The sequence below is a fragment of the Blautia sp. 1001283B150304_161114_C9 genome (assembly GCF_015668165.1).
Taxonomy (GTDB): domain Bacteria; phylum Bacillota; class Clostridia; order Lachnospirales; family Lachnospiraceae; genus Blautia_A; species Blautia_A wexlerae.
Map to the genome: position 1 here is coordinate 1 of NZ_JADPGO010000034.1, position 44,162 is coordinate 44,162.

Consider the following 44,162-nt stretch of genomic DNA (forward strand, 5'->3'; position numbering starts at 1 on the left):
TTTCTCCCCTACCCAGTTACATATATCAGTTCATTATAAAAAGCTTAGATTTTTGTCTTGACAACTGAACCACTATAGAGGGAACGATTTTTCAAAATAGAATTCAATGATTCTAAACTGCAATAGTGATATACGATCATATTTTTTTCTTCTCCTGTAAATAATTGTTCTTTTGTAACCATTCAACATTCTGCCATCCCCAAAAAAATTCTATAGCAAAGTTCATCAGCAAAAGAACTTACGGAAAGTTTATATCAGTAAGTAACAGAATTATTATATCAGATACATCTTATGAATCTGTAAACTTATAGCAACCCTCGTAAATAATGCATATTGATTAAGAGGCTTGCTATAGAAAAACATTGCTTATACTTATAATATAATAACTGTTTTTTATAAAGAAATCCCCATCCACTGTTTATTATTTTGCAGCAGATAGGGATATGTTGAGGTTAATAGTTATATGCCCCCTCGTAAGCATTGCACCTGTCTAATTTCCGTGACTGATTCTGACAGGAACTGCATCTGTCGCAGAACTCCTGCTCATAACAGGTGGAACAGGCGCATGTCCTGCAGGCTTTGCGGTCATAGCCTGAGGTATTGCCGTGAGGAAGTGTGCTTTCTGTTGCATTACCCATATATATCACCCTCCTTTTGTGCCGGTTACTGTTCATCCAATTTTAAGCACAAACTCCATGAACGAACAGATTCCTTATATCCTGTATTATACGCTCACAGAAAGGGAATACAAGTAATTAATAATCTGTTTTCTGGTAAAATCTTCCGTTTATGTAATCGGTTTTGATAATATTTACAAAAGCCTTCGGATCGATCTCATGTACCTTCTTTACCAGATATTTCGCTTCTTCTGTAGAGACTACAGAATAGATCATACTGGTCTTCTCGTCTGTGTAACATCCAGTACCTTCAAAACGTGTCGCCGTATGATTGGTAAGTTTGAAAATCTCCTCATAAATCTGATACGGCTCCTTCGTGATAATAAACAGCGTATGCTTCTTATATCTCTGATGCAGCATCTGAATCACCTGAGTAGAGGTAAACTGAAAGATAATAGAGTAAAGTGCCCTGTCCCATCCAAAAAGTAAACCTGCCACAGTCAGGATCACTGCATTTCCACACAGGATATAATTCCAGATATCCCTGCCATTTTTCTCGGAAAAATAAATCGCAATAAAGTCCGTTCCACCTGTACTGGTATTACCGATCAGACATAGACTGATGCAGAAGCCATTGATCAGACCACCAAAGATACTGATCAACAACGTGTCATAAGTAATCGGCTGACTGGGAATTATATCCGTAAGCAGACCGGAAAGCACGATCACACAGACAGAACTTATGGTAAATTTCTTTCCAATAAACTTCAGACCAATAAATACAGGAATAGAGTTCAGTAGTACATTGATCAGCGTATACGGAACTGCAATCCCCATAAATGTCTGAAAAATATTCTGGAGCAGCAGAGTAAGTCCTGTAAATCCTCCCGGAAAAAGACCACCTGCACGAACAAATGTTTTAATATTCAACGCCATGATCGTTGCAGCCAGAACCGCACAGCCGTAACGCTTGGCTTCATGTTTTAAATTAAGTTCCTTCATAATCACGTTTCCTCCCATCTCGCCAAACAGTTCAAATTGAACTCATGTGAAATTACTTTTCACAATCTCTGCAGGAGACTTAACTGATTCGGCTAAAAAGCAGTTTTCCGTCAATGACAAACAAAAGGAAACTTTTCTACGCCTCCCATCTTCCAGAAGCACCACATGGAAGAACCAGTCCGTTAGAGCTTACCGGAAGCCCGATCTCCTGAGAGTCCACATGCCCGCCGAACTTTTTCAATTCAGTAGACAACATATAAGTAAGAACTGCCGGTGCCAGACCTGTTGTATAAGAATTTATCAGGAAAAACAAAGGCTCATCGCTGAGAATCTTTGTACACAGCTTAATCAGGTCATGGATACAATCCTCAATCTTCCAGATCTCCCCCTTCGGTCCACGTCCATAAGAAGGCGGATCCATAATGATCGCATCATAATGATTCCCTCTGCGAATCTCACGCTCAACAAACTTCACACAGTCATCCACCAGCCAGCGGATCGGAGCATCTCCCAGACCGGAAGCAACCGCATTCTCCTTTGCCCAGGTAACCATACCCTTAGAAGCATCCACATGAGTAACAGAAGCTCCCGCAGCCGCTGCCGCCAGAGTCGCACCACCTGTATATGCAAAAAGATTCAACACCTTCACCGGACGTCCCGCATTGCGGATCTTATTGCCAAACCAGTCCCAATTCACAGCCTGCTCCGGAAAAAGCCCGGTATGCTTAAAACTAAATGGTTTCAAATTAAAGGTAAGTCCCTTATAATGAATATCCCACTGCTCCGGCAGATCAAAAAACTCCCATTCACCGCCGCCCTTCTTACTTCTGTGATAATGCCCGTTCATATGCTTCCAGCCCTTATTCACCTTCGGCGTATCCCATATAACCTGCGGATCCGGCCTCACCAGAAGATAATCCCCCCAACGCTCCAGCTTCTCCCCACAGGAAGTATCAATAACCTCATAATCTTTCCATCCATCTGCAATCCACATTGTATAATACTCCTCCTAAAATAAACGCATAATAAGTTACGATTGTACTATATAATCAGCAATTAGTAAAGCAATAAAACCACTCCTAACATTGCCAGTCATATATTCCGCAACATTTTTCTATCCATATATTTCTACTGCCTAAAGTATAGAGTAAAATCCCCTCAATATCAAGCAAACCATCATAATTCGCAGTTATAAACAGCTAAAGCACTACCATTAACAAAAACGTATTTAGGAATATTTAATGTTTTGGAAGTGTGAATGTTATAGTTAAATGGGACGCGCAGAAAATATTATAGTTCAGGTGCGGTTTCGGGGTCTAAGATCTTCTAAGTCTGAAAAAATCTGCTAAAAGCATGAGCCGGCTTGTCAAACTCGCTCCGTTGCAAACTTCGCTCAGACACGTGATGCAGCCGGCTCATAACGCAGATTTTTTCAGACTAAGAATATCTAAGACCCCTGCAAATGCACCTGAACTATAATATTTTCTGCGCTGGTAATTCATAGTGAAACTTTTATAAAAACGCAATACGCTTCGCTATTGCTTATTTTAATCGCATAGATAAAACAGTCACTATTTAAATTATGTATAAAATACAATTCTCACTTTCCACAGCCAATTCCCAGCGCGAAGCAGCATCTCTCTGTGGGTGAATCTGGAGGGGGCTTAGTAACTCTTAGGCGGAGAAAATCCGCGTTATGAAGAAAAACAGCAACCTGTCTGAGCGAAGTCGGAGACGGAGCGAGTTTTGCGTTTTTCTTCATGCTTTTAGCGAATTTTCTCCACCTTAGAGTTACTTAGACCCCGGAACTGGACCCACAGAGAGATGCTGTTTCGCGCGTTCCTCTGCAAAAAGCAAAAAACAAGCCAAAGCCCTCCCGAGCCTCAGCTTGTTTTAATAATCACTTATTTCGCTTTCTTCTTCATAGAAGCCACAACAGACTGAATAACAATAAAGAAACAAAGCAACGCAGAAAGAATAATTCTTGTCCACCAGCTTGACAAAGTACCCTGAGTAGTAATCAAACTGGAAATCGTACCCTTAATCAACACACCAAACAAAGTACCAATCGGAGTACCAACACCACCTGAAAGAAGCGTACCACCAATAACCGCTGATGAAATTGCATCCATCTCAAGACCCTTTGCCTGCTCAACGAAACCTGCACAACTGTTCAAACAGAACAGGAAGCCACCAAGGCCTGCAAGAAAACCATCCAGAACATAAGCATTAAAAATAGTTTTCTTAACATTCAGACCCATCATTAATGCACTCTGACGGCTACCGCCGATCGCATAAAGCTTACGTCCAAACTTACGATATTTCAGAAGAACCGCGATCAGAATTACAACAATCAGAGCAATCAAAACTGTCGGCGGAATATAAGCCGGAATAAATTTACCCTTCTTACTGGTTGAACCAAAAGGCATATAGAAACGATAATTTGCCCATTTCAGGAATAACTCATTCTTGATAGAAATCATATCAGTACTGATGATAGCTGTCAGACCACGTCCGAAGAACATACCTGCCAGAGTAACGATGAATGGCTGGATATCCAGATAAGCTACCAGGAATCCCTGAACAACACCAAAAGCAACACCAATAAGCAGTGCAACTAAAACTGCTGCATATGCGTTCACACCTTTGTTCTCCATAAGGTCTGCAAGAACCATACATACAAGTGCAGTAACAGAACCTACGGAAATATCAATACCACCGGTGATCATAACGATTGTAAGACCACACGCAATAACCAGAAGACCCGCATTAGATACAAACAGATTCAGAAACATCTGAGGTTTTGCAAAACCTTTATCAGCAAAAACAATCATACCTGCAACATACATTACTACAAATAATGCGATTGTGATCAGAAGCAGGAAGCCATTTCCCGTTATTTTCTTTTTCTGTACATTTGCTTTCATTACTTCTGACCTCCTTCTGCTGCCACACTTCTTTTAGCCTTTAAGTTGGCAATATATTTCTTAAATACATCACTCTGCAGTGTAACGATGATAACAACTACGATTGCCTTATAAACAGGAAGCTGGTCTGCTTTTACGTTCATCGCATAGAGTGTTGTGGTCAGAGCCTGAATAGTGTAGGCACCGATTACGGAACCGATCAGGCTGAATTTACCACCACCAAGGAAGTTTCCGCCAAGCGCAACTGCAAGGATGGCATCCATTTCCAGGTTAAGACCAATGTTGTTTGCATCTGCAGAGTAGATACGGCTGGATGCCACAATACCGGCAATACCAGCCAGTACACCACAGATAACATAGGTAAGGAATTTAATCATCGTAGAATTTAATCCCACAAGACGAGCTGCCTTTCCATTGATACCAACACTTTCAATGTAAAGCCCAAGAGCAGTCTTCTTCAAAATCAGGTACACAATAACAACTGTAATGATCGCAAAGAAAATAGGTGTAGGAATCGGGCATTTTCCAATATATCCACCAGCCATCTTAAAGGAATCCACACGAATATAAGTAATCTGTCCGTTTGTGATCAGCTGAGCAATACCACGACCGGCTGTGTAAAGGATCAGAGTTGCAACCATTGGCTGAATATTCAGCTTGGAAACCAGAAATCCATTAAATGCACCACATAATGCAGATGCAAGAAGTGCTGCGATAACAGCCAGGATCACAGGATTCTGGTAATCATTTACAGAAACCTGTCCGCCGGAAAGAATCTGACAGCAGACAGCCGCTGCAACTGCCATGATCGCACCAACACTGATATCCTGTCCACCGGAAGCTGCTGTTACCAGTGTCATACCGATTGCAAGGATAACCAACTCTGAAGCACGGTTAATAACATCAACAATGTAACCATAGAGTACACCGTTTCGGATTGATACATTAAAGAAATCCGGTGTTCTGATCACATTCAGCAAAAGTACTGCGATCAGACACACAATAGGAAGAAACAGACGTGCACTTGTTATTTTCTTTAATTTACTCTTATTCATTATTTATCGTCACCTCCGGCAATAGCTTTCATAACTCCGCTCTGGGAAAGTTCATCCTCTTCCAGCTCCCCTACCTTCTGGCCATCACGAAGAACTGCCATACGGGAGCAGGTGCGGAGCATTTCCTCAACCTCTGAGGAGATAAATGTAACTGCCATTCCCTGATCCGCAAGATCAAGAACCAGTTTCTGAATCTCTGTCTTAGTACCGATATCAATACCTCTGGTCGGCTCATCCAGAATCAGATAATCCGGATTAGTCAGAAGCCATCTTCCAAGGATAACCTTCTGCTGGTTACCACCGGACAGACTCTTAATCGGGGTTTCACGACTTGCTGTCTTAATCTGCAGTAATTTAATATACTTATCAGCAGCATCCTCCATTTCTTTCTTGCTTAATGGATGGAACATACCGCGTTTAGCCTGGAGCGCTATAATAATATTTTCTCTTACAGAAAGATCTGCAATAATACCTTCTGCCTTTCTGTCTTCCGGAAGATATGCCATACCAAGTTTCATGGCATCCAGCGGAGTATTGATCTTTACTTCTTTTCCCTTTACTTTTAAAGTTCCTGTATCAGCTTTATCCGCCCCATAAATTGCACGAACCAATTCAGAACGTCCGGAACCCAGAAGTCCGGTAAGACCAATAACCTCACCTTTATTGATGGTAATATCAAACGGTTTGATCGTTCCCTTATGAGATAACCCTTTTGCTTCGATTACAGGTTCTGCATCTGTGCTTCTCTTGTCTTTATGATCGCCTTTAATATCTGCAAGATCATCAAAATCCTTACCCATCATCTTGGCAACCAACATTACTCTCGGAAGATCTTTCGTCTCATATTCCCCAACAAGTTCACCATTACGAAGAACTGTAATCCTGTCGCAGACTGCATATACCTGCTCAAGGAAATGCGTAACAAAGATAATACCTACACCTTCGTCACGAAGTCTTCTCATAAGTACAAACAGCTTTTCAACTTCATCATCATCCAGTGAAGATGTCGGTTCATCGAGAATCAGTACCTGGCACTTCATGTCCACTGCACGGGCAATTGCGATCATCTGCTGAATCGCAATAGAACATTCATCCAGCATCTGTGTTGGCGGCACATGAATGTCCAGGCTCTCAAGAAGTTTTCCTGAGCGCTCATTCATCTGCTTCCAATCAATCATTCCCATCTTTCTCGGTTCTCTGCCAATAAAAAGGTTCTCAGCTACAGTCAGGTTGGGACAAAGGTTTACCTCCTGATATACTGTACTGATACCATTTGCCTGCGCTTCCTGAGGCGAGTGGTTAATAATGGCATTACTGTTTCCAGCCATATGAATTGTTCCACTTTCAAATTCATGTACACCGGTCAGCACCTTAATCAGTGTTGATTTACCTGCACCATTCTCCCCCATCAGTGCGTGGATTTCGCCCTTTCGAAGGGTAAAGTCCACATGGGAAAGGGCACGGACTCCTGTAAAGTTTTTGCTGATATCACGCATTTCCAATACTACATTTTGTTCCATATTCTTTCCACCTGCTTTCTAAACTGGTTTACCCCTCATTTACTGAAAAGCTTCAGTAAAGCGGGTATCTGTAAATCATTTCGGCATAAAGAGAGCGTGATTCATAAATCCGGGTTTCTCCGAATTATGAACCACGCTCCGGATTGTTTATATTTCTTCTATTACACGTCTATTATATGTTGTCAAAAATTAGTATGCACGTCCGTCAATAATTTCCTGTGTGATAGGTGTTACGTCATATTCGCCCTCTTCATCAAGACTGTTTACAGCTTTAACTTTATCAACTGTATCATCTGTAGCAAAGATTTCTTCATCTACATAGTTCAGTTTTTCAACTTCTTCACCAGCTTCAAGAGCTTTGATCAGTTCTTCTGCACGTGGTCCGTGTAATGGGTTACACTCAACATCGCATGCGATCTTGCCGGCTAATGTATCTGTTAAACCAGCATTTGTTGTATCAAAAGACATAACCATGATTTCACCGTTTGCGATATCAGATCCTACTGTTTTACCAGCTGCTTCGATAGCATCGATAGCACCGAATGCTTCGTTATCGTTCTCGCAGTATACAACATTAATATTGTCATACTGTTTCAGCATGGACTCCATAACTTCCTGTCCTTTAGCCTGTGTGAATTCACCGGACTGCTGAGCAAGTAAGTTCCATCCATAGTTGTCAACACCTTCTTCAAGGCCTTTAGAACGTCCAATCTGAGCTGTAGATCCGATTGTACCCTGGATATCAACGATGTTAACATCTTTTGCATCGATTCCCTTAGCTGTTGTGTATGCATTCAGCCATTCAGCTGCTTTTCTTCCTTCGAGTAAGGAGTCAGTTCCGATCCATGTTGTATATAAGCTGTCATCAGATACATCAACCATACGGTCTACGATGATTACAGGAATATCAGCATCTTTAGCTTCCTGAAGAACTGTATCCCAACCTGTCTCTGTTACAGGAGCTAAAAGAATGTAATCAACTTCCTGCTGGATGAAGTTACGGATTGCTGTTAACTGGTTTTCCTGTTTCTGCTGTGCATCGTCGAAGATTAATTCATATCCGTTCTCTTCGCTGAATGTGGATTTCATGGATTCTGTATTAGCTGTACGCCAGTCAGATTCAGCACCTACCTGTGAGAAACCAACTGTGATTGTGTCGTCCGCTGCTGCTACACCCACTGCCGGAACAACGCTCATACCGCATACCATTGTTGCTGTTAATAAAGCTGACACGATTTTTTTCTTCATTTTGTAAATCCTCCCGATTCATTTAAGATGTCTTTATTATAGTAAAAATCCAGGAAAATTCCATAGAATATTTTCCGCAAAAAGTTTATTCTTCTATCATATTTTGTTCATAATTTATACAAAGTTTATTTTTTTATTGCGGAAGTTGGATTTTTTATTGTGCATTATAAATACAGAAATAAATTATCAACTTTCTTTTATATTCACTTTGCACAATTCAGCATTAGTCGACATAATTCATACATTCCATTATTTGGCAGACCTTCGTAAGTCTCTATCAGCAGGCCATAAAACTGTTCTTGAATTGTTATCCAGGTTAATTTTTTTCGCCATATACACTTCCATAACCGTACCTTCTCCCTCTGTAGAAGAAATCTTCAGTCCATAACCCGGACCATAATAAAGTACAATTCTCTCTGACACCGCAGCAAGTCCGAACCCGGCACGTTCACCGGTGCGGATGGCTTCCTGTACTTCATAAAGACGTTCCGGTGTCATTCCCTGACCATTGTCAGTCACTCTCAGCATCATATCATCTCCCAGATTGAATCCTTCAATAAGAATCTTACCTTTTCCACGCTTATTCTTAATTCCATGATAAAGAGCATTCTCCGCTAACGGCTGCAGAGTAAGCTTCGGCACCATCACTTCATCCAGTTCCGGCGGAATATTAATCTCAAATTCCATAATATCCCTGTATCTTGACTGCTGAATCTCCAGATAACTCAATGTGTGGCGTTTCTCTTCCGACAGCGGAATGATATCCTTCCCCTTCGAAAGCGAAGTGCGGAAAAAAACAGACAGACTTGTGATCATATCCACTGCATCCTGCTGCATACCACCCTCCACCAGCCACACAATAGTGTCCAGTGTATTATACAGAAAATGCGGATTTACCTGTGCCTGGATCAGCTGCAGCTCCGTCATATGCTGTACCTCCTGCTCCTTACGCACATTCTCAAGAAGCCCTTCAATCCTTCCTGCCATCTTTCTGGTACCGGCATCAAGCTCCTGGATTTCAACACTGTCGGCAGATACTGCATTAATAGTTTTGTACTCTCCTTTTCCAACCTTCTTAATATTATGGAGAATTTCAGAAATCGGTTTGGTAATACTGTATGTCAGACGGAAAGAACGCCGCAACAGAATAGCCGTAGCAACCAAAATCGCCGCACACATAGTGATGATCGTCAGACGTACATTTCCAGCCAGTTGAGACTCTATCTGCACCAGTTCCGTCGCCTCCTGATAAATATAATTCTGCATTTCTTTCTCAAAGAGCGTGGTCAGGATTTCTGTATTATTTGCCACAAATTCCTGTCGTTCCTGATAATTCTTTATCTCAAGAAGCTGATTCATCCGTTTTTTAAGATTCTCCAGATAGTTAGTCAGATATTTCAGAGAACGCAGGCTTTCCTTCTTTGATGTGGTTTTCTTCAGACTCTCCACAGTACTGATTGCCTTGTCTACCTGCTCTGTCGGCAGCCCGTCCTTACCTTTTCGCCCGATAGTCACATAATAGATATCCATATCCACTTCATCTTTAAAGCTCATATCATTATTGGAATTTCTATAGTTTGCATTATATTCCGAACTCACCGCCAGATTATTAGACAACTGATTATATTCATTTGTATAATGCCAGAAAAAAACAAGAAGCACTATGATCAGAATTGTCATAGGGATCATAGTGCTCAGAAGCATCCACTTCATCTTTGTTTCCAGCTTCTCCTGTTTCTGCTTCATGAATCAGACTTCTCCTCTCGTCTTACGATACTCACTCGGAGTCATTCCCTGAGTTTTCTTAAAAAGATAGCTGAAGTAATGCGCATCCTTATATCCCACTTCCCCTGCAATCTCACTGGAACGTTTGGAAGTACAGCGAAGCAGCTCCTTTGCCTTGTCCATGCGAAGCGAAGTCAGATACTCAATAAATGTCTGTCCCATATTCTGACTGAAAAGCGCACTGAAATGATTGGCACTCACATTCGCCGCATGCGCCACTCTATTCAGAGAAATCTCTTCATCCATATAATGTCCATCTATAAAATCTATTGCCTGCTTCAACACACTTCTGTTCTGACTGCCTGCATTTTCATCACGGATTGCAATGGCCCGTTTCAAGACTTCCTCTGCATATGCAACAGAAGCTTCTGTAGACTGGCTTGTCTTCTTCACAACATCATCTGTCTCTTCTCTGGACAATTCCGTATCATCATATCCAATTTTCTTAAGAAATGACAGTACAGAAAAACGCACATTCAAAACCACATAATTACGGAACACCAGTGATTTCATCGGTTCCCTGCCAATAGCATGGAAATAATCATGGACAAAACTGTCTACTTCATCTTCCAGACCACTGCTTAAAAATTTCTGAAGGATTTCCGGATTCAGGGCATTGATATTCACATTCTTAAGCTGAACAGCTTCTGTTTTTGAAGTGTCTGCTGAATTCTCCTTTACCTGCTCAAGCATATTGTAATAAAGAATATGCCCGTCATACAGATAACGGAATGCATAAGTTCTTGCAGCCGTGTGATAACTCTGCTTAATTCTGCTCAGACGGTCTGCCTCCTCGCCGACTGCCACAAACCAGTCCACATTTGCTCTGGTTTCTTCCATGATCTTCTGAATTGTTTCCACACATTCGCATGTGTTCTTCTTTATCGTGTCTCGCTGCCCCTTGACCAGAATCGCATAACTGAACACCTGATGTCTGAAAAGCATCGCAACCGGATGACTGAGGAAATAATTCTCAATCTTCTTATGTACTTCTGCCTCCCAGTCTGAATATCCTTCCGACGAATTATAACTGCTGTCTGAAGCATCCGGTGTAAAAATCAGAATATTATAAGCCTCTGCCACAATATCCAGATTCAAACGATCTGCTCTCCGATAAATCTCTTCCAGATCAAAGTCCGCTCTCACCAGAGATTCAAAGAAATCACGGCTCGCATTCCTCTCATACTCCTGCATCTCCAGTTTGAATTTCTCATAATATTCCTTCTGCGTCTTCTCATGTTCATAACGATTATGAATCTCCTCCAAACGCTCAATAAATGCATTCTTAGTAATTGGTTTCAGCAGATAATCCTCCACACCAATATTGATCGCCTGCTTCGCATAGTTAAAGTCATCATAGCCACTAAGAATCACAATCTTAATGTCCGGCAACTCCTTCTTCACCAATTTACATAATGTCAGACCATCCATAAACGGCATCTTAATATCAGTGATCAGAAGATCCGGTTTGCTCTTTAATATCAACGGCAGTGCCATCTCCCCATCAGATGCTTCTCCTGCCAGTTCAAATCCATACTGCTCCCAGGGAATCATCTTCTTAATCATCTCCCTGATCACAACTTCATCCTCTACTAAAAAAGTTTTTAACATCCCTACCACTCTCTCATACTAAAAAATCTACAGCCATCCTCTTAAATACATTATTTACGAGAACTTCTACATATCCATCATACAGGTTAACACCATAACTTTAATACATGTCGCACACTCAGGCAAGTTATTTTTTAAATGCTTCATGCCCTTAGCAGATTTTCCCAGCCTTAGAGTTACTTATCCCCCGGAACTGAACCCGAAGAGAGATGCGGCTTCGCGCGTCCCCTTTCAAAGACGAGAAAGTTCCCCATCCGGACAGGGGATGACCGGACAGGGAACTTTCTCTGATAACTTTGGCTAAATTTTGAGTTAATATTTTTTCTTATTATTAAGTTACTTATTTTTTACAGGAAATAATTCCTCTGCTTTCGGTGCCCAATGTTCTGCATAAGCATCACATTTCGCACAAAGATGCTCCACAGACTCCGGAGACTGCAAATCTGTAGACTTCGCACCGGATTCTTCAACCATCTTACGAAGCTTCTGCGGATTCTCAAGCATCGGGCATGGACGAAGCATATTTTCATTAAACGGCTGACCGTCATGATATGCCATGAAGATCGGACTCTTCAATGCTTCCAGCAGAGTATTTTCATAAATATTTGCATTGGAATAATGGATAAATACACATGGGTCTACATCACCATTCGCATTGATATGAAGGTAACGTCTTCCTCCTGCAATACATCCTCCTACATACTGCGCATCATTCTGGAAATCCATTCCAAAAATAGCTTTTGTAGAACGGTACTCTCTGATCTTGTGATACATCTTCTCACGCTGCTGTGGATTCGGCATTAATTCTACTACAGCGTCATTACCTGTCGGCATATAATGGAAAAACCATACAAATAATGCACCACAGTCAATAATGTGATCGAAAAATTCCTCGCTGCTTACACTGTCCACATTTGCAGAAGTATAACAGGTAGATACACCAAACGGAAGTTTATGAGCTTTCAGAAGTTCCATTGCATGCATAACTTTCTGATATACACCTTCTCCACGGCGTCCGTCGTTTGCTTCCTCAGAACCTTCCAGGCTGATCGCCGGAACAAAGTTCTTAACACGAAGCATTTCCTGGCAGAACTCTTCGTCGATCAGTGTACCATTTGTAAAAGAAAGGAACTCGCAGTCCGGATATTTCTCGCAGATACGCATCAGGTCTTTCTTACGTACCAGCGGTTCACCACCTGTATATATGTACATATAAGTTCCCATTTTTCTGCCCTGCTCTACAATAGAACAGATGGTGTCAAAATCAAGATTCAGTTTGTGACCATACTCTGCTGCCCAGCATCCTGTGCAGTGCAGATTACAGGCACTTGTAGGATCAAGAAGGATTGCCCATGGAACATTACAGTTGTTCTCTTCTGCTGTTTCTTCCTGAAGTGCACTTCCCTTTAAGCTGGCATTGATAATAAAGTTTGTAAAGAATGCTTCACGTACTCCCGGATCCAGCTCATAAATCCTCAGGATCAGTTTATACCAGTTGCTGTCCTTATCCTGAATCGCATTACGGATTGCATTTCTCTGTGACTCATACCAGCCATCCGGTACAAATTTATCTACAAGTTCCATCAGTTTCGGTATATTTACTTCCGGGTCCTTTTCCAGATATCCCAGACCTGTTTTAACTGCTGCTGCAAGTGCAGCCTGTTTTGCTTTGTCCATTAATTTCATGTGATCGCTCCTCCTTGTTGTGATGTGATATATATATATAAACACCTGTATATCAGGTATATTTTTATTATTTTATCAATATTCATCCATATCTATGATATCCTGTTTCTGGTTTTTAATAATTTTTACAGTGTAAATCGCCACACAAAGATTCAGAATTCCCTCAAACAGAACCGAAACACCAACCAGGATCATCATAATCTCTGCTGCCTCAAACGGCCTTATCAAAAGTAAAAATCCCAGAACACCGGTGAGAATCGCTACCAGGAGAATCCTCCACCAGAGATTCAGCCCGAATTTCTTTGCATCTATCGACATCTGAATTTTAAATAATGCATCCGCAAGGATCAGAAGTCCAAAGATTCCAAAGATCAGATTCACCACTACGTTCCTGCGTACTATAATAATAATTCCTACTGCTGCCAGCAGCACTCCAAAGGCAAGATCAAACTGAAATGCCAGACAATAGATATCTCTGGAAAAATATCCCAGAATCTTTATCAATCCGTATACAATAAGCATAATCCCTACTGCTGTACAGAAAACTGCCATCGAACAATCCGGCCAGATAATCAGACAGACACCCAGAATCATAAATAATACAGACATAATAATATAACCATTCTTGGCTAATTTTAACTGCTTCAGTGCATCCATCCTATTGCTCCTCCCTTCTGAAATATACCCGAACCTGTGACTGTCAGGCTCTTGTTTTCATCTCTTTATGGCTGCTATTATAGCTGTGATTTTTTTAACAATAAATAGACAAAAAAAAGCCCATGTCCAAAAAACAGACATAAGCTTAATTTTGTATAATATGAAAATTAAAGGAATTACCTATAACGCTTCTCTCAGATAATACATTTAAGAGAATTGCTATAATAAATATCAGGAACAACAGGTATTTTCACTCTATTCTGATCTGTTCAATACCGCATGTAGCCCCGGGTGCTTTTCAAAAAGCCGGGAAGCCTGACGCATTTCTTCTCCAAAATCAGATTTCAGATTATTATCCAGCCACTCCATCAGAAATCCCATAAACAGACACTTATAATATTGAATCAGAATCCGGATTTCTCCCTCATCAAGATCAAACTGATCTGCATTTTTCCGAAAATATTCCATAATAATATAGTTGGAAATCTCATTCATATAAAAAAGAAACGTATCTTTTTTCACTGATCTGTAAACATTAAGCATAACCTTTCTGTTATTTCTCACCAAATCTGCCATTTCTTCCATACATTCCAGAATAGAGGCTCTGTCCTGTGGGTGTTCCAGAATCTCATCCCACTTCTTTTTCAAAATAAACTCCACTACATCCGGAATATCCTTAAAATGATAATAAAAAGTATTTCTGTTTACACCACATCGTTCCACGATATCCTTCACCGTAATCTTAGACATGGGCTTTTCATCCAGCAATTCTGTAAAAGTCTTTGCAATAATTTCCTTTGTAAAACCTGACATATTATCTTTTCCTCATCACTCTTAACACTGTTCTAATCATCAGTAACACTTTTCCTCTGAACAGCCCGCTCCGCATTAAAAAAGTCCACAGATAACCACTTTTATAAAGCAATTATCACTCATCTTTCGCAGGTTCTGAGTATTTTCATAATTATGCCATAAAGGATATAGTTTTGCAAGCGTTCCTAAAATTGGTCTTACCTATTCGGAATCAGCACAATTTCTTTAATTTCAAGATTATCCGCACCATAATAAAATTTGATATAGTGATTATGACCAAATCCCATATTCAGGATGCGGCTTTCTTCTACCCATTTTCCATTGGTTCCATGTACTGAAACAGTCATCTTATGAATATTATCCAAAAATACAGAAACTGGAAGCTGAGCCAGCTCACTAAGATCAGATTTCAAAGTAAACTTCATTGTGAAATCACCCATGAACTCGTTAGTCATAGCAATCACATCTGCCTTTCCCTTTGCAGGATGTAATAATGCACCGTCAATTACAATTTTCTGTGTCACCGAATCACTTTCAATACTTACCAGACTTCCGGCATCCACATCGTCCTCTTCCTTTGTATTCATAGCCTCCAGTTCTTCTTTACATATTCTGTCTGTCAACAATAAAACAGAAGGACTTTTTAACAGAAATCCCAGGATATTGGCTGCATTCCTCTGCAATTCTCCCACAGTAATTTTTCCTGCATGAAGCATTTCCTCCACATCGTCATTCTCCGGATTGGACTTCGCATCACTCACTACCATATAAATATCATTCTGGGCAGCTACCATAGGAGCTTTCGCAGTTACCTCTGCCTGATGACCCTCATAATTGGACTTCGCCCACCAGTCAGTCATGACAATACCCTGAAATCCCCACTCTTTTCTCAGAATGGTTGTACACAGATCATAGCTACCTGCAGTCCAGAGCCCATTTACACTTCCATAAGTAGTCATTACAGAACGTGCACCACCCTCTTTTACCGCAATCTCAAAACCTTTCAGATAAATCTCACGCAAAGCTCTCTCAGAGATCACAGAGTCCGAAGTACTTCTTCCAACTTCCTGATTATTACCACAGAAATGCTTGATTGTACTTCCAATACCAGACTTCGCCATAGCCTTCACCTGAGCTGCACAAATCCTGCCTGTAAGAATCGGATCCTCAGAAATATACTCAAAATTACGTCCGTTCAACGGATTTCTGTGAATATTCATACCCGGTCCAAGAAGGGAATCAATCTTATTCAGACGAAGCTCCTTACCAGTCATCTCATACAATGCACCCACAAGCTCCACATTAAAAGTACAGCCAAGAGAAGTTCCATTCGGCAGAGAAAACGCCTTCGTACCGCAATCCATACGGATACCAGACGGACCATCCGAACAACAGCCAACCGGAATTCCAAGCGCATTCAGAGAATCAGTCACACCACCAAAAGCTGCCGCCGTTCCCGCAGTAACCTTCGGGCTGCACATACCCTCACCACGGAACATCGCAATCAGGTCTTCCTCACTGATCTGCGCCACAAACTCCTCCATGGAAACCTTCTTATCCAGCACATCTACCAGCTTATATCCCTTATCGCCTGTATAGACATAAGTTTCCGGTATCTCATTCGCCCTACGCTCCTGAGGATCAATCGTACGGACCGGCACATCCTCAGTCACTGCCTGATAAGTCCCATCCGGCGACAAAACAGCCTTCATCCTCTGAAACTTCTCAACCGGCGCATAAGCCTCCTCAAGCTCCTCAATCACCCGGAACTCTTCCTCATAACATCCGACAGACACCGCACTTCTCACATCACTGCCGACAAAAATCTCATAAATTCCCTCTTCCAGAACATAACAAGACTTATGTCCGGTCACACCACTGTCATCATAAGAAGCCATATCATACTTCGGAATAACAATACAAACCTTTTCCTGCTCTCCAGGCTCCAGCTCCTTCGTCTTTGCAAAACCAATCAGCTTTCTCGCCGGATTTCCAAGTTTCCCCTGCGGAACCTTCACATAAACCTGAACAACCTCTTTCCCCTTTAACTCACCGGTATTGGCAACTGTTGCAGACACCGTAATCTCATCCCCGGCATTCTTAAGAACCTCCGCCTTCATCTCAAAAGTCGTATAAGACAACCCATATCCAAACGGATAAAGCACCTTATCCCTCGCAAACGTCTCAAAATAACGATATCCGACATAAATATCTTCCTTATAATAATTCTTAAACGGATCCCCGAAATTCTCAGTAGACGGATAATCCTTAATATCAGCAGCAATCGTATCCGTCAGCTTACCACACGCACAAACATTACCAGTCAGCACATCAGCAACACCATTTCCACCTTCCTGGCCACCCTGCCATACATACAGAACAGCCTGCGGACGATACTTCTCCACCCAGCTCATATCAATAATATTACCAACATTAAGCACAACAACCGTACGCTCACTAACCTCACAGACACGGCGGATCATATCCTCCTCCGTCTCCGTCAAACAATAACTGCCAGCCTTCGCATTGTTATCCTGATCCTCACCCGCAGTTCTGCCAATAACAACCAGAGAAACATCATTCCTGCGCGCACAGTCAAGCATCTCCTCTGTCACATCCATCTCCTTCTGACACCAAGGCACATGTCCCCAGCCCTGCCCTTCATCATAAGGATTCTCCATAATCCAATCCTCATAAATCCCCATCAGCTTCTCATCCAGATAAACCCCTTCACACTCCTTCAAAGCATCCAGAATCCCCACGACATACCTCGTATTCACCAAACCACCAGAGCCAAGCCCACTCTTATAATAATGAAACGCCATACGTCCAAAAACAGCAACCCTCTCCCCATCTCTCAACGGAAGCGCCTGTCCCTCATTCTCCAGCAACACACACCCCTCAGCCACAGCCTCCCTGGCCAAAACAGCATACTTCTCCAAATCCAGCTTATAACTATTCATAACATCTATTTCCTTTCTCCACAAAAGCCATCTCAACTCACTATCAAAAAATCTCTCTCAGCAGCTCTCCCAATGACCGTTTTCCAACAATTTTCAATCTTCATCTTATCAGAAAACTCCCCCATTGAAAACACTAAATATTCCCATTAAAATAATCCACTAAATCAAAAAAGGACCCTACCTGTCCCACCTTTGAAACAGATAACATCCTTTGTGCAAAAAAACTATCACAGCCAGTTTCCAGCGCAACGCAGCATCTCTCTACGGGTGAATTTGGAGAGGAATTAGTAACTCTTAGGTATAGGAAATTCGCGTTATGAAGAAAAATAGCAATGTGTCTGAGCGAAGTCGGAGGCGGAGCGAGTTTTGCATTTTTCTTCATGCCTTTAGCGAATTTACTATGCCTTAGAGTTACTTATTCCTCGGAACTGAACCCGTAGAGAGATGCTGCGTTGCGCGTCCCTCCCACTAAGTTTTTATTCTTTATACACCTTAGGAAACTTCATACAAATTTCCGTTCCATTTCCTTCCTCACTTCTCAGTATAACACTTCCCTTCAGAGCCCCAACTGCATGTTTCACAATCGAAAGCCCAAGTCCTGTACCCCCAATTTCCTTAGAGTGACTCTTATCCACCCTGTAAAACCTCTCAAATACTCTGTCCTGGTCTTCCTTTGGAATACCCACACCTGTATCTTTTACCACAATCTGAATCTCCTGCGCAGTCTGCGTCAGAAAAACGCTCACGCTTCCGTCATTCCGGTTATACTTAATCGCATTATCGCAGACATTATAAATTGCCTCTTCCAGAAGTGTACGAACTGCCTCCATCTTCATACGTTCCCCACAGATATAAAGATGCACGTTCAGACTCTTCGCCTTCTCCTTCAGACTCTCAAACGCATTTTTACAAACCTGATAAACATCCACAGGCTCCCATACATAAGAAGTCTTCTCCTCATCAAGCTGGGAAATCTGGATTACATCCTCAACCAACTGAAGCAGTCTCTGAGATTCTTTATAGATACGCCCCGCAAACTTTGGAATATCCTCATTCTTCACCAAACCACCCTGCATAATCTCCGCAAATCCTGAAATAGAAGTCAGCGGTGTCTTCAGCTCATGAGAGACATTTGCGGAAAATTCTCTTCGCAGACTCTCTCTCTCAAGCTTCTCCGTCACATTGACAAGCAACACTACCGCACCTTCGGTTTTCTTATCCCGTATAACAGGATTGGCAATCAGCTGAATGTCACTTCCATTTAATTTCAGTACCAGTTCCGTATGTTCTCCACTAAGCACCTGCTCAATGGCATGTCTGAACTCTTCCTCACGATCCAGACAGTAAACACTTTCGCCCTGACGTACCCTGTCCACATGAAACAGATTCCACGCACTGGAATTTGCCGAAAGAATCATCGTATATTTATCAATCACAATCAATCCTTCCTGCATATTCTCTGTGATAAGAGCGAACTCTTCCTGCTGCTGTTTCGCCAGTTCCAGTTGATTCTGAATTTCCCGGTTCTGCCTGTATATCTTACTTAAAAGAGGAGAAAGTTCTTCATAAATCTGATTTTCTTCCGGACTTTCAAGATCCAGCTCATTGATTGGTTTCACAATTCGTTTCGATATCGCAGATGCCATAATTCCTGATAAGATCAGCATCAGACATAAAAGCCCGCATAAAGGAAATATGAGATTTTCAACCAGTGCCAGTACCGAATCCTGCGTACCGGAAACTCTCAGTACCGTACCATCTTTCAAACGCAGTGCATAATAAATGGTTTTCTCAGAAAGTGTATCCGAATATCTCGAAGATTCTCCTGCACCATATTTCTCTGCCTTCTGAAACTCAGTTCTGTCACTGTGATTCTTCATCTCAGAAACATCTGCTTCATTATCAAACAGTACTGTTCCATCCTGATCAATATAAGTAATTCTTGCACTTTTATCCTTAATATTTTTAAGATAATCCAAGCCCTGCTGCTCCACACCATATGCCAGATAAGCGGCTTCCTTAGACAGCTCTTTCCGCATCTGTCCGTCAAAATTGCTGTAAAGGATTCCCATTACAGCAGCCAGTCCCACTGCCAGAACCAATGCACATACAAACATTATAGATTTAAAGATTTTTTTTGTCACTTCTCTTCACTTCCCCTTTTATTTTTTAATATTTCAGGCAAATATACACAATCTGCATTCGGTCAGATCGCTACTCTCAATAAAACATATTCCAAAACGCAAAATAAATAATAACTCAAATATCCGCAAACGGTTCCCGCCTGCGGATATAAAAAGCCCTGCTCCCCAATAATTATATTCAAAACCAGAAACTTTCCCTATTCAATTAATTATTCAGATAATCCTGGTGCTCATTATTTCTGTGCTGTCCTGTGATGGAATATTCCACCCATTCAGCAATATTCACTGCATGATCTCCGATACGTTCAAAATACTTGGCAGTCATAAGAAGATCCAGCCCTGTCTTGGCATCCAGATTTCCTCCGTAAATCATATCTGCAAGCTTCTCTTTAATCTCATTAAATGCATCATCCACCACATCATCCCGGTCAATGACATTTCTGCACAGTTCCAGATCACTCTTTACAAAAGCATCCACACTCTCAGTTACCATACGCACAGTGTCCTCCGCCATCTGTGTGATAGTCTCAGGAATCACAGTGGTATTCTTTGCAACATACAGGGACAGATCTGCAATATCCGCTGCCTGATCACCGATACGTTCCATATCAGAAACCATCTTCAATGCTGCAGATATCTCTCTTAAATCTCTTGCAACCGGATGCTGATGAAGCAGAAGACTCAGGCACAGATTCTCAATCTCTCTTTCCTTTGCATCAATATCTCTGTCCGTTTCAAAAACCTGACGGGCAATCTCTTCATTCTGCACCTTCTGGATTGCCTTTGCAGAGAATGAAATTGCCTTCTCGCAATAGCTTCCCAGTGTAATAAGCTGAACGTGCAGTTCCTCCAGCTGTCTTTCGAAATACTTTGACATAATCAACCAAACCTTCCTGTAATATAATCCTCTGTACGCTTGTCAGAAGGCATAGAGAACAGTTTATCGGTATCATCAAACTCAACCACCTCTCCCAGAAGGAAGAATGCTGTTTTATCCGAAATACGTGTAGCCTGCTGCATATTATGAGTTACCATAACAATGGTATAATCCTTCTTTAACTCCATCGCCAGCTCTTCGATCTTGGAAGTTGAGATAGGGTCAAGTGCGGATGTAGGCTCATCCATCAGAAGTACCTCCGGCTGAACTGCCAGTGCTCTGGCAATGCAAAGTCTCTGCTGCTGACCACCGGACATACCCAGTGCGCTTTTCTTTAATCTGTCTTTTACTTCATCCCAGATTGCCGCGTCACGGAGAGATTTCTCCACAATATCATCCAGTTTAGACTTGGAACGGATTCCATGGGTTCTCGGTCCATATGCAATATTATCATAAATGCTCATAGGGAAAGGATTAGGCTTCTGAAATACCATTCCCACTCTTTTTCTCAGGAGATTCACATCCATATCTCCGTAAATATCTTCACCGTCAAGCTGTACCTTACCAGTGATCACACATCCCTCAACAAGGTCATTCATACGGTTTAAAGATTTCAGAAGTGTAGATTTACCACAGCCACTCGGCCCGATAAAAGCTGTGATTTCTTTCTCCGGAATTGCCATGTTTATATTCTTCAGCGCATGAAACTTTCCGTAATATAAGTTCATACTTTCAACTGTTATTTTTTCATTTCCACTCATTTTTCTTATCCTTTCGCAATTCGTTTGGCAACTGCTCCGGACAGGAAATTGATTACAAGAACAAATGCCAGAATAACAACTGCTGTTGCAGATGCCTGATTCATATGAAGGCCCTCACCTGACAGCACATACATATGAAGTGCCAGAGTACGTCCGGAACCCATCAGGTTCTTCGGTACCTCTGCAACTGTACCTGCTGTATAAATCAGGGCTGCTGTTTCGCCGATCACACGTCCGATGGCCAGGATCACACCTGCCAGAATACCAGGTACTGCTGATGGCAGAACAATGGTGAAGATGGTACGAAGTTTACCTGCTCCAAGTCCAAAGCTGGCTTCACGATAAGAATCAGGAACAGATTTCAGGGCTTCTTCCGCAGTACGCATGATCAGAGGAAGAATCATGATTACCAGTGTGAAAGCACCGGACAGAAGAGAAAGTCCCCAATGCAGTGCTGTTACGAAAAACAGCATACCGAAAAGGCCATATACAATAGAAGGAATTCCTGAAAGTGTTTCTGCTGTAATACGGATCACATTTACAAGCTTACTTCCTTTTTTCGCATATTCTACCAGATAGATGGCTGCAAAGATTCCCAGCGGTGCTGCAACCACAAGTGAAACAACCGTCAGGATGAATGTGTTGATCAGAGAAGGAAGTAAGGAAAGATTCTCTGAATTATAAGTTAAACTGAACAAGTCTGTTGACAGATACGGTACACCCTTGACCAGAATATATCCGATCAGAAAGAACAGTAATGCAAATGTCAGGACTGCACCTAAAAGGGTAAGCAATGCAAGAACACCTGATCCCGGATGCTTAATATATGCCTTCATCTGATCTGAGAAAGAAGACTCATTCTGCTTTTTTTCTTTGGACAAATCAATTGCCGCTGCTGTATCAATTTGCATGTTCTGCCCTCCTGTTCAGTAAAGAAAGACTCAGGTTAATGATAAGGATAAAGATAAACAACACAACTGCTGTTGCGATCAGTGCTTCTCTGTGAAGACCTGTTGCATAACCCATCTCAGTGACGATATTTGCAGTCATTGTACGGACACCTTTCAGGATTCCCTGTGGCATTCTCGGCTGGTTACCTGCAACCATTACAACCGCCATTGTCTCACCGATCGCACGACCGATTCCAAGTACTACTGCTGCCAGAATACCTGATTTTGCTGCCGGAAGCATTACACAGAAGATACTTCTCTCCTTGGTTGCTCCCAGTGCAAGAGAACCTTCATAATAGCTCTCCGGTACGCTGCGGATCGCAGATTCCGTAACTCCGATGATAGTCGGCAGGATCATCATTCCAAGCAGAACACAGGCTGCCAGCATACTGGTTCCTGTTCCGCCGAAAATCTGTCTGATCAGAGGAACAATGAGAATCAAGCCAAAGAAACCATATACAATAGAAGGTACACCTGCCATCAATTCAATTCCTGATTTCAATGGTCTGTAAATTTTCTTCGGGCAGTAACGTGCCATAAAAACAGAAGTAAAGAGTGCAATCGGCACACCCAGGAGAATGGCACCTGCAGTTACATAAATACTTGCTACGATCATTGGAAGGATTCCAAAAATATCATTTGACGGCTTCCACTTTGTTCCCAGCAGGAACTTCAGCGGACCGATTTTCCCGATAGCCGGGACACCATTTGCAAACAGAAATGCACAGATCAGAAACACTGCCAGCACTGAAGTACAGGCTGCGATCAGAAATACACATTTCATTGCTTTTTCTTTAAAGTGGTTCATTCATTACACCTTTCTTTCCCTGTATCAAAAATCATAACCTGTCACTTCTACAGTAATTCTTAAAATATGATTTTCGACATACAAACAGCCCGCCTGCTGTACTATTTCATTCACAGGCGAACTGCTCTGAAACTAAATCTGTTACATTATTTAGCAAGGTCTTCCCATGTAGTAGTCTCGCCTGTGTATACAGCCTTTACCTGATCGCTTGTAAGTTCATCAACATCATTGTCTTTGTTTACAATAACTGCGATACCATCTCTTGCGATAACTGTAGCTGTAAGACTAAGGTCTTTCTCTTCATCTTTCAGGTCACGGGATGCCATACCGATATCTGCTGTTCCTTCTGCTGCCATGTTTACACCTGTTGTGGAATCACTCTGCTGAACTTCTACAGTTACGTCTTTGTTTACTGCTTCATAGCCTTCTGCAAGTTTCTCCATAACCGGTGTTACTGAAGAAGAACCTGCAACTACTACTTTACCGGAAACTCCGTCTGCTGCTTCATAAGCCTTAGCATCTGCTGCTTCTTTGATATATCCATTGTCCTCTACGATCTTCTGTCCGTCAGAGCTCATAATGTAGTTTACGAAATCCTTTGCTGCATCGCTTTCTTTATCAGATGTAAGGATGTTGAATGGACGTGCGATCTTGTAAGAATCATTGGAAACATTATCTACAGTAGCTTCTACGCCATCAATCTTAACTGCCTTTACTGTATCATCCAGAGAACCAAGTGAGATATAACCGATTGCATTTTCATCACCTGCAACAGTTGTCATCATAACAGATGTGCTGTTTGTTACACTTGCTTCATCTGTAGTCATATCTACTTTCTCACCGTCTTTTTCTTCTTCAATTCCAAACAGTTCTACGAATGCTCCACGTGTACCGGAACCATCTTCACGGGATACAACTGTGATGTCTCCGCTTGCTGCACTTACGATTGTTGTAAAAGCTGTTGCTCCGATAACTGCTGCTGTAAGGATTGTTGCGATTTTTTTCTTCATGATAATTTTCTCCTCTTCCCATGAGCCATGTTTTTAATATAAAGTGAAAGGCTCATTTCCTTTTTAATATTTTTATGTTTTATAACTTGTTGCCTCATTTACAAGTGCTATTATAGAAATCCAAAGTTAAATGTAAAACCACGCTAAAGTAAAATCTTTGTAAATTAAAAATTTTTGTGAAGGTTGTAAAAACAGGCTCCAGGTGCTATCATAAACTATATCTTCAAATCCCCACCCACTGCTTATTGCTTTTCGCAATTAAATCAGTGGACTTACTTGATTCGTTTAAAATTTATACACAGGAGGATTTTTTATATATGGAAAATTTAAGATGTGAAAAAGCAGTAGAAAAGAAACATAACGGCTATAACTGTGCACAGGCTGTGGCCTGTTCTTTCTGTAAAGAGGCATCTATGGATGAGGATACACTCAAAAAGATCACACAGGGATTCGGTGCAGGTCTTGGCACCATGGCGGGTACATGCGGAGCAATCTCCGGTGCTGCAGTTGTAGCTGGACTTATTAACCAGGACAAAGCCGGAACCTCTCAGACTGTCCGCTCTGTCATGAATCAGTTTAAACAGCAGAATGGAACTGTAATATGTAAAGACTTAAAGGGTGTGGAAACCGGAAAGGTAATCCGCTCCTGTGATGACTGTGTCAGAGATGCGGTGAAATTCCTGGAAGACGCATTAAAATCAGAAAATTGATTTCAGGCAGATATTCATGCATAAATACCAACGCAAAAGGAGCTATGCACGTACAATGTGCATAGCCTCTTTTATGATTAGCTTGATTAATGCTCCCAGTTCCCAATTAATTTTATATCTGTAATTTACTTTCACTACTTGTTCACAGTCATCTGCTGTTCCTGAACTTTTTTTATTTCTTCCAGAGGCAAGTTCAACATCTTCGAAACTTCTTCTGGAGTTTTTCCACTCATGAGAGCCCCCAGAATCATTCCCTCATGACGGCCTTGCTGTATTCCTTGTTGCATTCCCTGTTGCATTCCTTGCTGTATTCCTCTTTCATAAATCATATCTCCAAATCCTGTCATTTTGCTCGCCTCCTCCTGAAATGGTTCTGACCATTCTATATGTGAATATCTTTGTATTCTCTTTATATCACCAGTAAAAAGCCCTTTCAGATAATCAAATATTCCTTTTTCTTCTGTTTCTTTTCCCAGTCGGATTATAATTACTGTTAAGAGATCATAATCCTCCTCAGGTTCATCTGCTACCCCTATAATATCCTTCTTCGAAAAAGAGTATTCCGTCAATGTATTCTGCAGTTTCTTTGGCACATCCTCCGCACAGATCCATATGGAATAACATTTTTCCAACTTTGAATAATCTGTAGTCTGCGTAATAGTACTTAACTGAGATGAAAGGTCTCTGGCCACATAATATACTGCACGTTTTAATATAGGGTATGACGGATTACTTGGACGGTAGCTTTTCTGCGCTTCCATATCAATATGTAAATTCACTCTTATTTTCTCTGTAGATAATTTAGGATTTATTATTTTAAACCGAATATCAAACCTCACCAGTTTCTCCACAAGAGATGAGAGTTCACTGTCTTCTTTTGTTAATCTCAGATCCTTTTCTACATTTGGTATATCACTTATGAAATCATCTTTTGTAATAGAAGAAATGTCTAAGCACTGTAGAATTTCTTCCTGTGAGCACGTTTTAAACTCTGGCACCGTCATCTGCAAAATGGGAACGATAATCTCCTTATTACTCATAAGCTGTTTCATTCCTGCATCATACTCCGCGCCAGTCACTCCGGACGTATATACGTCCATCTTCGTCTCATCACGCATGATTTCTCCTCTCCGGGGAACTGGGACTGTTTTTTCTTTTGTATATGGATATATTAACATGAAAATCTAAGCCTTACAATTCTTCCATAACATTCTCTTGCAAAATCGCCCTTTCCAATTTATGATATATCTATCTGGAACAATAATAGAGGAAATAATTGCCTGTAAATAGTCACGATAAATCTATACGAGGAGAATATCTATGAAAGTTTTAGTTTACCGCAAATGCAGTACCTGCATGAAAGCTCTGAAATGGCTGGATGAACACAATATCAGTTATGAAAAACGGGCTATTAAAGAAGAAAATCCTACCTATGAAGAATTAAAAGAATGGTACACCAAAAGTGGTCTTCCACTGAAGAAATTCTTTAATACAAGTGGGATGCTCTATAAGGAAATGGGATTGAAAGATAAGTTAAAAGATATGTCTGAAGATGAACAGCTGAAGCTTCTTGCCACAGACGGAATGCTGGTGAAACGACCGCTGGTAATCGGGGATGACTTTGTACTTACCGGATTCAGGGAGAAAGAATGGATCGAGACTATGCACGTGTGATGTGCATAATCTCTCCTTTTTATTCAAATTTAATTGTTGCATTTGTTTCAGAAGCCTTATAAATTGCTTCCAGAATCTGGGTTATGCAGTACTTCTACTGTTCCTTTCATTTTCTGATTTATATTTATCTATGTTCTTTCTGGATATAATTTTATTTAAGTTTTCCACGGATCTTTGGTCCTGCCACCTGGATCATGATCACGATCAGCAGTATCATTCCCTTGATTGCATTATTGATCAGAGAGTCCATCTTCAGGCTGACAATAATCTTATCGATAACTGTATAGGACATCGCTCCAAACAGAATCCCCAGGCATCTTCCTTTTCCGCCGGACATGCTGATGCCGCCGAGAACAACTGCTGCGATGGCGTACATCTCATAGCTGGTTCCTGTTGTTGCCGGGTCGCAGGATGCGTTCATGGCAATCCAGAGAAATGCTGCTACACCTACCAGTGCACCACAGATTGCAAATACAGAGATCTTCATGGCCGCAACATTGATGCCTGCCATTCTCGCACCTTTGAGGTTGCTTCCTACTGCATAGACTTTCTTGCCATATTTGGTACTTGTAGTAACAAATACAAACAGGATAGTCAGCACGATCAGAACGATTCCCACATACGGGATGCTGGCTGCTTTTCCATTTCCCATGTTGTAGAGCATCTGATAAGAGCTCTTGTCAGATGCCATCTTATACACAGAACTTCCATTTCCAATGAGTACTTTATCCACATGCTGGCAGAAATACTGTGCAAAAGAACGGTACATCAGCATAGTTGCCAGAGTTACGATAAATGCTGGCATTTCCACCAGACCTACCATCACTCCGTTTACCAGACCGCAGAATGCACCAAACACGATTGCAAATAAAAATGTCAGCAGGATACTGTCTGTCATGTTAAAAATAATAACAGAAAATCCACCGTCCAGTGCCAGCATGGCGCCTACAGACAGATCAATCTCTCCTGTCAGGCAGACCAGTCCCATACCAATTCCGATAATTCCGATAACTGCGGAATGGCGGAATACATTCATAACTCCGCTCCAGGTAAGTCCGCTGGATGTAAAAGCATATACGATAAAGATTGCAATAAATACCAAAATATAACTGTATTCTCCGCAGAAGCTCATGATTCCTGCAGAAGCTGATTTTTTCTTGTTCATTATGATTCTCCCTTCTGCGCTGCATTTGTGGAATACAGCATTACTGTTTTTTCATCAATTTCTTCGTGCTGCAACATCTTTATAATCGTCCCTTCATAAAATACAGCACAGCAGTCCGCCACTTTGGCAAGTTCCGGGATTTCCAGTGTGTTGATCAGGATTGTTTTTCCGGCATCTGCCAGTTTCAGAATCAGTTTATAGATTTCTGCTTTGGCTCCTACGTCGATTCCCTGTGTCGGATTGTCCAACAGGAGAATACCTGCCTCTGTATTTAACCAGCGGGCAAGAAAAACTTTTTGCTGGTTTCCACCGCTTAATGACGTGATCGGATCCTTGGAATCTGCGGCTTTTATGGAAAGCAGCTTTTTGTATTTCTCATAACGCTCTCTTTCTTTTCCGGCAGAGATTAGTGGTTGTCGGGCAGACAGAACCTGTTCTGAAAGATACATATTTTCCAGAATGCTCATATCCGGGATCACGGAATTCTCTTTTCGGTTAGAAGCCAGCATGGCAATTCCTGCTTTCATCGCTCCCTGAATACTATGTATTCTGCATTCTTTTCCAGAAACTTTCAAATTTCCGCCTGTCACCGGTACTGCTCCGAAAAGTCCCTGAAGCAGTTCGCTGCTTCCTGATCCCTGCAGTCCTGTCAGACCTACAATACTGCCTTTTTTTACTGTAAGATTTACATTGGAAAATCCATGTCCGGACAGTCCATTTAACTCCAGAACGTTTTCTCCCAGCTCCCTTTTCTGGTAAACCTCCTGATGTGAAAACTTCTCTCCAACCATCAGACCAGTTACCTCTTCCTGTGTAATTTCTGAGAGCTTTCCGCTTTTTATAAACTCACCGTTTCGCAATACTGTATATCGGTCAGCAATCCGGAAAATTTCCGGCATCTTATGGGAAATAAATATAAATGCTGTGCCTTTCTCTTTCAGACGGCGAATAATCTGGAACAGGTGCTCTACCTCATCATTATTCAGTGAGGTAGTCGGCTCATCCAGGATCAGCAATTTTGCCTGGAAAAACAGTGCCTTGGAAATCTCCAGCAGCTGTTTCTGGCTGGTCTTCAGATTTTCAACCTTTTCTTCCGGTTCAATCTCCACTCCGAGTTCTGTAAAGAGCTGCTGTGTTTCCCGGATCATCCGCTTCTTGTCCAGTATCCCGGTTTTCTTTTTGTATTCTTTCATAAGAAAAATATTCTCATAGACTTTCAGGTCATTGAACAGGTTCAGTTCCTGGTGAACGAATGCGATCCCAAGTTTTTCGGACTGCTGGATCGTCATTTTTCTTATCTTTTTTTCATTAAATTCAACTTCGCCGCTGTCTGCCGGAAAGACACCGGCAAGAATGTTCATCAACGTTGATTTTCCGGCACCATTTTCTCCCAGCAGCGCATGGACTTCCCCTTTTTCTATCGTCAGCTGTACCTGCTTCAGGACGGGGATCCCGTTAAATGATTTGCAGATATCCTTCATGCACAATAGGCTCATTTTTTCCTCCTTCACCCCTCAATGAATAATAAGCAACTGTAAACGACTATATGGGACCGTCCCATTAAGGGCGATTAAGGGACGGCCCCACTGTGTTAAAAAATATGACTTGGGTTTTATGATATCATCAATCTGTTGTTTTAGAATGATGGATAATCCTTTACATTGTCAGAATTTACAATCTCGCATGCGATGACATGATCCTGCTCTACTTCTTCACCGTCAAGGTGATCTACCATATCCTGAATTGCAGTCTGGATCATTGCAGGGCTGTAAGTTACGGAAACAATTCCACCGCACTGCTCTGCGATATCCTGGAAACTTTCACCTCTCATTACTGCATACAGTTCGTCAAGTCCGCCGCATCCTGTAATGTATGGTTTGTTTCCAAGGAATGCTTCTTTCGTAGCGTCATCGATTCCGCCACCCTGAAGTGCTTCCAGGATTCCCATTGCAAGTTCATCATCTTCTGCATAGAACCATTTAATATCAGCATTTGCACTGTCACCAAGAAGAGATTCAAAAGAAGTCTTTGTATCAGAACGGCTCCAGTTCATTGCTCCGGAATAGGTGATGGATTTTAAATCATCCTCTGTCCATTTCTTGTCATCTGCGATTGTTTCACCGTCGTATTCCAGTTCACCTGTCAGGTATTCTGTGAAACCACTGTCACGAAGAGAGGTTACAGAAGAAGTGTCTCCCTCATATACATAAACTGCTTCGCCCGGTGTCATTCCTTCGGATACGAAGTATGCTGCTGCGGCAGCTCCGATTCCCTCATTGTCACCTTTTACATTGGAAACTGCACTTGAGGAAACGCCGTCAATGATACGGTCAAATGCAACATAAGGGATTTCTGCGTCTACTAACTGCTGGATTGCAGACTGAACTGTGTCATCGATTGGCTGGATAACAACTGCAATATTGTCTTCTCCGGAAGCTACGATATCTTCGATATTAACAATCTGCTCTGCTGCATTTGCAGATGTGATCAGTTCTGCGGTATATTTGCCGTCGTTGTTTACTTCTTCCACTTTCTCTTTCGCGAAAGTTGCAACAGAACCTGTCCATCCGTGGTCTTCCGGTGCTGTCAGTACATAAATATGTGTGGCGTCATCTGCTGCATATACGCATACGCCTGCGCTAAGACTTCCTGCTGCCATTGCAGCTGCTGTTAAAATCGCTAATGTTTTTCTCATCATGATTATTTTTCTCCTTTTCTTTCAAACTCTGTTATGACCGGTAAAACGGTCTGTCAAATAGATAACTGTTTTCTTAACCTACAAAGTTTCTTAGATATTTTGCACTTAAGTCAAACGGATATTCGCAATCCGCTTTGCTACTTGCTCATAACCGAATAGCTGCTCCGCAGTTTATCAGAAGGAACTTGCACTCCTCCTGATACAAGCAAGTCCCCACCCACTGTTTATTGCTTTTCGCAATTGAAGCAGGGGACTTACTTGATTCGGTTGAATAAATGATGATTCTTTAATCAGTTCTTATCAAGTCAGCTTCCTGATCCATTTATAACTTCTGAATCTCAGGAACACAGGCACACATTTAAACAGCTGATCCGACTGGACAGCTACAACTACCCATTCCACCGGAAGTTTCCATACAAACGCAGCCAGGAAAGACAGGGGCATTACAATTCCCCATGTTGAGATCAGATTCATATACATCTGGAATTTTGTATCTCCGCCGCCCTGAATAACACCTACAGAAACCGGCATCTGATAAGACATTCCCACCATGACCACACTCATGACTATCATCAGATGGTCTGCAAGGATTGTTGCCTCTTCTGTGAGATTATACATAGACAGCAACGGTTTTCTCAAAATAAGCAAAACTATTGCCAGTATAATTCCTATGGAAATATCGATTACTGACAACGTCCGTCCAACAGCCTTCACTTCATTTCTGTCGCCCTGACCGATAGACTTTCCGATCACTACAGAGGAAGCAGAAGCGATCGCTACTACTATTACTTTTAAATACTGAAAGAACGTTGTTGCTACGGAATTTGCTGCAATCGCATCTGATGAAAGATGTCCCAGTATTGCAGTCTGCATAGGAACCGAAATTGCCCAGACCAGTCCGGAAAGGATGACAGGGGTGGATACTTTAATAAAATCCCTGCACAGTTTTCTGTTCTCAGCTGTGAATGTTCCTCTTAATAAGCCACCATCAAATACCCGGACTTTCTTATCAATCTTTGCCACATAAAACAGAACAATCAGAAACTCCAGGCTTCTGGCTGTCAGTGTTCCTATTGCAGCACCTTTAATCCCCATTTCCGGAAATCCAAAATGCCCGAAGATCAATGTATAATTAATTCCGCCGTTTACAATCAGAGATATCACAGAAACAACAAATGAAATCTGTACTGTCTCCACACTTCTCAGCATGGAGATCAGAAGATTGCTGATCAGAAATAAGACAAACGTCCATTTCAATATCTTAAGATAAGTCTGACCTTCCATAATAATATCCGGTGATGTTGTGAACAGGCCAAGCAATTGTTCCGGAAATGCCGAGCATATGACAAGGATGATCATCGCTGCCAGCAGACTGAATATCAGTACAATTCCTGTCAGTTTCCTAATCGCATATGTATCTTTTTTTCCCCAATACTGGGAACTCATTACGATCAGGGCATTTCCGATTGCAATGGCAAGCTGATTTACAACAAAGAAGATCTGATTCACAGTAGCTGCCCCGGAAAGTGCATTCTGATCATAGCTTCCAAGCATCATATTATCCAGCATATTCACACTGTATGCCACCAGATTCTGCAGCGCCACAACCAACATTAACCTGAAAAACACCTTATAAAAATTTTTGTCCTTTGTAAAAAATGTCTCCATATTTTATAATCCCTCATTAAACAAAAAAGGTCAGAAACCTTTATCTGATTTTTGACCTCAAAGACTATACCTTATTATAACTTTTTTCCAAGTCTAGAGCGTGTTTGAAAAATGCTTTCCGCAAGATGCGCGTCATAATTTGTGGGAATGATTTTTCAAACACGCTCTAAGACTATTCTTATACTAACGCTAAAAGACAAGTCTTACAATTCTTTTTTCGGTCTTCGCAGAAATACTGAAACCAGTCAAGCTGCTGTTTACACACCACTATCCCGAGACATACAAGCTAAAATTCCATTGCCGCAGGCAAACTGGAATGAATTTTGGCTATGTTACTGAGAACGGAGTGAACAGTAACGATTAATGAACATCTACCCATGTATGAGTTTGTGCTGATTTAAGGATTGCATCTGAAATCAGTTCTATTTCATATCCATCTTCAAAATTCGGGCTTGCCTGTGTATCGTTTGCAATAGCATTGAAGAAATCATAACATTCCACAATTTTAGTTTCTGTATAACCAATACCAAGAGCAGGAATTGGCCACAGTCCATTTCCATATGGATGATTTGGTCCTGTATAGATCGTTCTGAATCCTCGACGATCGTCCGGATCACTGGCAAAGCATACCTGCAGCTCATCTCGACGTTCATAATTGAAATATAAAGAGCCTAATGTTCCATGGATTTCAAATGTAATATAATTATTTCTTCCCCATGCATTTCTTGTTGCTTCAATGCTTCCAAAGGCTCCATTTTCACATTCGATCATAAACATACACTGATCATCTACATCTACTGCTTTTTTCGGTGTATCCTTGTTAAGACGTGCATTTCCAAGACTATCGGTAAGTCCGCTCTGAACCGGACGTTCCGGAATATAGGTTGCTGTTCTTGCATTTACCTTTTTAAAGTCTCCTACCAGAAATCTCAGCATATCTACCACATGAGTTCCTATATCACCAAGAGCTCCGCTTCCGCAAATATTCTTCTGGAATCTCCAGGACAGCGGAGATTCCGGATCAGCTGACCAATCCTGTAAATAAGTTCCTCTGAAATCAAGGATCTCACCAATAGCGCCTTCTTCAATATATTTTTTAGCCAGCTGAACAGCCGGTGTTTTTCGATAGTTGAAAGCTACTAATGTTTTAATATTATTTTCTTTTGCAGTAAGATACATTTCTCTGGCCTGATCAACAGTTAATGCCAGTGGTTTTTCACAGATAATATGTTTTCCTGCCTTTGCAGCTGCAATTGCAATTTCAGCATGAACATTATTCGGAGTGCAGATATCCACAACATCAATCTCCGGATTATTTACAACATCATGCCAATCTGTAGAATAAGATTCAAAAGCAAACTTATCTTTAGCTTCTCTGGCAATTGCTTCATTCATATCAACGATCATTTTTTTGACCGGAATGATTGGTGCCGGCCAGAAAAACATAGGCATACCAGCATATGCAATGGAATGAGCTTTAGCCATAAATCCTGCACCAATCAAACCGACATTCATTTTTTTAGGACTTGCATTATTCTGATCCATTTTTATTCTCCTTTCCGTCCGGCTGCGAAATCAACCAACGAAATTTCTTAAATATTTTGCTGACAGCTTCACTGCTTTTTTAGCATTATCAAGACTGCCTTCAAAAGCCTTATCTTCTACTTCAATTACACTGTAGCCCTGATAACCAATGTCTGTTAATGCTGATACATATTTGCCCCAGTCAACATCTCCAAGACCACATAATTTCGGTGACATGTATTTCAAAGGATATGCCATAATACCAACATCATTTAATTTATCCTGGTATATTTTGATATCTTTGTAATGCACATGGAAAATCTTATCTTTAAACTCGTAAATTGGTTTAATGTAATCAATCTGCTGCCATACAAAATGAGAAGGATCATAATTTAAGCCAAGATTATCGTACGGAAGTACTTCAAATACTTTTCTCCAGTTTTCCGGAGAAGTCATCAGATTCTGTCCTCCCGGCCATTCGTCTGCAGTAAACCACATAGGACAGTTTTCAATAGCGATTTTTACGCCTTTTTCCTTCGCATATTCCAGGATCGGAGGCCATACTTCTTTTACAATTTCCAGGTTTTCTTCAACATTTTTGTCCGGTACTCTTCCAAGAAATGTTGTAACCATATTTACATTTAACATACTGCTGGCATCTATCAATGCATAAATATGATCAATATACTGTTTTCTCTTTTCCAGATCCGGATCAAGTGTATTTGGATAGTATCCCAGAGATGAAATCTCTACATTTCTCTCTTTACAGTACTGGATGATTTCTTTAGCTTTTTCTTCTGTTAATGCTTCCGCATCAATATGACATACACCAGCATAGCGTCTCTTAGCCCCACCTGTATTTGGCCAGCAGGCAACTTCAAGACATTCCAGCTGATTCTCTGCTGCAAAGTCAACTGCTTCTTCAAATGTTGTACCTTCAAGAATTGCTGTTAAAAGTCCAAACTTCATAGTCAATTTCCTTTCATCAAATATTTACATCAACACTCTGATTTGTCTCACTTGAAAGCCTGGCTGCCTCCAGAATTTTCATTTGACGTATGGTATCCTCCGTTTTCACCAGGAACTCTCCTTCTCCCTTCAATGCAGCAATAAGACTATTCCAGAAACACATAGTCGTATCGCCTTCATTTGGCAGAGGAATTTTCTCTTTATAAAGATTGTCCAGAGGTGCTAACGTCAGACTGGGCGCAACGCTTCCCCTTTTCGATAACTCTTCAACATCTACTTCTGTTTTCAAACGAACAATGCTTCCGTTTTCTCCTGTCATATCATCCAGACGCAAAGTTCCTCTGTTGCCAAGTGCAAACCATCGCGGCATTTCACATAAAGCAAATGTTGTCAAGACGATTTTTGCATATACATTATTTGAGAATGTTAAATTTAATTCCACATAATCTTCCACATCTTCTACAAGAATTGATCTCAGCCTGCATTCGATACGAATCACCTTTTCCTCCGGAAACAACTGTAAATATTGGTCGATCAGATGTGTTCCCCAATCGTTCAATAAGCCTCCACCGGATTTTTCTCTGCCACGCCATCCGAAAAGGATTCCTCTTTCTCCATGAACACGTGACTCTATGGTATGAACATCACCGATCACATGGCTGTCGATCACTTCTTTTAACATCAGATAATCTCTGTCAAAGCGTCTCGGCTGATGTACTGTGAATTTTTTTCCTGTTTTATCAGATATAGCAATTATCTCTTCAAGTTCTTTCATATTCATGGCCACCGGTTTCTCACATAAAACGTGGAAACCGGCAGTCATTGCCTGAGTGGCATAATATGCACGTTCTTCGATTTTAGTTGCCACGATGACAAGATCCATAGTTTCTTTGAAAAATGTTTCCAGCTGTTTTTCCGAATATACATGATATCCATCAGACAGACCTTCTTCTCGTCGTCTTTGTTCTTTATCAAGAATTGCAACTACACTTGCCTGACCACTTTGAACTATCTTTTTTTTATGGAACTGGCCCATATAGCCATATCCGATTATTCCAACTCTTATCATCGCGTTTTTCCTACTTAATTACGCACATTTATTTAACTTTAACCCAGGAACCTGTTTCATTAGACTCAAGAATTGCATCACAAACTCGATCCAGTCTGTATCCAACACCAAAGTTAGTAGATGGCTGATATCCTTCCACAATTGCTTTTCCAAATTCATACATTTCAATTGCTTTTAACTCACCATATCCAATATTCATACCCGGAATGTTCCATGTTACATCGCCATGTGGGTTTGCAGGACCTGTGTAGATTGTTTTAAATCCTCTTTCTCCATCCTGATCTTCCATTCCATAGCATACATTCAGCTCATTCAGACGTTCATAGCACCAGGAAATGCTTCCCTTTGTTCCATGAACCTCTAATGTAATATAGTTGTTTCTTCCCCATGCCATTCGTGTTGCTTCGCAGCTTCCGATAGTTCCATTTTCAAATTTCAGAAGTGTTGTTACCTCGTCGTCAACATCAACCGGTTTTCTCTTTGCATCCGGTCCTAATTTTACAGTACCAAGAAGGTCAACTCCGCCCTCCTGTACCGGACGTTCAGTGATATATGTTTTAACAATAGAAACAACTTCAGAAATATTTCCTGCAAGATACTGAGCAATATCCAGTGCATGTGTAGCAATATCACCAAGTGTTCCTGATCCGGCAGTTGCTTTTTCAAATCTCCAGGATAATGGAGAAGATGGGTCTGCAGACCAGCTCTGAAGATACTGAGTTCTGATATTTGTCAGCTCGCCAAGTCTTCCGGATTCAATGATCTTTTTCGCTTCATCAATTGCAGGTACACGACGGTACTGGTAACCATTCATGGAAACTATACCTTTTTTCGCTGCCTCTGCTGCTGCTTCAGCCATTGCTTTCGCATCTTCGGTTGTGGATGCGATCGGTTTTTCACAGATTACATGTTTTCCGGCTTTTAATGCTGCAATGGAAACTGCTGCATGTTCACTATTAGGTGTACAAACACTTACAATATCGATTTCAGGATCATTGATAATATCCATCCAGTCTGTACATGCTTTTTCAAATCCATATCTTTCTTTGAAATCCTCTGCGATTTCAGGAACAATGTCGCATACTGTTTTAAATACAGGGATAAATGGTGCATCTGTAAAAAGTTTTGGCATGTTTGAAAATGCTACCATGTGTGCTTTTCCCATAAAACCAGCGCCTACTAAACCAATGTTCATTTTTTTCATGATCTAACCCTCCGTAATCATCATAATATAAATATTTTTTTAATTTTTGATTTTAATCACATATATCAATCTTTACTTTTATAAATCTTCTTTAATTAATTTGATTTCTTTCTCTGCGCCAGGTTGCTAAGTGCAACTGCTGCAATGATAATAAAACCATTTACCATCTTCTGCTGTGCAGATGAGAGGTTTGCAAGAATCAAAGCATTGCTGATCATTCCCATAAGAATAGATCCTGCAAGAGCTCCAATCATAGAACCACTTCCACCTGCCATAGATGCTCCACCGAGAACAACCGATGCGATTACAGACATTTCGTCACCGTCACCAAAGGAATATCTTCCTGACTGCATACGTCCTGCATACAGAACACCTGCAAAAGCAGAAAGTGCTCCGGATAACATAAAGACATACATCTTGATTCTCTGTACTTTTATTCCTGAATACTGAGCAGCCATCTGATTTCCACCTGTTGCCAGAGTATGTTTTCCAAATGGTGTTCTGTTGAAAAGTATATAACCTAAAATGTAGAATAAAATAGTCCAAAGGATCAGAACAGAAATAGGTCCCACAAATCCTGTACCGAATATAGTATTAAATACTGTATTTGAAATCGGCACTGCCTCTGTATTTGTAATCCACATTGCTGCACCTCGGATCACCTGCATCATTCCCAAAGTAGCAAGGAAAGCAGGAAGTCCTAATCTGGTTACAAGCAAACCATTAATGACACCTACTACGACACCAAAAATCAGGGCAACAATAAGAGCAAGGAAAATATTGTTGGTAGACTTTAAAACCAGAGCCACTAACATGGCACTCATTGCTGTGTTAGAACCAACTGTCAGGTCAATCTGGCCTGCACTTAACACAAACACACCGGCTACTGACATAATTGAGATCATAGCTGTCTGTCTTAAAATGTTTAAAAGGTTCTGTGTGCTGGCGAAACCGTTATCTCTTAATGTAATTGCGAAGAATACAAATACAACTGCCAGAACGATATACACCATATATTTGCTCATCTGTATTTTTTTATTATTTCCTCTGGATTGCATGTTGCAGTTCCTCCTCTTTCATAAGTTCTTTGCGGCCTATTCTTCCTGTGATCTTTCCATCAAAAATTGTTATGATGTCATCACAGATTGCCATCATTTCTGCTAATTCGGATGAAGCAAAAATTACTGCGCCACCCTTATCCGCAAACTCTCTGATAATAGATATGATCTCACCTTTCGCAACGATATCAACACCTGCTGTAGGCTCATCAAACATAAAAATTTTAGGATTGGAATTTAACCATTTTGCAATAACAATCTTCTGCTGGTTTCCACCTGAGAGCAGCCTGATCTCCTGATTCATATTGTCGGCTACAACTCCCAGATCCTGGATATTTTTTTCAACGATATCATGTGCTGCCTTATCATCATTAAATATCCCATTTTTTACCAACTGGGCAGAAATCGGAAGAATAGCATTTTCTTTAATGGTATGCGAAAGTACCAGTCCTTCTTTTCTTCTGTCTTCCGGAACCAGTGCAAAACCACAGGCTACTGCATCGGAAGGATTTTTGATTTCAACTTTTTTACCTTCCAGTTCAATACTTCCACTTACAGCCTTTCTAAGACCAAACAGAGTTTCCATGATTTCCGTTCTGCCGGCTCCCATCAGACCGGCCAGACCAAGAATCTGGCCGGGTTTGATGCTAAAGTTGATATCATCGATTTTGTCATTAATTTTTAAATGTTTTACAGTAAGAAGATCCTCTGCGTTGCAATCATACTCTCTGGGAACATACTCAAACTTTGTTTCTTTTGCTTCATTTCCCATCATTTGAGCTACGATCTCTTCCATTGTCAGATTTTCTACTTTTTCTGTAATTACCTTTTTCCCATCTCGAATAACTGTTACTCTGTCACATATTTCAAGTATTTCGTTCATTCTGTGAGAAATATAAACCATGGATACGCCTTCTTCTTTCAGCTGACGGATCATCTTAAATAAGAACTCCGTTTCTGAATCAGATAAAGCTGCAGATGGCTCATCAAAAACTAAAATAGATGCATTCTTGGAAACGGCTTTGGCAATTTCTACCATCTGACACAAACCAACACTCAGTTCTGAAACCGGTGTACCCGGATCTAAATCCAGACCTAATCGTTTTAAAACCTTCTCTGTTTCCTGTTTCATCAATTTAACATCTCGCATACCATGCTTTTTCAGCTCATATCCCAGAAATATATTTTCTGCGATCGTCAGGCTCGGAACCAGGGACATCTCCTGGAAAATCATAGCGATTCCATTTTCTTTTGCATCATTTGTGCTTTTAATTTCTTTTTCTTCACCCTTTATGATGATTTTTCCACTGTCTTTTGTGTAAACACCGGTCATAATCTTCATCAGAGTGGATTTTCCGGCTCCATTACCGCCAACAAGAGCATGCACTTCACCTTTTGCAAGATCAAAATCAACGCCTTTTAATACGTTTACTGCACCAAAAGATTTTACAATCTGCTCCATTTTTAAAATGCTTTGGCTCATTTTGTTCCCCTATCTATTATTTGAAATTGTCTTACTCTACATAAGCTTCTTTTAACCAGTCTGGTGTTTCAACATGATATACATCTGTATATGCTTCCAGTACATTCTCATGAGTAACTGTTTCAGCAGGAACAGCTACATAAGAAGGTGTTTCTTCGCCAAGAAGTGCCAATGCTGCCAGTTTTGCCTCTGCAACACCCTGATCATATGGCATCTGAGCACCACCACCTGCAATATTTCCGGATGCGATCTCACGCGCTACGTTATTACCAAGGTCATTACATGCCAGAGTAACTTTTCCTTCCATACCAGCTGCTCTTACAGCGGAAAGAACACCTTCCATAGGCACATCCCAGCTTGCATAAATACCATCAATGTTCGGGAACTGTGTAAGAATAGCATCTCCCTGTTCAGCACAGCCGGATTCATCTGTGAAGCCCTGCTCTGTTACAATTTCAATATCCGGATAATTTTTCATTGCATCGCGGAAACCTTCATCACGCTGGTTTGTAGGAGCAAAGTTTGCATCATAGTAAACCATTGCAACTTTTCCTTTTCCGCCTAAAGCATCTCCAAGAACAGTTCCTGATGCATATCCATTACCATAGTTATCTGCAGATACAACGCTTACATAGTCTTTTCCTGCTTCCAGACCATCAGCTCTCTGATCCATGAAAACAATTTTAATACCAGCTGCTGCTGCCTGTTTGTAAGCATCTGCTGTTGCAGTAGCATCTGTAGGAATTGAAACGAGAATATCAGGTTTTTTTGCCATAACTGTTTCAATATTAGATACCTGTGTTTCTGCTGAGAAGTTAGCATCTGTTACAGCCACAATTTCAATACCAAGTTCTCCAAAAGTATCTTCCAGTCCCTTCTGCTGAGAAGTTGACCAGTCGTTTCCGCCATAGTGCAGACAGATTGCAGCTGTATATCCGCCTTCTTTGATCTGTGCGATCTGATCATCTGTCAGTTCAATAGTGGAGGCATCTACTGCCGCTTCACCATCCGGTCCCACAGAACGGATTTCTGCAGCCTGTACATTCCCTGCTAATGCCATTGTTAATAAAGTAGCTGTTGCAAGCATTCCTACTAATTTTTTTTTCATTTTGTTATCCCCCAATTAAAATTAATAATTAAAAATTAAAATAATAAACCTTTTAAGTATTCATAAGACTGTTTACAATCCGCAACCGGATCATTTGGCCATGCATCACATTCTACTAACCAGTCTCCATCATAGCCTTTGCTCTTTACATATTCGATGACACCTTTGTTATCAACATTTCCTGTTCCAAGAGGTGCAAATGTACCATTATCATGGAGATCTTTCAGATGAATGAAAGCAATTCTGTCATAGTATTTTTTGATAAAGGTTAACGGATCATAACCGCCGGCTTTTAAGTGTGCCAGGTCCGGACAAACCTTGATATCAGATGCTGCAAAGAGTGCATCGATCTCTTCCGGTTTCTCAGCGATAGATCCAAGATGAGGATGGAAACATGCTACAAGTCCATACTCTTCTGTAATTTCCATTGCTTTTGAAAGGCCTTTTGCGAGAAGTTCCACATCACCCGGCTGGATTCCTTTTCCTCTGATAGCACCACCACAGATTACAAAGTATTTGACGCCAACCTTTGCTGCCATTTCAGCAACTGCTCTTAAGTGAACCATTTCGTCTTCCAATGCGTCCTGATAAATGAAATTTGCTCCTACACAAACACTCATCATATCCGCACCGTATTTGGCCAGCATATCAATTAACACCTGTGGATCATCCGCATAATTTGTAAGATTGCCTTCCAGAACTTCGATACTCTTAAATCCAATCTTGGTAATCTGCTCTAATGTAGCCTCATCATCTGTCATTGTTACGTAACGAATATCCTTCACACTAGTTACTCCACCGCCGGCACCAACAAGTGGTCCAAAAGCATTTGTCATATACCCAATTTTCATTTCTGCACCCTATACCTTTCGTTTTTCTATATTTTTCTGATTGGTTAAATTTACGTAAATTTATTGTAGCTTTACTATATCATTTATTCTATTTGCTGTCAATCCTAAGGTTGGTATTATCATTCACTTCGGCACTTTTCACATTTATCCCCTTTTGTTTTTGTTTATTTTTCTATATTTAACTATATTTTTCTCGCAAATAAAGAAACAGGATCTGACATTCTATTTTCACATATCTAATAGAAGTCGATCCTGTTTCTATTTTTCTATAATCGTCTTATATTTTTCTATATTTCATTCAGGCAAGTCCAGTTTAAAGCCTGTTTAATCTCTTCAGGCAAAGGCTCTTTATACGATTTCTGCCAGACTTTCTGCAGATTATACCGATCCACATACACCGGTTCCACGCCAATATAGGACGGCACCACTTCGTCCAGAAGAGCTTTCACTGCAACAGTCGCAACTGCCTCTCCCTGTTCGTACGGCATCTGTGCACTGATCGCTTTTACCATTCCGCCCTTAGCCAGGTTTAATGCAATGTTATATTCCAGGTCACCGGTTGATACAATAACATCTTCTCTTCCCATATCTGTCAGGGCATTCAATACATATTTTGCCGGTGCATCCCAGGAAACATAAATTCCCTCAATCTGAGGATGTTCGTCTAACATTTGTTTTGTTAATTCATATGTTTCTTCTGCTTTGACAAAGGTTTTCGTATCGCAGATTTTTAATTCCGGAAATTCCTCCACAATGATCTGCTCTGCAGCACTGTCTCTTTGTCTGGTGGCATAGAAATCTTCTGATTTATGTTTCATCATGCCAACATTTGTTAAACGCATTTTTCTCAGATTTTCGCCAAGTCCCCGGCCAATATTTCTTCCGTGAGAACGCTCATTGACAGAAATACAGCTTACATAATCATTCGCCTTAAAACCATTTGGTATATTAGACATAAATATCATTTTTGTTTTTCCACTTGCAATCTCATGGTACGCCTGTGATGTGATTTTTGTGTCTGTTGGAATTGATATCAAGATATCCGGTTCCAGAAGCTTAAGGCTTCTAAGCTGCTTTGACTGCAATTCCGGATCAAAATGAGCATCTACAACTGCAATAATCTGAATATTAAATTTATCAAATATATTACGAATTCCTTCTTCCAGAAGCAGAGAATGGGATTTTCCTGAATAATGAAAAGACATTGCCGCAGTAAATGTATGTCTCTGACATTCTTCCTGCTCTTCTTCTGTCAACACTAAATCTGATATATCTCCTGCCCTTTCACCAAATGGTCCTCTTCCAATCCCGCTGGTAGAACGTCTGACGCAAAGCTGATTAGGAAGCAAAATAGTCTTCGCTTCACTTTTTTCTGACTGCGTTTGAATTTCTTTAATTCTATCCTGAATACACAAAAAGGCCTCTTTACAGATCTGACCTACATCCTGTTTCACAGTAGTAGTCGGTGGATTTATCAGGGTTGCCCAGGAAAAATCATTAAAGCACACAACCGAAAGATCTTTTGGACACTCGATTTCATGCTCGGAAATATAATTATAAACATGATATATGGTATCCAGATTAGCCACAAAAATAGCAGATGGCTGGTGTACATCATTCAAAAGCTTATCCAGGGCAATCTTTACAGATACTTTACCTTTCAGATCATCAACAATATATTGATCCTGAATCGGAATCTGATTATCCCGCAATGCCCGTTTATACCCTTCAATCCGCTCACGATTAAATTCCCTGTCTTCACTGCCGCACAAAATCGCAATATTTTCATGTCCCGAACGAATCAGATGCATAGTCGCCTTATAAGCACCCTCTTCATTCGCAGTGCTTACCCTGTCACACGCCACACCCGGAATGCTGTTTCCAATGATCACAACAGGCACAGAAACTGAATTAAGTATTTCACTAAGTTTTTCTGTTGCTACAGAAGCAGTAACAAAAATACCCTTCATTTTTGAGGAATTAATCAAACTGCAGGTTAAAAACTCCAGCATTCCTTCACTTTCTATACTTACACGAACCAGTTCACATCCCTGCTCCCCTGCCAGTTTACGTAATTCCTGCTCAACAGAACTGTCAAAGTGGGCAAAAGGAGATGATGTAAGATAGAGATAAAACTCCGGTCCTGCATCTACTACAATTGCTTTCTGCTCCTCCATCAGCATCTTATTTTTTTTCCGCTCTTTTTCCTGCATTTTCTTTTTTACCACAAAATTTGGAGGAGTTTCTGCATTTGCAATCGCTTCTTCAACTCGTTTACGTAATTCAGGACTGACAAAACGTGTATTATTAACAACATGCGATACCGTTGCAACCGATACGCCTGCCGCATTTGCAATATCTTTAATAGTTGCCATATTTTTTCCTCTTATCATTTTATCTCTTAGCTATCATTTTTATTATAAAATGTCCTACTCAAAATAGCAACTATTATTCTGTTTACAAATTTCATGTTACTGTTCAGAGGTATGCATAAGTCATTGTAAAAAATGACGAAATTTATTTTTTTATTTTGTGGATAACCATTCG

General features: G+C 40.9%; 36 protein-coding genes. 2 read left to right on the plus strand and 34 right to left on the minus strand.

Annotated features, from left to right (window positions below):
• Positions 1 to 452: 452 nt before the first annotated feature.
• The 19 genes from I4V44_RS14555 to I4V44_RS14645 form a co-directional block, all read right to left on the minus strand.
• Positions 453 to 638, minus strand: coding sequence for a hypothetical protein (locus I4V44_RS14555; protein WP_020993174.1), 186 nt, complete (start codon positions 636 to 638; stop codon positions 453 to 455).
• A gap of 117 nt (positions 639 to 755) precedes the next feature.
• Positions 756 to 1,619, minus strand: coding sequence for a YitT family protein (locus I4V44_RS14560; RefSeq protein ID WP_081017093.1), 864 nt, complete (start codon positions 1,617 to 1,619; stop codon positions 756 to 758).
• A gap of 136 nt (positions 1,620 to 1,755) precedes the next feature.
• Positions 1,756 to 2,613 (minus strand): class I SAM-dependent methyltransferase, encoded by an 858-nt coding sequence (locus tag I4V44_RS14565; protein WP_008705027.1) that lies wholly within the window; start codon positions 2,611 to 2,613, stop codon positions 1,756 to 1,758.
• A 910-nt stretch (positions 2,614 to 3,523) separates the two neighbouring features.
• Positions 3,524 to 4,546 carry an ABC transporter permease subunit gene (locus I4V44_RS14570; protein WP_177961904.1) on the minus strand — a complete coding sequence of 341 codons (1,023 nt, stop codon included), beginning with the start codon at positions 4,544 to 4,546 and terminating at the stop codon, positions 3,524 to 3,526.
• The gene (locus tag I4V44_RS14575) at positions 4,546 to 5,601 is read right to left on the minus strand and encodes an ABC transporter permease (protein WP_008705030.1); all 1,056 of its coding nucleotides are present in this window, start codon (positions 5,599 to 5,601) and stop codon (positions 4,546 to 4,548) included. The genes I4V44_RS14570 and I4V44_RS14575 overlap by 1 nt, the downstream gene beginning before the upstream one ends.
• Positions 5,601 to 7,121: a sugar ABC transporter ATP-binding protein gene (locus I4V44_RS14580; protein ID WP_196002875.1), complete on the minus strand. Its 1,521-nt coding sequence runs from the start codon at positions 7,119 to 7,121 to the stop codon at positions 5,601 to 5,603. Before I4V44_RS14580 ends, I4V44_RS14575 begins: the two co-directional genes overlap by 1 nt.
• Positions 7,122 to 7,310: 189 nt before the next feature.
• Positions 7,311 to 8,369 (minus strand): ABC transporter substrate-binding protein, encoded by a 1,059-nt coding sequence (locus I4V44_RS14585; RefSeq protein ID WP_008705032.1) that lies wholly within the window; start codon positions 8,367 to 8,369, stop codon positions 7,311 to 7,313.
• Between the two features lie 249 nt (positions 8,370 to 8,618).
• Positions 8,619 to 10,115 carry a sensor histidine kinase gene (locus I4V44_RS14590; RefSeq protein WP_118568986.1) on the minus strand — a complete coding sequence of 499 codons (1,497 nt, stop codon included), beginning with the start codon at positions 10,113 to 10,115 and terminating at the stop codon, positions 8,619 to 8,621.
• Positions 10,116 to 10,118: 3 nt separating this feature from the next.
• Positions 10,119 to 11,765, minus strand: a complete 1,647-nt coding sequence (locus I4V44_RS14595) for a response regulator (RefSeq protein ID WP_196002876.1) — start codon at positions 11,763 to 11,765, stop codon at positions 10,119 to 10,121.
• A gap of 336 nt (positions 11,766 to 12,101) precedes the next feature.
• Positions 12,102 to 13,451, minus strand: a complete 1,350-nt coding sequence (locus tag I4V44_RS14600) for a radical SAM protein (RefSeq protein ID WP_118585895.1) — start codon at positions 13,449 to 13,451, stop codon at positions 12,102 to 12,104.
• 75 nt (positions 13,452 to 13,526) lie between these two features.
• Positions 13,527 to 14,108, minus strand: a complete 582-nt coding sequence (locus I4V44_RS14605) for an HdeD family acid-resistance protein (RefSeq protein ID WP_196002877.1) — start codon at positions 14,106 to 14,108, stop codon at positions 13,527 to 13,529.
• Between the two features lie 255 nt (positions 14,109 to 14,363).
• A complete protein-coding gene (locus I4V44_RS14610; protein WP_196002878.1) occupies positions 14,364 to 14,921 on the minus strand; it encodes a TetR/AcrR family transcriptional regulator C-terminal domain-containing protein in 558 nt (185 codons plus the stop codon).
• Between the two features lie 197 nt (positions 14,922 to 15,118).
• Positions 15,119 to 17,884, minus strand: coding sequence for a glycoside hydrolase family 3 protein (locus I4V44_RS14615; RefSeq protein ID WP_196002879.1), 2,766 nt, complete (start codon positions 17,882 to 17,884; stop codon positions 15,119 to 15,121).
• A 476-nt stretch (positions 17,885 to 18,360) separates the two neighbouring features.
• Positions 18,361 to 20,028, minus strand: a complete 1,668-nt coding sequence (locus tag I4V44_RS14620; RefSeq protein ID WP_243104509.1) for a sensor histidine kinase — start codon at positions 20,026 to 20,028, stop codon at positions 18,361 to 18,363.
• Positions 20,029 to 20,233: 205 nt separating this feature from the next.
• The gene (gene phoU / locus I4V44_RS14625; protein ID WP_118331566.1) at positions 20,234 to 20,905 is read right to left on the minus strand and encodes a phosphate signaling complex protein PhoU; all 672 of its coding nucleotides are present in this window, start codon (positions 20,903 to 20,905) and stop codon (positions 20,234 to 20,236) included.
• A 2-nt stretch (positions 20,906 to 20,907) separates the two neighbouring features.
• Positions 20,908 to 21,666: a phosphate ABC transporter ATP-binding protein PstB gene (gene pstB / locus I4V44_RS14630; RefSeq protein ID WP_118566871.1), complete on the minus strand. Its 759-nt coding sequence runs from the start codon at positions 21,664 to 21,666 to the stop codon at positions 20,908 to 20,910.
• A gap of 5 nt (positions 21,667 to 21,671) precedes the next feature.
• Positions 21,672 to 22,577, minus strand: coding sequence for a phosphate ABC transporter permease PstA (gene pstA / locus I4V44_RS14635; RefSeq protein ID WP_118759456.1), 906 nt, complete (start codon positions 22,575 to 22,577; stop codon positions 21,672 to 21,674).
• Positions 22,567 to 23,424 (minus strand): phosphate ABC transporter permease subunit PstC, encoded by an 858-nt coding sequence (gene pstC / locus I4V44_RS14640; RefSeq protein ID WP_117674899.1) that lies wholly within the window; start codon positions 23,422 to 23,424, stop codon positions 22,567 to 22,569. The genes pstA and pstC overlap by 11 nt, the downstream gene beginning before the upstream one ends.
• A gap of 146 nt (positions 23,425 to 23,570) precedes the next feature.
• Positions 23,571 to 24,434, minus strand: a complete 864-nt coding sequence (locus tag I4V44_RS14645; RefSeq protein ID WP_119253494.1) for a substrate-binding domain-containing protein — start codon at positions 24,432 to 24,434, stop codon at positions 23,571 to 23,573.
• 317 nt (positions 24,435 to 24,751) lie between these two features.
• Between I4V44_RS14645 and I4V44_RS14650 the strand changes: the two genes are divergently transcribed.
• On the plus strand, positions 24,752 to 25,144 hold the full coding sequence (locus tag I4V44_RS14650; RefSeq protein WP_055058579.1) for a C-GCAxxG-C-C family protein: 393 nt from the start codon (positions 24,752 to 24,754) through the stop codon (positions 25,142 to 25,144).
• Positions 25,145 to 25,278: 134 nt separating this feature from the next.
• On the opposite strand, the gene I4V44_RS14655 is transcribed toward I4V44_RS14650, so the two are convergent.
• On the minus strand, positions 25,279 to 26,184 hold the full coding sequence (locus tag I4V44_RS14655) for an Rpn family recombination-promoting nuclease/putative transposase (RefSeq protein ID WP_243280289.1): 906 nt from the start codon (positions 26,182 to 26,184) through the stop codon (positions 25,279 to 25,281).
• A 280-nt stretch (positions 26,185 to 26,464) separates the two neighbouring features.
• Here I4V44_RS14655 and I4V44_RS14660 point away from each other — a divergent pair, with 280 nt between their 5' ends.
• On the plus strand, positions 26,465 to 26,818 hold the full coding sequence (locus I4V44_RS14660) for an arsenate reductase family protein (protein WP_196002880.1): 354 nt from the start codon (positions 26,465 to 26,467) through the stop codon (positions 26,816 to 26,818).
• Between the two features lie 151 nt (positions 26,819 to 26,969).
• Here I4V44_RS14660 and I4V44_RS14665 read toward each other — a convergent pair whose 3' ends face one another.
• From I4V44_RS14665 to I4V44_RS14725, 14 genes are all read right to left on the minus strand, one after another.
• Entirely contained in the window at positions 26,970 to 27,983 is a 1,014-nt protein-coding gene (locus I4V44_RS14665; RefSeq protein WP_118339958.1) for an ABC transporter permease, read from the minus strand.
• Entirely contained in the window at positions 27,983 to 29,479 is a 1,497-nt protein-coding gene (locus I4V44_RS14670) for a sugar ABC transporter ATP-binding protein (RefSeq protein ID WP_196002881.1), read from the minus strand. Before I4V44_RS14670 ends, I4V44_RS14665 begins: the two co-directional genes overlap by 1 nt.
• Positions 29,480 to 29,619: 140 nt before the next feature.
• Positions 29,620 to 30,681 (minus strand): substrate-binding domain-containing protein, encoded by a 1,062-nt coding sequence (locus I4V44_RS14675; protein WP_243097968.1) that lies wholly within the window; start codon positions 30,679 to 30,681, stop codon positions 29,620 to 29,622.
• A gap of 300 nt (positions 30,682 to 30,981) precedes the next feature.
• On the minus strand, positions 30,982 to 32,349 hold the full coding sequence (locus tag I4V44_RS14680) for an MATE family efflux transporter (protein ID WP_196002882.1): 1,368 nt from the start codon (positions 32,347 to 32,349) through the stop codon (positions 30,982 to 30,984).
• Positions 32,350 to 32,423: 74 nt separating this feature from the next.
• A complete protein-coding gene (locus I4V44_RS18600; protein ID WP_368210412.1) occupies positions 32,424 to 32,501 on the minus strand; it encodes a DUF6783 domain-containing protein in 78 nt (25 codons plus the stop codon).
• 208 nt (positions 32,502 to 32,709) lie between these two features.
• Positions 32,710 to 33,894, minus strand: coding sequence for a Gfo/Idh/MocA family protein (locus I4V44_RS14685; protein WP_138271266.1), 1,185 nt, complete (start codon positions 33,892 to 33,894; stop codon positions 32,710 to 32,712).
• A 30-nt stretch (positions 33,895 to 33,924) separates the two neighbouring features.
• Positions 33,925 to 34,842 carry a sugar phosphate isomerase/epimerase family protein gene (locus I4V44_RS14690; protein ID WP_118576030.1) on the minus strand — a complete coding sequence of 306 codons (918 nt, stop codon included), beginning with the start codon at positions 34,840 to 34,842 and terminating at the stop codon, positions 33,925 to 33,927.
• 16 nt (positions 34,843 to 34,858) lie between these two features.
• Positions 34,859 to 35,911, minus strand: a complete 1,053-nt coding sequence (locus I4V44_RS14695; RefSeq protein WP_161275866.1) for a Gfo/Idh/MocA family protein — start codon at positions 35,909 to 35,911, stop codon at positions 34,859 to 34,861.
• 28 nt (positions 35,912 to 35,939) lie between these two features.
• On the minus strand, positions 35,940 to 37,115 hold the full coding sequence (locus tag I4V44_RS14700; RefSeq protein WP_118339944.1) for a Gfo/Idh/MocA family protein: 1,176 nt from the start codon (positions 37,113 to 37,115) through the stop codon (positions 35,940 to 35,942).
• A gap of 95 nt (positions 37,116 to 37,210) precedes the next feature.
• Complete coding sequence (locus I4V44_RS14705) at positions 37,211 to 38,173, minus strand: ABC transporter permease (protein WP_196002883.1); 963 nt, start codon at positions 38,171 to 38,173, stop codon at positions 37,211 to 37,213.
• Positions 38,154 to 39,656, minus strand: coding sequence for a sugar ABC transporter ATP-binding protein (locus tag I4V44_RS14710; RefSeq protein ID WP_118339940.1), 1,503 nt, complete (start codon positions 39,654 to 39,656; stop codon positions 38,154 to 38,156). Before I4V44_RS14710 ends, I4V44_RS14705 begins: the two co-directional genes overlap by 20 nt.
• Positions 39,657 to 39,687: 31 nt before the next feature.
• Positions 39,688 to 40,764 (minus strand): substrate-binding domain-containing protein, encoded by a 1,077-nt coding sequence (locus tag I4V44_RS14715; RefSeq protein WP_022380155.1) that lies wholly within the window; start codon positions 40,762 to 40,764, stop codon positions 39,688 to 39,690.
• 35 nt (positions 40,765 to 40,799) lie between these two features.
• Positions 40,800 to 41,615 (minus strand): sugar phosphate isomerase/epimerase family protein, encoded by an 816-nt coding sequence (locus I4V44_RS14720; protein WP_022380156.1) that lies wholly within the window; start codon positions 41,613 to 41,615, stop codon positions 40,800 to 40,802.
• A 287-nt stretch (positions 41,616 to 41,902) separates the two neighbouring features.
• Complete coding sequence (locus tag I4V44_RS14725) at positions 41,903 to 43,990, minus strand: LacI family DNA-binding transcriptional regulator (RefSeq protein ID WP_196002884.1); 2,088 nt, start codon at positions 43,988 to 43,990, stop codon at positions 41,903 to 41,905.
• Positions 43,991 to 44,162: the final 172 nt, after the last annotated feature.

Excerpts from the sequence above, each read along its gene's own strand:
- I4V44_RS14555 (WP_020993174.1), bottom strand. The coding sequence starts at position 638 with ATGGGTAATGCAACAGAAAGCACACTTCCTCACGGCAATACCTCAGGC.
- I4V44_RS14560 (WP_081017093.1), bottom strand. The coding sequence starts at position 1,619 with ATGAAGGAACTTAATTTAAAACATGAAGCCAAGCGTTACGGCTGTGCG.
- I4V44_RS14565 (WP_008705027.1), bottom strand. The coding sequence starts at position 2,613 with ATGTGGATTGCAGATGGATGGAAAGATTATGAGGTTATTGATACTTCC.
- I4V44_RS14570 (WP_177961904.1), bottom strand. The coding sequence starts at position 4,546 with ATGAAAGCAAATGTACAGAAAAAGAAAATAACGGGAAATGGCTTCCTG.
- I4V44_RS14575 (WP_008705030.1), bottom strand. The coding sequence starts at position 5,601 with ATGAATAAGAGTAAATTAAAGAAAATAACAAGTGCACGTCTGTTTCTT.
- I4V44_RS14580 (WP_196002875.1), bottom strand. The coding sequence starts at position 7,121 with ATGGAACAAAATGTAGTATTGGAAATGCGTGATATCAGCAAAAACTTT.
- I4V44_RS14585 (WP_008705032.1), bottom strand. The coding sequence starts at position 8,369 with ATGAAGAAAAAAATCGTGTCAGCTTTATTAACAGCAACAATGGTATGC.
- I4V44_RS14590 (WP_118568986.1), bottom strand. The coding sequence starts at position 10,115 with ATGAAGCAGAAACAGGAGAAGCTGGAAACAAAGATGAAGTGGATGCTT.
- I4V44_RS14595 (WP_196002876.1), bottom strand. The coding sequence starts at position 11,765 with ATGTTAAAAACTTTTTTAGTAGAGGATGAAGTTGTGATCAGGGAGATG.
- I4V44_RS14600 (WP_118585895.1), bottom strand. The coding sequence starts at position 13,451 with ATGAAATTAATGGACAAAGCAAAACAGGCTGCACTTGCAGCAGCAGTT.
- I4V44_RS14605 (WP_196002877.1), bottom strand. The coding sequence starts at position 14,108 with ATGGATGCACTGAAGCAGTTAAAATTAGCCAAGAATGGTTATATTATT.
- I4V44_RS14610 (WP_196002878.1), bottom strand. The coding sequence starts at position 14,921 with ATGTCAGGTTTTACAAAGGAAATTATTGCAAAGACTTTTACAGAATTG.
- I4V44_RS14615 (WP_196002879.1), bottom strand. The coding sequence starts at position 17,884 with ATGAATAGTTATAAGCTGGATTTGGAGAAGTATGCTGTTTTGGCCAGG.
- phoU (WP_118331566.1), bottom strand. The coding sequence starts at position 20,905 with ATGTCAAAGTATTTCGAAAGACAGCTGGAGGAACTGCACGTTCAGCTT.
- pstB (WP_118566871.1), bottom strand. The coding sequence starts at position 21,666 with ATGAGTGGAAATGAAAAAATAACAGTTGAAAGTATGAACTTATATTAC.
- pstA (WP_118759456.1), bottom strand. The coding sequence starts at position 22,577 with ATGCAAATTGATACAGCAGCGGCAATTGATTTGTCCAAAGAAAAAAAG.
- pstC (WP_117674899.1), bottom strand. The coding sequence starts at position 23,424 with ATGAACCACTTTAAAGAAAAAGCAATGAAATGTGTATTTCTGATCGCA.
- I4V44_RS14645 (WP_119253494.1), bottom strand. The coding sequence starts at position 24,434 with ATGAAGAAAAAAATCGCAACAATCCTTACAGCAGCAGTTATCGGAGCA.
- I4V44_RS14650 (WP_055058579.1), top strand. The coding sequence starts at position 24,752 with ATGGAAAATTTAAGATGTGAAAAAGCAGTAGAAAAGAAACATAACGGC.
- I4V44_RS14655 (WP_243280289.1), bottom strand. The coding sequence starts at position 26,184 with ATGAGTAATAAGGAGATTATCGTTCCCATTTTGCAGATGACGGTGCCA.
- I4V44_RS14660 (WP_196002880.1), top strand. The coding sequence starts at position 26,465 with ATGAAAGTTTTAGTTTACCGCAAATGCAGTACCTGCATGAAAGCTCTG.
- I4V44_RS14665 (WP_118339958.1), bottom strand. The coding sequence starts at position 27,983 with ATGAACAAGAAAAAATCAGCTTCTGCAGGAATCATGAGCTTCTGCGGA.
- I4V44_RS14670 (WP_196002881.1), bottom strand. The coding sequence starts at position 29,479 with ATGAGCCTATTGTGCATGAAGGATATCTGCAAATCATTTAACGGGATC.
- I4V44_RS14675 (WP_243097968.1), bottom strand. The coding sequence starts at position 30,681 with ATGATGAGAAAAACATTAGCGATTTTAACAGCAGCTGCAATGGCAGCA.
- I4V44_RS14680 (WP_196002882.1), bottom strand. The coding sequence starts at position 32,349 with ATGGAGACATTTTTTACAAAGGACAAAAATTTTTATAAGGTGTTTTTC.
- I4V44_RS14685 (WP_138271266.1), bottom strand. The coding sequence starts at position 33,894 with ATGGATCAGAATAATGCAAGTCCTAAAAAAATGAATGTCGGTTTGATT.
- I4V44_RS14690 (WP_118576030.1), bottom strand. The coding sequence starts at position 34,842 with ATGAAGTTTGGACTTTTAACAGCAATTCTTGAAGGTACAACATTTGAA.
- I4V44_RS14695 (WP_161275866.1), bottom strand. The coding sequence starts at position 35,911 with ATGATAAGAGTTGGAATAATCGGATATGGCTATATGGGCCAGTTCCAT.
- I4V44_RS14700 (WP_118339944.1), bottom strand. The coding sequence starts at position 37,115 with ATGAAAAAAATGAACATTGGTTTAGTAGGCGCTGGTTTTATGGGAAAA.
- I4V44_RS14705 (WP_196002883.1), bottom strand. The coding sequence starts at position 38,173 with ATGCAATCCAGAGGAAATAATAAAAAAATACAGATGAGCAAATATATG.
- I4V44_RS14710 (WP_118339940.1), bottom strand. The coding sequence starts at position 39,656 with ATGAGCCAAAGCATTTTAAAAATGGAGCAGATTGTAAAATCTTTTGGT.
- I4V44_RS14715 (WP_022380155.1), bottom strand. The coding sequence starts at position 40,764 with ATGAAAAAAAAATTAGTAGGAATGCTTGCAACAGCTACTTTATTAACA.
- I4V44_RS14720 (WP_022380156.1), bottom strand. The coding sequence starts at position 41,615 with ATGAAAATTGGGTATATGACAAATGCTTTTGGACCACTTGTTGGTGCC.
- I4V44_RS14725 (WP_196002884.1), bottom strand. The coding sequence starts at position 43,990 with ATGGCAACTATTAAAGATATTGCAAATGCGGCAGGCGTATCGGTTGCA.